This window comes from Morganella morganii, from assembly GCF_041099235.1.
GTDB classification, from domain to species: Bacteria; Pseudomonadota; Gammaproteobacteria; order Enterobacterales; family Enterobacteriaceae; genus Morganella; species Morganella morganii_E.
In genome coordinates, this window is the sequence record NZ_JBFZSO010000001.1 from 1 (window position 1) to 56,306 (window position 56,306).

Annotated in this window: 57 protein-coding genes and 1 pseudogene (1 of these 58 running past the window's edge); 26 read left to right on the forward strand and 32 right to left on the reverse strand. The window is 50.5% G+C overall.

Annotation, left to right across the window (positions count from 1 at the left end):
- Together AB7038_RS00005 and AB7038_RS00010 are read right to left on the reverse strand one after the other, a co-directional pair.
- The coding region (locus tag AB7038_RS00005; protein ID WP_369452541.1) for a hypothetical protein at window positions 1-506 on the reverse strand (506 nt) is incomplete at its 3' end.
- A gap of 134 nt (window positions 507-640) precedes the next feature.
- Window positions 641-1,114, reverse strand: coding sequence for a hypothetical protein (locus AB7038_RS00010; protein ID WP_369452542.1), 474 nt, complete (start codon window positions 1,112-1,114; stop codon window positions 641-643).
- Window positions 1,115-1,258: 144 nt separating this feature from the next.
- Between AB7038_RS00010 and AB7038_RS00015 the strand changes: the two genes are divergently transcribed.
- Window positions 1,259-1,522: a VF530 family protein gene (locus AB7038_RS00015; RefSeq protein WP_349466838.1), complete on the forward strand. Its 264-nt coding sequence runs from the start codon at window positions 1,259-1,261 to the stop codon at window positions 1,520-1,522.
- 55 nt (window positions 1,523-1,577) lie between these two features.
- On the opposite strand, the gene AB7038_RS00020 is transcribed toward AB7038_RS00015, so the two are convergent.
- A complete protein-coding gene (locus AB7038_RS00020; RefSeq protein ID WP_369452543.1) occupies window positions 1,578-2,948 on the reverse strand; it encodes a rhodanese-like domain-containing protein in 1,371 nt (456 codons plus the stop codon).
- A gap of 8 nt (window positions 2,949-2,956) precedes the next feature.
- Entirely contained in the window at window positions 2,957-3,949 is a 993-nt protein-coding gene (locus AB7038_RS00025; protein ID WP_369452544.1) for a YeeE/YedE family protein, read from the reverse strand.
- Between the two features lie 174 nt (window positions 3,950-4,123).
- Between AB7038_RS00025 and AB7038_RS00030 the strand changes: the two genes are divergently transcribed.
- Window positions 4,124-4,654 (forward strand): hypothetical protein, encoded by a 531-nt coding sequence (locus AB7038_RS00030; protein ID WP_369452545.1) that lies wholly within the window; start codon window positions 4,124-4,126, stop codon window positions 4,652-4,654.
- Here AB7038_RS00030 and AB7038_RS00035 read toward each other — a convergent pair whose 3' ends face one another.
- Complete coding sequence (locus AB7038_RS00035) at window positions 4,655-5,806, reverse strand: ROK family protein (protein WP_369452546.1); 1,152 nt, start codon at window positions 5,804-5,806, stop codon at window positions 4,655-4,657.
- 332 nt (window positions 5,807-6,138) lie between these two features.
- Here AB7038_RS00035 and AB7038_RS00040 point away from each other — a divergent pair, with 332 nt between their 5' ends.
- The 10 genes from AB7038_RS00040 (at window position 6,139) to AB7038_RS00085 (ending at window position 17,974) form a co-directional block, all read left to right on the forward strand.
- A complete protein-coding gene (locus AB7038_RS00040; RefSeq protein ID WP_368888361.1) occupies window positions 6,139-7,629 on the forward strand; it encodes a sodium:solute symporter family protein in 1,491 nt (496 codons plus the stop codon).
- Between the two features lies 1 nt (window position 7,630).
- Complete coding sequence (locus tag AB7038_RS00045) at window positions 7,631-8,899, forward strand: AGE family epimerase/isomerase (protein ID WP_368888360.1); 1,269 nt, start codon at window positions 7,631-7,633, stop codon at window positions 8,897-8,899.
- Window positions 8,896-10,179 carry a hypothetical protein gene (locus AB7038_RS00050; protein WP_369452547.1) on the forward strand — a complete coding sequence of 428 codons (1,284 nt, stop codon included), beginning with the start codon at window positions 8,896-8,898 and terminating at the stop codon, window positions 10,177-10,179. The genes AB7038_RS00045 and AB7038_RS00050 overlap by 4 nt, the downstream gene beginning before the upstream one ends.
- Complete coding sequence (locus AB7038_RS00055; protein ID WP_369452548.1) at window positions 10,172-10,948, forward strand: glucosamine-6-phosphate deaminase; 777 nt, start codon at window positions 10,172-10,174, stop codon at window positions 10,946-10,948. The genes AB7038_RS00050 and AB7038_RS00055 overlap by 8 nt, the downstream gene beginning before the upstream one ends.
- On the forward strand, window positions 10,942-12,096 hold the full coding sequence (locus tag AB7038_RS00060) for an N-acetylglucosamine-6-phosphate deacetylase (RefSeq protein ID WP_369452549.1): 1,155 nt from the start codon (window positions 10,942-10,944) through the stop codon (window positions 12,094-12,096). Before AB7038_RS00055 ends, AB7038_RS00060 begins: the two co-directional genes overlap by 7 nt.
- Entirely contained in the window at window positions 12,096-12,875 is a 780-nt protein-coding gene (locus tag AB7038_RS00065) for a sugar isomerase domain-containing protein (protein WP_369452550.1), read from the forward strand. Before AB7038_RS00060 ends, AB7038_RS00065 begins: the two co-directional genes overlap by 1 nt.
- Window positions 12,876-13,182: 307 nt before the next feature.
- Entirely contained in the window at window positions 13,183-15,330 is a 2,148-nt protein-coding gene (locus tag AB7038_RS00070) for a TonB-dependent receptor plug domain-containing protein (protein ID WP_368888355.1), read from the forward strand.
- Between the two features lie 9 nt (window positions 15,331-15,339).
- A complete protein-coding gene (locus AB7038_RS00075; protein ID WP_369452551.1) occupies window positions 15,340-16,251 on the forward strand; it encodes an ABC transporter substrate-binding protein in 912 nt (303 codons plus the stop codon).
- A complete protein-coding gene (locus AB7038_RS00080; protein WP_247709289.1) occupies window positions 16,248-17,231 on the forward strand; it encodes a FecCD family ABC transporter permease in 984 nt (327 codons plus the stop codon). The genes AB7038_RS00075 and AB7038_RS00080 overlap by 4 nt, the downstream gene beginning before the upstream one ends.
- Window positions 17,228-17,974, forward strand: coding sequence for an ABC transporter ATP-binding protein (locus AB7038_RS00085; RefSeq protein WP_369452552.1), 747 nt, complete (start codon window positions 17,228-17,230; stop codon window positions 17,972-17,974). The genes AB7038_RS00080 and AB7038_RS00085 overlap by 4 nt, the downstream gene beginning before the upstream one ends.
- A 42-nt stretch (window positions 17,975-18,016) precedes the next feature.
- On the opposite strand, the gene AB7038_RS00090 is transcribed toward AB7038_RS00085, so the two are convergent.
- The 6 genes from AB7038_RS00090 to AB7038_RS00115 form a co-directional block, all read right to left on the reverse strand.
- On the reverse strand, window positions 18,017-19,117 hold the full coding sequence (locus AB7038_RS00090) for an alkene reductase (protein WP_369452751.1): 1,101 nt from the start codon (window positions 19,115-19,117) through the stop codon (window positions 18,017-18,019).
- A gap of 75 nt (window positions 19,118-19,192) precedes the next feature.
- Window positions 19,193-19,789: a TetR/AcrR family transcriptional regulator gene (locus AB7038_RS00095; RefSeq protein WP_108657069.1), complete on the reverse strand. Its 597-nt coding sequence runs from the start codon at window positions 19,787-19,789 to the stop codon at window positions 19,193-19,195.
- Window positions 19,790-19,826: 37 nt separating this feature from the next.
- Window positions 19,827-21,179: a molecular chaperone gene (gene yegD, locus AB7038_RS00100; RefSeq protein WP_369452553.1), complete on the reverse strand. Its 1,353-nt coding sequence runs from the start codon at window positions 21,177-21,179 to the stop codon at window positions 19,827-19,829.
- Between the two features lie 133 nt (window positions 21,180-21,312).
- The gene (locus AB7038_RS00105) at window positions 21,313-22,242 is read right to left on the reverse strand and encodes a Dyp-type peroxidase (RefSeq protein WP_368888352.1); all 930 of its coding nucleotides are present in this window, start codon (window positions 22,240-22,242) and stop codon (window positions 21,313-21,315) included.
- A gap of 152 nt (window positions 22,243-22,394) precedes the next feature.
- Window positions 22,395-23,225 carry an HAD family hydrolase gene (locus AB7038_RS00110; protein WP_368888351.1) on the reverse strand — a complete coding sequence of 277 codons (831 nt, stop codon included), beginning with the start codon at window positions 23,223-23,225 and terminating at the stop codon, window positions 22,395-22,397.
- A complete protein-coding gene (locus AB7038_RS00115; protein WP_368888350.1) occupies window positions 23,222-24,619 on the reverse strand; it encodes an amidohydrolase in 1,398 nt (465 codons plus the stop codon). The genes AB7038_RS00110 and AB7038_RS00115 overlap by 4 nt, the downstream gene beginning before the upstream one ends.
- Before the next feature lie 140 nt (window positions 24,620-24,759).
- On the opposite strand from AB7038_RS00115, the gene AB7038_RS00120 reads away from it, so the two are divergent.
- Window positions 24,760-25,221, forward strand: coding sequence for a DUF1456 family protein (locus tag AB7038_RS00120; RefSeq protein WP_369452554.1), 462 nt, complete (start codon window positions 24,760-24,762; stop codon window positions 25,219-25,221).
- A 37-nt stretch (window positions 25,222-25,258) separates the two neighbouring features.
- Here the strand turns inward: AB7038_RS00120 and AB7038_RS00125 are convergent, their stop codons facing one another.
- The 3 genes from AB7038_RS00125 to AB7038_RS00135 all read right to left on the reverse strand — a co-directional run bounded on the left by AB7038_RS00125 (window position 25,259) and on the right by AB7038_RS00135 (window position 26,937).
- Complete coding sequence (locus AB7038_RS00125; RefSeq protein ID WP_368888349.1) at window positions 25,259-25,864, reverse strand: rhomboid family intramembrane serine protease; 606 nt, start codon at window positions 25,862-25,864, stop codon at window positions 25,259-25,261.
- Window positions 25,865-25,985: 121 nt separating this feature from the next.
- Entirely contained in the window at window positions 25,986-26,393 is a 408-nt protein-coding gene (locus tag AB7038_RS00130) for a hypothetical protein (protein ID WP_368888348.1), read from the reverse strand.
- Between the two features lie 94 nt (window positions 26,394-26,487).
- Entirely contained in the window at window positions 26,488-26,937 is a 450-nt protein-coding gene (locus AB7038_RS00135; protein WP_369452555.1) for a LysE family transporter, read from the reverse strand.
- Window positions 26,938-26,977: 40 nt separating this feature from the next.
- Here AB7038_RS00135 and AB7038_RS00140 point away from each other — a divergent pair.
- A pseudogene (locus AB7038_RS00140) lies at window positions 26,978-27,130 on the forward strand (helix-turn-helix domain-containing protein); the annotation flags it as partial.
- Between the two features lie 120 nt (window positions 27,131-27,250).
- On the opposite strand, the gene AB7038_RS00145 reads toward AB7038_RS00140, so the two are convergent.
- From AB7038_RS00145 to AB7038_RS00160, 4 genes are all read right to left on the reverse strand, one after another.
- Window positions 27,251-27,739 carry a RidA family protein gene (locus tag AB7038_RS00145; RefSeq protein ID WP_368888342.1) on the reverse strand — a complete coding sequence of 163 codons (489 nt, stop codon included), beginning with the start codon at window positions 27,737-27,739 and terminating at the stop codon, window positions 27,251-27,253.
- Between the two features lie 40 nt (window positions 27,740-27,779).
- Window positions 27,780-29,204 carry an NAD(P)/FAD-dependent oxidoreductase gene (locus AB7038_RS00150; RefSeq protein WP_369452556.1) on the reverse strand — a complete coding sequence of 475 codons (1,425 nt, stop codon included), beginning with the start codon at window positions 29,202-29,204 and terminating at the stop codon, window positions 27,780-27,782.
- Window positions 29,205-29,569: 365 nt separating this feature from the next.
- Window positions 29,570-30,034 (reverse strand): YaiI/YqxD family protein, encoded by a 465-nt coding sequence (locus tag AB7038_RS00155; protein WP_032098961.1) that lies wholly within the window; start codon window positions 30,032-30,034, stop codon window positions 29,570-29,572.
- 48 nt (window positions 30,035-30,082) lie between these two features.
- Window positions 30,083-30,826 carry a DUF4184 family protein gene (locus AB7038_RS00160; RefSeq protein ID WP_369452557.1) on the reverse strand — a complete coding sequence of 248 codons (744 nt, stop codon included), beginning with the start codon at window positions 30,824-30,826 and terminating at the stop codon, window positions 30,083-30,085.
- A 117-nt stretch (window positions 30,827-30,943) separates the two neighbouring features.
- Here AB7038_RS00160 and AB7038_RS00165 point away from each other — a divergent pair, with 117 nt between their 5' ends.
- From AB7038_RS00165 to AB7038_RS00175, 3 genes are all read left to right on the forward strand, one after another.
- Complete coding sequence (locus tag AB7038_RS00165) at window positions 30,944-31,396, forward strand: hypothetical protein (protein WP_369452558.1); 453 nt, start codon at window positions 30,944-30,946, stop codon at window positions 31,394-31,396.
- Between the two features lie 117 nt (window positions 31,397-31,513).
- A complete protein-coding gene (locus AB7038_RS00170) occupies window positions 31,514-33,121 on the forward strand; it encodes an ABC-F family ATPase (protein ID WP_071592711.1) in 1,608 nt (535 codons plus the stop codon).
- Between the two features lie 228 nt (window positions 33,122-33,349).
- The gene (locus AB7038_RS00175; RefSeq protein ID WP_004237600.1) at window positions 33,350-33,805 is read left to right on the forward strand and encodes an Lrp/AsnC family transcriptional regulator; all 456 of its coding nucleotides are present in this window, start codon (window positions 33,350-33,352) and stop codon (window positions 33,803-33,805) included.
- A 48-nt stretch (window positions 33,806-33,853) separates the two neighbouring features.
- On the opposite strand, the gene AB7038_RS00180 is transcribed toward AB7038_RS00175, so the two are convergent.
- Entirely contained in the window at window positions 33,854-34,174 is a 321-nt protein-coding gene (locus AB7038_RS00180) for a DMT family transporter (protein ID WP_072868031.1), read from the reverse strand.
- Between the two features lie 197 nt (window positions 34,175-34,371).
- Here AB7038_RS00180 and AB7038_RS00185 point away from each other — a divergent pair, with 197 nt between their 5' ends.
- Complete coding sequence (locus AB7038_RS00185) at window positions 34,372-34,968, forward strand: TetR/AcrR family transcriptional regulator (protein ID WP_369452559.1); 597 nt, start codon at window positions 34,372-34,374, stop codon at window positions 34,966-34,968.
- Between the two features lie 48 nt (window positions 34,969-35,016).
- On the opposite strand, the gene AB7038_RS00190 is transcribed toward AB7038_RS00185, so the two are convergent.
- From AB7038_RS00190 to AB7038_RS00200, 3 genes are all read right to left on the reverse strand, one after another.
- A complete protein-coding gene (locus AB7038_RS00190) occupies window positions 35,017-35,922 on the reverse strand; it encodes a DMT family transporter (RefSeq protein ID WP_072868810.1) in 906 nt (301 codons plus the stop codon).
- Between the two features lie 537 nt (window positions 35,923-36,459).
- Window positions 36,460-36,975 carry a DUF3828 domain-containing protein gene (locus tag AB7038_RS00195; RefSeq protein ID WP_072868036.1) on the reverse strand — a complete coding sequence of 172 codons (516 nt, stop codon included), beginning with the start codon at window positions 36,973-36,975 and terminating at the stop codon, window positions 36,460-36,462.
- A gap of 128 nt (window positions 36,976-37,103) precedes the next feature.
- Window positions 37,104-37,691, reverse strand: coding sequence for an NUDIX domain-containing protein (locus AB7038_RS00200; protein ID WP_072868038.1), 588 nt, complete (start codon window positions 37,689-37,691; stop codon window positions 37,104-37,106).
- 153 nt (window positions 37,692-37,844) lie between these two features.
- Between AB7038_RS00200 and AB7038_RS00205 the strand changes: the two genes are divergently transcribed.
- On the forward strand, window positions 37,845-38,495 hold the full coding sequence (locus AB7038_RS00205; protein WP_369452560.1) for a GNAT family N-acetyltransferase: 651 nt from the start codon (window positions 37,845-37,847) through the stop codon (window positions 38,493-38,495).
- Here AB7038_RS00205 and AB7038_RS00210 read toward each other — a convergent pair.
- Window positions 38,465-39,454, reverse strand: a complete 990-nt coding sequence (locus AB7038_RS00210) for a LysR family transcriptional regulator (protein ID WP_369452561.1) — start codon at window positions 39,452-39,454, stop codon at window positions 38,465-38,467. The genes AB7038_RS00205 and AB7038_RS00210 overlap by 31 nt on opposite strands.
- A 137-nt stretch (window positions 39,455-39,591) precedes the next feature.
- On the opposite strand from AB7038_RS00210, the gene AB7038_RS00215 reads away from it, so the two are divergent.
- Together AB7038_RS00215 and metC are read left to right on the forward strand one after the other, a co-directional pair.
- Complete coding sequence (locus tag AB7038_RS00215; protein ID WP_368888337.1) at window positions 39,592-40,878, forward strand: amino acid permease; 1,287 nt, start codon at window positions 39,592-39,594, stop codon at window positions 40,876-40,878.
- Between the two features lie 40 nt (window positions 40,879-40,918).
- Window positions 40,919-42,094 carry a cystathionine beta-lyase gene (gene metC, locus AB7038_RS00220; protein ID WP_004237615.1) on the forward strand — a complete coding sequence of 392 codons (1,176 nt, stop codon included), beginning with the start codon at window positions 40,919-40,921 and terminating at the stop codon, window positions 42,092-42,094.
- 151 nt (window positions 42,095-42,245) lie between these two features.
- Here the strand turns inward: metC and AB7038_RS00225 are convergent, their stop codons facing one another.
- The gene (locus AB7038_RS00225; RefSeq protein WP_349418015.1) at window positions 42,246-42,836 is read right to left on the reverse strand and encodes a phosphatase PAP2 family protein; all 591 of its coding nucleotides are present in this window, start codon (window positions 42,834-42,836) and stop codon (window positions 42,246-42,248) included.
- A gap of 541 nt (window positions 42,837-43,377) precedes the next feature.
- Between AB7038_RS00225 and AB7038_RS00230 the strand changes: the two genes are divergently transcribed.
- Window positions 43,378-44,595 (forward strand): hypothetical protein, encoded by a 1,218-nt coding sequence (locus AB7038_RS00230; protein WP_369452562.1) that lies wholly within the window; start codon window positions 43,378-43,380, stop codon window positions 44,593-44,595.
- Window positions 44,596-44,686: 91 nt separating this feature from the next.
- On the opposite strand, the gene AB7038_RS00235 is transcribed toward AB7038_RS00230, so the two are convergent.
- The 4 genes from AB7038_RS00235 to AB7038_RS00250 all read right to left on the reverse strand — a co-directional run bounded on the left by AB7038_RS00235 (window position 44,687) and on the right by AB7038_RS00250 (window position 48,519).
- Window positions 44,687-45,829 (reverse strand): MFS transporter, encoded by a 1,143-nt coding sequence (locus AB7038_RS00235; protein ID WP_368888335.1) that lies wholly within the window; start codon window positions 45,827-45,829, stop codon window positions 44,687-44,689.
- Window positions 45,830-46,092: 263 nt separating this feature from the next.
- Window positions 46,093-46,551, reverse strand: a complete 459-nt coding sequence (locus AB7038_RS00240; protein ID WP_368888334.1) for a nucleoside deaminase — start codon at window positions 46,549-46,551, stop codon at window positions 46,093-46,095.
- A gap of 40 nt (window positions 46,552-46,591) precedes the next feature.
- Window positions 46,592-46,990, reverse strand: a complete 399-nt coding sequence (locus AB7038_RS00245) for a VOC family protein (RefSeq protein ID WP_439958074.1) — start codon at window positions 46,988-46,990, stop codon at window positions 46,592-46,594.
- Between the two features lie 107 nt (window positions 46,991-47,097).
- A complete protein-coding gene (locus tag AB7038_RS00250; protein WP_368888333.1) occupies window positions 47,098-48,519 on the reverse strand; it encodes an MFS transporter in 1,422 nt (473 codons plus the stop codon).
- A 134-nt stretch (window positions 48,520-48,653) separates the two neighbouring features.
- Between AB7038_RS00250 and AB7038_RS00255 the strand changes: the two genes are divergently transcribed.
- Window positions 48,654-49,451 carry a helix-turn-helix transcriptional regulator gene (locus tag AB7038_RS00255; protein WP_368888332.1) on the forward strand — a complete coding sequence of 266 codons (798 nt, stop codon included), beginning with the start codon at window positions 48,654-48,656 and terminating at the stop codon, window positions 49,449-49,451.
- Here the strand turns inward: AB7038_RS00255 and AB7038_RS00260 are convergent.
- The 3 genes from AB7038_RS00260 to AB7038_RS00270 form a co-directional block, all read right to left on the reverse strand.
- A complete protein-coding gene (locus AB7038_RS00260; protein ID WP_369452563.1) occupies window positions 49,448-50,083 on the reverse strand; it encodes a LysE family translocator in 636 nt (211 codons plus the stop codon). The genes AB7038_RS00255 and AB7038_RS00260 overlap by 4 nt on opposite strands.
- A complete protein-coding gene (gene pip / locus AB7038_RS00265; RefSeq protein ID WP_368888330.1) occupies window positions 50,080-51,054 on the reverse strand; it encodes a prolyl aminopeptidase in 975 nt (324 codons plus the stop codon). Before pip ends, AB7038_RS00260 begins: the two co-directional genes overlap by 4 nt.
- Window positions 51,055-51,175: 121 nt before the next feature.
- Entirely contained in the window at window positions 51,176-52,363 is a 1,188-nt protein-coding gene (locus AB7038_RS00270; protein ID WP_369452564.1) for an MFS transporter, read from the reverse strand.
- Between the two features lie 116 nt (window positions 52,364-52,479).
- On the opposite strand from AB7038_RS00270, the gene AB7038_RS00275 reads away from it, so the two are divergent.
- The 3 genes from AB7038_RS00275 to AB7038_RS00285 all read left to right on the forward strand — a co-directional run bounded on the left by AB7038_RS00275 (window position 52,480) and on the right by AB7038_RS00285 (window position 55,621).
- Window positions 52,480-53,382 carry a LysR substrate-binding domain-containing protein gene (locus AB7038_RS00275; protein WP_369452565.1) on the forward strand — a complete coding sequence of 301 codons (903 nt, stop codon included), beginning with the start codon at window positions 52,480-52,482 and terminating at the stop codon, window positions 53,380-53,382.
- 114 nt (window positions 53,383-53,496) lie between these two features.
- Window positions 53,497-54,549, forward strand: coding sequence for a serine hydrolase domain-containing protein (locus tag AB7038_RS00280; RefSeq protein ID WP_369452566.1), 1,053 nt, complete (start codon window positions 53,497-53,499; stop codon window positions 54,547-54,549).
- Entirely contained in the window at window positions 54,536-55,621 is a 1,086-nt protein-coding gene (locus AB7038_RS00285; RefSeq protein WP_369452567.1) for an alpha/beta hydrolase family protein, read from the forward strand. The genes AB7038_RS00280 and AB7038_RS00285 overlap by 14 nt, the downstream gene beginning before the upstream one ends.
- Here AB7038_RS00285 and AB7038_RS00290 read toward each other — a convergent pair.
- On the reverse strand, window positions 55,612-56,306 hold the 3' portion of the coding sequence (locus AB7038_RS00290) for a DJ-1/PfpI family protein (protein WP_368888326.1). Its footprint extends 91 nt past the window's final position; only the last 695 of its 786 coding nucleotides appear in the window; the start codon falls outside the window, past its right edge; it ends in the stop codon at window positions 55,612-55,614. The two genes, AB7038_RS00285 and AB7038_RS00290, sit on opposite strands and share 10 nt — an antisense overlap.

The window sequence follows — 56,306 nt, forward strand, 5'->3', positions numbered from 1 at the left end:
GGATTACCACCAAACGAATCAGAAAACCAATACCGGAAAAACTCTAAAACCGTGGCCAATTTTAGTTGACCACTACAAGCTATAAGCCCTGGTATCCCCGAAGGTAATGGATTTTTTCTTTCTTTTCCTATTGCTGATGTTGTAAGAAAAACTAGCTTAACTACCTTGCCAGGGTTATTAATCTTAAGCCTGTTCAACGTATCGATTGCGGCTAGCACATCTGATGAATTTAGTGTTACCGTTCCTGACTCACGAGTATCTTTCACTTGGGTGGCTTTTAAAACTTCATGGAGTGAATCTGGTTCACGGAGAATCTCGGCAAAATCCTCTGCTACCTCTATGTATAATTCATCATTGGGGCCCAACTCAAGCCACGCGGCGGCCGAAGCGTGGAGTTGATAAATATAACCGCGAAGTGATGCTGTAGCTTGCCTGCTCACATCTTGCGGTGGAACATTCCAAAATGAAGACGGGTTTCCAAAGTTTAAAATAGAGTTAGTAGTCATAGATATGGCTCTGGAATATATGAATTATTTAATATCACGTTCGTGATCAACCTAGTCAACTCCTCAAGTGAAGTTCCTGCAGATATTTACTTCTAAATTAACAAGGAATCCCATAGCTAACATCAATATTTGTGTCATCTTTGGTGTGTTATCCCCTCATCCGGTGACAGTCTGCAATTACTGAGTTGCTGCATAAACCCGCTGTCAAAAGGATCACCTTCAGATACCGATGCAGTACCATATTTCTTTGTGAAATCTTCTTGTGTATTTGCGTTTTTATAACGGAGTTCTACTTCTGAATATAGTATACGCCCGCTATCAGTAACCGGTGGTTCAGTGACCGACATCTGATGTGTGACGTAATCACCTGAAGTCATACCATGAATTGTCATGATGCCACCTTTAACCGTAATGGTGGTTTTTGTCATTACAGTCGGAAAAACATGTTTATTTTTCTGCTCAATTGCCAATTGATTAAATGACTGGCTTATCCTGCATGTATAGACGCCGTCAAACTCACGGATCCTCTGAGGCTGCTTTGACAAATTGTCCGGTTTGCATCCTGTGATCAGCACACATGAGAGCACAAAAATAAAACTGATTTTCATTATAAGATCCCCTTTGTTACAGCGTTCCATCTGCCCCGCTCTCTTTTCAGCGTCGCCCGCTGACGTCTGCCGGATGTAGAATTGTCATGTACCGGAGTTTACGGTATTCTTCCCGGCTCAGGCAAAATAACAGGATATTTATTGATGACAGCCCACAAATCCAATGACCCGTTGCATGGCGTTACTCTCGAAATGCAGGTTAATGCATTGGTTGAAAAATATGGCTGGGTAAAACTGAGTCAGTTAATCCGGATTAACTGCTTTAAAAATGATCCAAGTGTGAAATCAAGTCTGAAGTTTCTCCGCCGTACTCCCTGGGCCCGTACCGAGGTTGAGAACTTATATCTTGATTCGCTGGATGATACGGATAAAAAAACAGACAGCATCTGGCCGGAAGGCCCATGGTAAATAACCAATAATACCGGCTTCCGTTATTTCCGCGGAAACCGGTATTTCAGTTAAATCAGCTTTTGCAGGATTGTCCCGGTTTTTTGATGATTTCACCATAATCATTCAGTGCTGCCGGTTTTTGGCTCTGAATATTATTTAATACCGGTAATGTCGGATCCATCTGCCAGGCATTCCAGCCGCCGTCATAAATCCGGCTGTTTTCCCAGCCCGCCAGTTGTGTCATAAACCAGGAAACACTTGCCCGCCAGCCGGTGCCGCAGTAAAACGCCACCTGATCGGTTGGTTCAATACCCTGCGTTTTCCATAAGGCAAAAATCTCTTCCGGATTACGTAATGTGCCGTCCGGATCATAGTAATCGGACATATCATTCGAATTTTTGCCGCCGAATCCCCATATTGCCCCGGCCGGTTCACCCTTGCGCGGAATGTAGTCATAACCGGAAATTTTGCCGGTATATTCATCCCATGTCCGGTTGCTGATAAGTTTAAGACCGGATTTCTGGCCTTGTATAGCTTCCGCCGGCATGGCAATTGTAACCTGCGGGTTAACCGGAATTTCCGCACCGAAATCTGCAACCGGTACCGGTATATTCAGAGTGGTTTCGGTTGGTAATTCCGCATCCATCCAGACATTTAAACCGCCGTTCAGGAAACGGACATCCTCAACACCCGCCCATTTCAGTGCCCATAATACCCGCAATGCCGCCATCTGATTTTCAGAATATACAACCACCGGGGTATCTTTGCGGATACCGTTTTTCAGCAGGTTATTTTTGATAACGTCCGGCTCGGATAAATTCCAGACTGGTCCGTTTTCTATCCAGTCGGTATTAAAATGGAATGCCCCTTTAATATGGGTCGAATAAGATTTTGACTGTTCCGCGTCACCCCATGACACTTCAAATATTACCGGTTTCTGATCATGAATATAACTTTCCGGTTTTTCACCGTTCAGTGCAGCCTGAACCCAGGCGGGAGAAACACTCAGAAAATAATTCGGGTATTTATCCATCAGCAGATCAGAATTACTGTATTGGATAAACGATTTAAATGCCCTGACCTGAAAACCTTTGGCAGCAAATTCAGCAGTAATGCGTTCCAGTGAATCCGGGTCACTGTCGTAAAATACCAGGGTCTTTTCTTTGGTAATCCCCTTTTCTCCGACAAAAGCATCGAATTTATTCTCATCGATAAAGTCCAGCCAGCCGGTGGTAAACTGCATTGCACCTTTAATATGGCCGCCACGGGTCGCACCTTTATCTTTAAAGCCGAAATATAAACTGTCCGGCCGGGTATCAATAATAATGTATTCCGGGTTGTTCAGGTTCTCCGATAGTTCTTCAATGTCGATCTCTTTTACCACGGTCTGGTCGCAACCGGACAGTAATAACGGTATCAGAAAAAAGAGTGATTTTATTTTCATATATGATCCTATAAACGACATTGTCCTGCACGGAAGAAATAACTGGTCACCCAGACACCAGCCATAATCATGAATGTGGAAATCCATCCCTGCCAGGAAAAATAAGCGGTTGCCACAAGGGAATTTGTGACGGTACAGCCGCCAGCCAGTGTTGCCCCTGCTCCCATCACAATCCCGCCGGCCAGGCGTTTGACCACCGTAATACCATCAGGCGGAAGTGTTAATCTGAATTCTTTGCGGATAATCGCACTTATCATTGAACCGGCGAAAATACCGATAACAAATAAGGTTCCCCAGTTAAAATAACGCTGCTGCCCGGTGATCAGATACTGAATAACATTACCGGAGGGAACGGCAACGCCATAGCCGAAATTACGTCCGGCTTCAGCGCTGAAAACCCAGGCAATAATCCCGAGAATACCGATCAGAAGACCGGTAATATTCAGTGGCAGATAATTAAACCGGCCCTGTGACAGCGGTGTATAACGGGGGTGATAATGCTGATAAATCAGTAATCCGGCGGTGAGAATAATTAAAAATGCGACCAGAAACCACGGAGAAATATCCAGCGTTTTATAAATCGTATCCGGTTGTGCGGGATGCTGTAATAAAGGTTCAAACCAATGTTTCAGGCTGCCTTTCTGAGCGGCGGCCATGGTGACAACAAAGGCAAATAAGGCAATCCAGGTGCCGGTTAATCCTTCACCGGAACGGAACCATGCGCCGCTGCCGCAGCAACCGGCCAGCACCATACCTGCACCAAATAAAAGGCCACCGGCGAGTGTCGCGGTGATTGGCAGATTTCCTTCCGGTATGTGTAATAATCCGGCAGATTCCAGGGCAAAGAAACCAACGGACTGAATAGTGACTGCAATCAGCAGTGCGGTGAGAAAACGGGTATTTCGCTGGTAAAGAATATTTCTGAATCCGGAAACAAAACAGAATTGACCTGACTGGAGCAACCCACCGAACAGGATGCCGATAAATAAACCACTGACCATAAAGAAACCCCGGGGAATAAACAACTGCGTATATCTGTGAATTTTACCCGCCCATTATTCGCCGTTATGTCGAAAAATCAAGTTAAGGATAGTTAACCTCTTATCAGATATATCTGCTGTCCCGGCGATGAACACTCTCTTACTCTGTCCGGACTTAAAATGATAAGGAACACCATGAAAAAACTAACGTTATTATTGATGTTATTCTCCGCCATTGCCTCTGCCCGCAGCGGAGGACACGGCGGTTATCGTTATGAACCTGAAACTATTTTTATATGCAGATTATCACCCTTTACGGATATGTATATTGAAGCAGGTATTACGGAAGCGCTGGCACGAAAAAATACATCTCACCGTTGTCAGATGTCACAGGGTGACGGCAGTATTTTCTGCCGGGAAGATGAGGCAAAGTGTTCAGCAAGTAAATTAATTACCAAGGAGAACGAAATACGCAGCGCCGTTGTTCTTTATGCGGAAAACTGGCAGCGGGGAAACTACCTTGAGGTCAGTGAAGATATTCCGGATTTATCCCGCTCAGATTTTGACGGCACGCTTTCTTCGGCGATTATTCCGCCGGGCTGGCAGGTTCGTTTTTATGAAGGTGAAAATTTCACCGGTGAATCTCATACTGAGATGAGCGGAAAAAAGAGCGTGCTGAATTATGGTAAAAAAATCCGCTCTGTTCAGATTATTTCCAGACGCTGATCAACTCTCCTGACAGCAATATTCCGCCACCAGCGCATCAAAGAACGGTGATAATGCACCGTTCATTTCGTTCATATACGATTTATGGTTGATAGTGAATGTGACATTCTGCTCAAAATAATCCGGGACATGCTGACTGAACCCGGTGGTGATTTCACGGAATAATGTCTCATTGTGAGTGAACGGGCCGGAGAAAATAATGACATCCGGGAACAGAATAAAATAGATATTTGCCAGCACCCGTCCCCAGATATCCGCCGCCGTTTTCAGGCACGGAATAACGGTAATATCTGCATGCTGTAATGTTTTTGCCGCTGCCCGCTCATTGCTTAAATCGCCGGGCAGCGCTTCACTCAGTACGCCGCGCAGTGCGGACAGCGAAAACATCTGCTCAATCGTCTGCGAATTGCCGAACGTGAGCTGCCCGAGTTCGCCGAACAGCCCCTGCTGGTTGGCATTTATCTGCTGTTTTGAATAACTTGCCGCGCCAATCCCTTCCCCCCAGTGGACATACAGAACACGCCGGGCGGACAGTTCATGATTTTCAAGGACAAAGGCATTCAGCTCCGCCTGTAAGTTTTTCACCAGACAGACCGGAATGGAGAACTCCGTGGCCAGCTGCGATAAATCCATATGGCGGGCTTTCGGCCAGCGGTTGGTGTAGAGCCAGTGGCAATGTTCCGCGTCCATAACCCCCGGCAGCGAAATAATAATCCCCTGTACACGGGTATCCGCCCGGCAGTTTTGCAGCAGACGGCTGATCAGTATCCGGAAGCAGTTCAGGAGTGTATCACTGTCAGCATTATCATCGTGAACAGGCTGATGCACACCGGCGAGAACCACACCCCGGATATCCACCAGCGACGCGGTAATATTGCGGGCATCAATGCAGATAAAAATAGCAGTCAGTAACCGGAAATCCGGAATAATGCCGACTTCCGGGCGTCCCGGTCCGGGCTGGTGATTAATGGTGTCCTCAGCAATAATGCCGCTCTGGATCATTTCACCGATCAACTGCGTCACTGTAGCCGGGCGCAGTTTGTTGGTGATCGCGAGCCCTTTACGGGTGATCACCGCCTGCGTTTTGTATCCGTCCAGAATTTGCCGGAACAGATGCTGTTTGCGTTCTGACGAAAGAGACGGTTTCACCATAATGATCTGTTTTCCGGTTCAGTGAGTGAGGAACAGACTGATTTTCAGCTGTTTACCTGATAAGTCAATAGCGGGTTATGTGATTATCCTATATGTATCACACATTATCTGCCGGATAAATCACCATTGGTGCCCTGCCGTTTGTTGTTGAATTGTGAGTCAGATCGAATTAATAACATACAGTGGAATTAATTATATTTACAGCATGTGTAATTAATGTACAGTCAGGATCAGCAGTTCTCTGCTGCCGATTATCCATTTTATGTCAGTACCCGCAATCCCCCGTTTTACTGTAGATGTTGATGACAAAATAATTATAAGGAATCAATAAGATGCAAACGCCGGACTGGATAACACTCTCACTTTTCTTCATTATCATGATAGGTATCGGCTTAAATGCTTACCGTCGTGTTAAAGGTACTAATGATTTTTATGTCGCGGGCGGTGGTTTGCCCTGGTGGCTGGCCGGGATTTCTCATCATGTGTCCGGGTATTCCGGCGTGGTGTTTACCGGTTATGCCGCCCTTGCCTATGCGACCGGGTTTAACCTGTATGTCTGGTGGGCGCTGAACGTGACTATCGCCTGTCTGCTCGGCGCGTGGCTGATTGTTCCCCGCTGGGCACGGCTGCGTGATGCGTTGCAGATTCAGTCACCGACCGAATACCTGAAAATCCGTTACGATATTAAAACCCAGCAGGTGATCGCCTGGCTGGGCGTTCTGCTGAAACTGCTGGATACCGCCGGGAAATACGCGGCGATCGGCGTGCTGTTCTATGGCTTTACCGGTATTCCGATCATTTACGGTGTGCTGATTTCCGGCGTGGTGGCGATGATTTATGTCACCGTCGGCGGGCTGTGGGCCGATACTATGAATGACTTTTTCCAGTTCCTGGTCGGGGTTGCTGCGGGGATCATTATGTTCTTCGTGGTGCAGTCTCACCTGGGGGATATCGGCACCAACTATCTGGATATGTGGGACAGATTACCCGCCGGTAACAGTGACTGGTTTAATGGCCAGTACAGCCCGCTGTTCTTTGCCAGCTTCGCATTTGTCTGTTTTCTCAGTTATAACGGCGGTACCTGGAACCTCGCATCCCGCTTTATCGCCTCACCGGACGGTAAACAGGCACGCCGCGCGATGATCCTGTCCGCATCTCTCTATCTGGTCTGGCCGCTGATTCTGTTTGCACCGATGTGGGCGGCTCCGCTGCTGATCCCTGATGTACCGCACGGCGAACAGACACAAATCTATTCCATGCTGACACTGAAATATCTGCCGGCCGGGTTTGTCGGGGTGATCCTCGCTTCGATGTTTGCCGCCACATTGTCGATGGTGGCCTCTGATGCCAACGCCATCAGCTCCGTGCTGTCGCGGGATATCCTGCCGCTGATCTCGAAAAAAGTGAAAAGAGCCAACGGTGAAACCCCGCTGTGGATGGCGCGTACCGTCACCTTCACCTTTACTCTCTGCACTATTGTCCTGGCACTGAATCAGGAGCATTTCGGCGGCATCATCGGGCTGATTGTGGTGTGGTTCGGCGGATTAATCGGACCGGCGTCTATTCCGATGGTTCTGGGTCTGCTGCCGTTCTATAAGCACTGCGGTCCGAAGATTGCCATTACCTCCATGCTGATTGGTCTGGCGGTCTTTGCCGGCACCAAACTGTTTGTTACCGCACCGTCAATGGCGTTATCTGTCGGCGGCCCTGTTTTCTGCTCTCTGGTGTTCTTTACCCTGGCGGCCATTGTGGCACGCAAAAATCCGGTAAAACCGGAAGTGGATGCCCTGATGCACAAACTGAGCCGTGACGGAGGTAACTGATATGGGATTAACCGCACAACAGAAAGCACAATGCCGCGCCTTATGGCAGCAGGAGCTGGAACAGAACATCCTGCCGTTCTGGCTGCGGGCGCTTGATACGGAGTCCGGCGGCGTGTTTACCTGCTTCAGTAATGACGGCGGCACCCTGCTGAGTAAGAACAAATTTACCTGGTCTCAGGGACGCTTTCTGTGGAATGAGAGCCGTCAGGCGGCGCTCATCCGCAGCGGGTTGTGTCAGGGGGATTCCGCCCCCCTGCTGGCACACGCAAAACAGACCGCGGATTTTCTGCTGAATCATGCTTTCCTCGATAATGGCCATTGCGCTTTCTTACTGGATCGCCATGGCAACAAGCTGGAAATGAATCCGGGCGAGGGATATGACACCTCGTTTTACGCGGATTGCTTTGTGGTGATTGGCCTGTGTGAATATGCCTTTGTCTCCGGAGAAAGCGGGTATTTTGAGCATGCACTGGCGCTGTATGACAATGTCAGTCAGCGGCTGGCATCCGGCCGGGTGCGGAGTGAACCGTATCCCGCTCCGCCGGGGTTTGAACCCTATGCCTATGAAATGATTATGCTGGGAACGGTAACGGAACTGCTGCGTTATGCTCTCCGCTATCAGCACCCGGCGCTTTCCGGGCTGACAATCCGGACACGGCAAAGTCTCGGGCGGATTTTTACTGAGTTTCACGATCCGGAAACCCTGATCCCGCTGGAGATGAAGGTTGTTCCTGAGCACCGCGATACCCTGCTCGGCCGTCATAAAACACCGGGGCACACGCTGGAAAATATGTGGTTCTGCTTCCATGCCGCGCAACTGCTTGGTGAGACAGAAACGTATCTGCCCGCCATTGCGAAAATTACCTCACTGATGTGGCACATGGGCTGGGATGATCAATACGGCGGACTGTTCCGTTATACCCTGGCAGACGGCTCTCCGCCTGCCGGGCGGTTATCCGGCAGTGATCCGTATGAAACCCTGATAGCGGACACCTGGAGCAGTAAAATCTGGTGGGTGCATTCAGAAGCGCTGTATACCCTGCTGCTGATGGCGGAACAGAATGACGATCCGCAATTTTTCAGCCTCTATCAGCAGACGGCAGACTATGTACTGAACACCTTCCCGAATCGTGAACAGGGGGAATGGACACAAATCCGTGACCGTGAAGGCGTGCCGCTGAACAAGGTTGTTGCGCTGCCGGTGAAAGATCCGTTCCATATCATGCGCAATCTGCAACTGATTGTCTCACTGTGCGGGCAGCCGTCATGATCCTCGGCGTCAGTAAAACCGATATCACACCGTCACTGCCGGTGAAATTGGGCGGATTTGCGTTCCGGAATCAGCCGTGCACACAGATTGGCATGCCGCTGTATGCACGCTGCTTTATCTGGAACCGGCAGTACGCCGTTGTCTGTCTTGAACTGCTGTTTGCCGGGGATAATCTTGACCGTCAGATCCGCACAGCGCTGGCAGACATCCCGGAACTGGCCGGGCTGGATCTGATCCTGACCGCCACCCACAGTCATTGTGCACCGCAGACAGCGGATAACCACTCGCCGCAATTGGGTGAATGCGATACGCAATACACGGCATTTATCACACAACAGGTTATTACCGGTTTACAGACAGCGCTCGCCGCCGGGAAACCGGTGACAGCACAGGTTGCGGTGTCAGACTGCCCTCTGGCAGTTCACCGACGGCTGATGGTGAACGGTGAAATCATCATGGCACCGAACCCGGATGAACCGGCGGATACCACCGCCACACTGGTGCGGTTTACGGATGCGGATCAGAATGTCTGCGCAGTGCTGGTGCATAACCAGTGCCACCCGACCATTACCGGCGACAATATTCTCTCCGGTGAATATCCGGGAGTGGTTTGTGATGAAATTGAAACGGCCTTCCCGGGGGCAGTCTGTCTGCTGTTACAGGGATTCTGCGGTGATCTGCGCCCTGACCTGAGCCGTGACGGGCAGTTTTACCGCGCGGATTATGCACAGATGGAAATCTGCGGAAAACAGCTGACCGCCCTTTTTCTCGATGCGCTGGAACAACCTGATTTGCCGCATCTTCCGCTGACCATCCCGCCGTATTTCCGGCAGCGTCAGGTTTCACTGCCCTTACAGCCTGTGATGAATAACGAACAACTGATTCAGTTCCGTGATGAACATGCGCCGGACACGATTGAACATGAATGGGCGGTTTACAAACTGGAACAGACAGAACGCGGAATTTCTCTGCGTGCTGAACAAACCATCACCCTGACCTGCCTGCACCTTTCACCACAGCTGAAACTGCTGACCGTCAGTGCGGAAGTTGTGAATCACTACCAGCAATTATTACGCGCCAAAGGGCAATACTTCCTGGGGATCGGCTACAGCAACGGCATGGCCGGTTACCTGCCGTCAGCCCGCCAGATTGCCGAAGGCGGCTATGAGCCGCACGGTTCAGCATACTACTTTTATCTTGATGCCCCGTTTGCACCACAGGCGGAGCACCTTTTTACAGAGGCGTTATTCCGCCTGTCAGAGGAACATAATAATGACTGATTCTCTTGTCACTGCCGGTCAGAAAGATCTGCTGCACTATGCTGTTTATGCAAACCGTGATGCGATGGGACGCGCGGCAGCTGAAAAAGCCCGCGATATTATTGTTCAGTGTCAGGCATCACAGCCGGAAGTCCGTATTATTTTTGCCTCTGCTCCGTCTCAGAATGAATTTTTGCAGCATCTGCAAACATTCCCGGAAATCGACTGGTCAAAAGTCACTGCATTTCATATGGATGAATATATCGGCTTGCCACCCGGCGCACCGCAGGCCTTCAGCCACTATATTCAGGAACATCTGTTTGATGCGGTGAAACCGGCTGCCGCACACTTTATCCGGGCGCATGCCACGGACAGTGAAGCCGAATGCCGCCGCTATGCCGGGCTGCTTTCCGCTGCACCGGTGGATCTGGTGTGTCTGGGGGTTGGTGAAAACGGGCACATTGCTTTTAATGACCCGTGGGTGGCGGATTTCAGTGACAGCGCGGTTGTCAAACGGGTGCAACTGGATGAACAGTGCCGTCAGCAACAGGTTAATGACGGCTGTTTTGCGCGGACTGATGATGTCCCGATGTATGCCCTGACTCTGACAATTTCTGCGCTGGTCAGCGCCCGTCATATGGTGTGTGTGGTGCCGGCCGCCACCAAACGGCAGGCTGTCACCCGGATGATCCGGGATCCGATCAGTGAAGATCTGCCGGCCACCATTCTGCGCCGCCATAACAGTGCATTTCTTTATCTGGATACCGATTCAGGAGCGGATTTATGCTGACACAAATCTGCGGTAAAACCCTGAACGGAAAGCCGGTCACCATCACAACAGACAATGGTGTTATTACCACTATTGAGCCGCTGAATACCGATGCGCCGGAAAATCTGCCGTATGTCGCCGCCGGACTGGTGGATTTACAGGTCAACGGCTATGCGGGAACCGATTACAACACCCTGCCGCTGCACCGGGATGATGTCCGCCACAGTTACGAAAAACTGTATCAGAAAGGCGTAACCAGCCTGTGCCCGACCGTTATCACCAACAGTGATGAGGCAATTTATCAACTGATGTCTGATTTTGCGGCCTTTTGTGCCGCCGATCCCCGTATCCGTGCCTCAACGGCGGGGATTCATCTGGAAGGTCCGTTTATTTCACCGGTCAGCGGGCCGCGCGGTGCGCACGATAAAGCCTGTGTGCAGCATTGTGATCGTGAAAAAGTTCGCCGCTGGCACAGCGTATCTCAGGGATTGCTGCGGATCCTGACACTTTCACCTGAACAGGAAGACGGACTGGCCGACACCATCCGCTTTTGTACTGAGAATAATATCCGGGTCTCCATCGGCCATACTGCAGCCACACCGGAGCAAATCCGCCGTGCCTCAGAACTGGGCGCGACCATGTCCACTCACCTCGGTAACGGCTGTGAATTACAGATGCACCGTCATCACAACCCCATCTGGGCACAACTGGCTGAAGACAGCTTATGGAGCGGCATTATTACCGATGGTTTTCATCTGCCGCCGTCATTGATCAAAGTGATTTTGCGCGCCAAACAGGACAAAATTCTGCTGACCAGCGATACCACCGCATTCGGCGGTATGACTCCGGGCCGTTATCACACCCATATCGGTGGTGATGTGGTACTGACAGAGCAAGGCCGTCTGCATCTGGCTGCGAATGAGGAACTGCTGGCCGGTTCGGCGCAGTCAGCCCTTGAATGCATCAGCTTTCTGATCCGCAGCGGGCTGAGTGACGCAGAACAGGCCTGGCATTACGCCGCCGAAAATCCGGCTGTATTCCTCGGGCTGACAGACAGAGGCACACTCGCCGCCGGAAAACGGGCGGATATCGTGTTACTGGATATACAGGGCAGCACATTGCAGGTGCTGGAAACCTATCTTCACGGGGAGGCGGTTTACCGCGCATAATGATGATGAATACAACAACTGATCCGCTGGCGTTATCCGCTGAGTATCTCGGCAAAATCACCACGCATCTGCACACGGTGCTGGACAGTAACCGGGAAACGCTGCCCCGGGCCGCTGCCCTGCTCGCAGAACAAATAGTCCGCGATAACCTGATCCACGTGGCGGCCTCCGGCGGGCATTCCAATCTCGGCCCTCAGGAGGTTTTTTTCCGCGCCGGGGGATTGATGCACATTAACCCGATCCTGGATGAAGGAACGCTGCTGACAAACGGTGCGCTGCGTTCAATGGCGGTTGAGCGGCTGCCGGGATTCGGCAGAATTGTAATGAATAACAACCCGGTACAGGCCGGAGAAGTGATGGTGCTTATCAATGCTTACGGTATTAATGCCTCAGTCATTGATATTGCCCTTGAAGCGAAAAAGCGCGGAGTGACGGTGATAGCAGTAACGTCGGTTGCCCACGCCGGGGAAACACCGGCAGATCACCCCGCGCGCCATCCTTCGGGACAAAATCTGTGTAATATCGCCGACCTGGTACTGGATTCTCATGTGCAGGTCGGTGATGCGGTGATGCAAATTCCGGGGATAACCCAACAGGTGGCAGCCATGTCCACCTTTGCCAATGCATTTCTGCTCAATGCCCTGATAACCGAAACCGTCAATCTTCTGGCGCAACAGGGAATTGAACCGCCAATCTGGAAAAGCGGCAACGCCACCGGCGGTGATGACTGGAATCAGCAATTTATTGAGCGTTTCCGGCACCGCATTCGCTTATTGTGATCATCTCCGGCGGTATCGTTCCGGTGCCGCTGATTTTTTAACAACGCAGCATATTTTCAACATCTGCTCACCTTTCTTATTATCTCCCTGCGTGATTGTAACGGTTTGTTTTCAATTATCTTGACCACTTTCCCGTTTCAGACGATTAGTCATATTTTTTAGTGACTTAGCCTTCCCTGTTTTCTTAAGATGAAAACGGATCGCATTAACACTTGATGTTATTTATTTCAGAAAAATTGTTTCAGGGAAATCCACCGGTAATAGCCGGTGTTTTGGTCAGGCATTATATAAAAATGAGTTTTTAACAATGAAAATAAACAGCAGGAAACTGGCACTGGTTTCACTGATCCTGTCATATTCACAATTTTCCGCCGGAGCGGAAAATACCGTAAAACAGGATCCGGACAGTGACACATTAATCGTCACCGCGTCAGGGCGTGAAGAACAACAGCGAAAATCCACCGTCACCACCCAGGTTATCGACAGCGACCAGATTGAACGCTCACGGGCGGAAAGTCTGACCGAATTACTGGCACAGAACAGTGTCGGCTTTTTCAGTGAATGGAGTCCCGGGCAGACATCCATTAATATCCGCGGTGCCGCAACGGATGGTCAGGGAAAAGATTTTGCCGGACAGGTGCTGGTATTAGTTAACGGCCGCCGTGCGGGAACCGCGAACTTATCCAAATTATCACCGAAAGATGTCAGCCGGATTGAAGTTATCCGGGGCCCTTCTTCGGTTATTTACGGCTCTCAGGCGATGGGCGGTGTGATTAATATTTTCCTGAAAAACGGATTAACCGACGAAGGCGGCAAAATTTCAGCGGAAACAGGATCCTGGGGACTGGCGCAGACTTACGGCGGCTATGGTTTCCAGAATGATGACGGCGATATTTACGGCTATGTCGGGTTTGAAGCCGGACGCCGTGATGATTACCATTCCGGGAAAGGCGGCCACAAACAGGAAAATACCAACTGGGAACGTTTTGGTTTAAGCGGTAATTTAGGCTGGCAGATCAACGAAAGTAACCTGCTCGATGTCTCTTTGCGGACTGACGGTATTTATGACGGCGGTTTCCGGGGGTCAACCGGGAATATTTACGCCAAAGATACCCGTTATAACCGCTCAGCGGATGTGGTCTGGAAAAACGGCACCGATGACAGTATTTTCAGAATGAACAGCCACGCCTATTTTGTGCAGGACGTGGATAATTTCCGCTGGGCATCACCGTTAACCGCAAAAACCCGCAGTGATCATAACCGTCGTCAGCTGGATATTTACGGCGTGAAATTCCAGCCGGTGATTAAACTCCATGAGCAGAATGATCTGTTATTAGGGGTGGATTATGAATACAGCCGTCTGCGTTCAGAACGTAATCAGGTCAGTGTCAGCGGCAACCCGCTGAAACAATCCGCGCCGTATGATAATAACCAGACTGAAAACCAGTATGCCGTTTATTTCGATGACCGGCAGAGTTTATTTGATGACAGCTGGATAATCCGCGGCGGGATGCGTTATACCTACGGGAAAACCAATTTCGATAAAACACCGAACCTGGATAATCAGTTCACCGGCAGCGCGTCATATAATCAGTTAACCTGGAGTCTCGGTACCAACTATCAGGTCAATGACTGGCTGAATCTGAAATCTTCCGTCGCCACCGGTTACCGTGCGCCGACCGCCACACAACTGGGCGCGGATTATATTACGCTGTCCGGCACGCAATATCTGGGCAACAGTTCACTGAAAGCAGAAAGTAACCGTCAGTTTGAAGTGGGTGCGACACTCGGTGACTCTTTGAACTCCATCGATATTGCCCTCTTTCAGAATACGATTCAGAACAGAATACAGACCAACGTTCTGGCACCGAATGTCTACCAGTACGCCAACAGCGACGATGATATTGTGGTGCGCGGTCTGGAAATTAACAGCCGTGCCACCGTTAACCGTGTATTTGACTGGCAGACAGACTGGGATTGGGTCATGCGTTTAAACGGCAGCTGGAATTTCGATATGGAAGATAAAGGCGCCAAAATAACCGCAACCAATAACAGTAATAAAGTTCAGCGCATGTATCAGTATCAGGCGGCGTTTATTAACGAGCTCTATTTTACCAATGCCCGTTATCCGTGGAGTCTTCAGTTACAGGGAATTCTGCGCGGGCCGATGTGGTATAAAACAGAGGAAGGTATTATCCCGGATGTCCGCCCTTATTCCTCTTATGTGATGCGCAAAGCACCGTTTATGGTCTGGAACCTTCAGGCAGATGTGGATATCAGCCAGTCACTGACGCTGTACGGACGGATAGACAATATTCTGGATAAAAACGAGCATCCGGTCTTTTTTGCCCTGGATGAAGACCCGTATATTATGCTGCCGTCGAAATCGAACGGTAGTCTCGGAACCTCTATGCCGGGCCGGTCATTTATTGCCGGTGTAACATACCGTTTTTAACCGGCAATAATGAAAGTCCTGATTATAATTATCACTCTGAGCATGGCCCTGTGCCATGCTCTGCCTGCTTTCAGTATGATGGCGCAATTATCTGCGCCGGTCACACTGAACGAAAAACCGCAGCGCATTGTGACTATCTTTTCATCAAATACCGAAATTGTGGCGCTCCTCGGACTGGCTGACAATATCGCCGGTATTGATGCCTATACCTATTTCCCGGATGAAATCAAAAATAAACCGTTAATCGGCGGCCGCCTCGGGTTTTCCCTTGAGCGGATCATTGAACAGAAACCGGATCTGGTAATTATGACCCCTGCCCGCCAGGCTACGCATCAGTTATTAACACCGCTGCGCAAATTCGGCATTCCTGTGCTGGTGCTGGAGGGAAACAGTATTGAGGAAATTATTCATAATATCCGTCTGGTGGCACAGGTCACCAAAACAACGGAAAAAGGCGAACAGGTGGCGGCGGAAATGGAACAGCGGCTGCATACTGTTCAGCAAAAATCCGCCGGTTACCGCGCACCAAGGGTCATTATGATCACCGGTCAGGTCAGTAACGGGTTATTACTGGTTGCCAGGCCGCAGGCGTATAAAAAAACACCGGGATATACCGCCGATTCCATTTTAAAAGCGGGCGGAACGCTGGCGCTGGAGGAATATAAGCAGGCCGGACCGGCGCTGAAACAGGTATCCCCGGAAGCAATTATCGCCGCCGATCCGGATATTATTTTGTACACCATTTCCGGAGACAAAATCCGGGATTTACTGACACTTCCCGGCTGGTCACAAATGAAAGCGGTAAAAAACAACGATATTTATCCGGTCAAAAGTGCCTATGTGCTTATTCCCGGCCCGCGGATTATTGACGGTATTGAATATATGTCTGATATCTTTGAGCAATGGAGCCTGAGACAGTGAAAATAGTCAGTCTGTTACTCATTCTCTTCGCCGCATTTATTTTCTCCGCCTGTGCGGGACATACATGGGAGAGTCCGCTGAAAGTGGTAAGCGCCCTGTTTTACAGTGATGACTTAACATCCCGCTTATTAACCGAATGGCGTTTACCGCGTGTGATTACCGCCGGATTTACCGGTGCATTACTGGGATTAAGCGGCGCCATTTTTCAGGGGGTATTCCGCAACCCGCTGGCAGAGCCGTGGTTATTAGGATCCTCCGGCGGTGCGGCGATCGGCGGAACAGTGGCATTATTAGTCCCGCTCGGCTTACCGCTGGCGGTATCGCTGCCGCTATTTGCTTTCAGCGGGGCATTGGCGGCGATATTTATTGTGTTATCCGTCTCGCGGATTGCCGGATCACTGGATACCGCCACGCTGTTATTAACCGGGGTGGCTGTCAGTGCGGTGTTAAATGCCGCCCGTTCATTTATGATGATGGCATTATCCGATGAAAGTACCAGCCTTCAGGTGGTATTAAGCTGGATTCTGGGCGGAATACAAACCCCGTCCGGAGAAGGTCTGATTATCAGCCTGATGTTAACCCTGACTGCCGTTCTGTTATCCGTTTATCTGTTATCTGACGGGCTGGATTTAATGGGACTGGACAGAACAATGGCCATGAGTTTCGGTTTATCCGTTGAACGGTTTACCGTGCTGGCCTTAATTGCCGGATCCGCCATTGTGGCGATTGCCGTTTCACTCGGCGGTGTTGTTGGTTTTATCGGGCTGATTGCCCCGCATATTGCCCGCTGGCAGACCGGTGCCCGCCATAAATATGTTCTGCCCGCCTCCGCTGTTATTGGTGCGGCACTGGTGATGTTCTCCGATGCATTATCGCGCAGCCTGCTGCCGCCGGGGGAAATACCGCTCGGACTGATCACCGCCTTTATCGGCGGCCCTTTCTTTATTTATCTGCTGGCGAAACGGGTGAGAAAATCATGATAACAGTGAATAACCTGAACGTCCGTAAACAGGATAAAACAATACTGTCTGTTGATTCCCTGCATTTACCCGCCAGAGGCAGCATTGCGCTTATCGGCCCGAACGGTTCCGGTAAATCCACGCTGATAAAAGCATTATCCGGGCTGACCCCGGAGGTATTCAGTGCCGTGACACTGGACGGGAAAAATATCAGCCGTTATAAAGGCGCTGCGCGGATGCGGAAAATCGGTCTTATCCCGCAGAGTTTTAATCCCTGCTGGGATCAGCGGACAGATGAATTAATTTCGCTGGCCGCAGAGCGGGCAGCTGACCCGAAAGCCGCAAAAGCATCTGCCTGCCGGAAATATGAATTACAGCCGTTACTGGATAAACACTGGCATATATTATCAGGCGGAGAAAAAAGCCGGGTGCTGACCGCAATGGCACTGATGTGTGATCCGCCGGTGATACTTGCTGATGAACCGGGTGCAGCACTGGATATAAAACACCGGATGCAGCTGATTGAGGATTTAACGGCACAGGGAAAAGAAAAACTGGTGGTAGTATGTCTGCACGAACTGGATATGGTATTCCGCTATTTTGAATCGGTTATTGTGTTATCACAGGGGCAATTACGCTATTTCGGTTCATCTGCGGCACTGCTGGAATCCTCTTTATTAAATGCGGTCTTTGATGTGGAGTTCCGCAAAATAGAGATGGATGGCTACAGCACGGTGTATGCACACACGATTATCCGCCCGTAAAAATAACCCGGCGGCTGTTTTCTGCCGCCGGGTTAATGTCTGTTATGACATAAACGGATAATCGGTATACCCTTCGGCACCACCGCCGTAGAAGGATTCCGGACGCTGCGGGTTCAGCGGCACTTTTTTCGCCAGACGTGCCGCCAGATCCGGATTGGCGATGTAATCGCGACCAAATGCCACTGCATCAATCAGCCCTTTTTCAATCAGATCTTCGGCTTTTTCCGGAGTATAGGCACCGGCACCGATGATCACGCCACGGAACAGAGAACGAACCTTACAACGGAAATCTTCGCTGTACGGCTTACCGCCTGCCCAGTCCGGCTCAGACATATGCAGATACGCGATATTACGTTTATTCAGTTCTTCAATCAGATACAGAGCATCCGCTTCTTCATCCGGGCCGTTGCTCATATTCTGGAATGAACCGATTGGTGATACACGGATCCCTATGTGTTCCGGTCCCCACTCTGCACAGACGGCATCCACTACTTCCAGCACCAGACGGGCGCGGTTTTCACGGCTGCCGCCGTACTGATCGGTGCGGTGGTTGGCATCCGGCGATAAAAACTGGTGCAGCAGATAACCATGAGCAGAATGCAGTTCTGCCATATCAAATCCGGCCTCCCGTGCATTAGCTACCGCCTGACGGAAATCATTCACAATCCCCGGGATTTCACTGGTTTCCAGTGCGCGCGGCATGGAGGTATCGACACGGATAGCGTGACCATTCTCATCACGCAGTGAGGTACGGGTTCCGGCACTGATAGCAGACGGTGCTACCGGAGCCTGTTGTCCCGGCTGGATACTGTTATGAGAAATCCGCCCCGTATGCCACAGCTGGACAGCAATGTGGCCGCCTGCGTCATGCACACCGGCTGTGATTTTTTTCCAGGCCGCAATCTGTTCCGGACTGTGCAGCCCCGGCGCACCGGCATAGCCTTTGGCCTGTGCCGAAATCTGAGTGGCTTCCGAAATAATCAGCCCGGCCCCGGCGCGCTGACGGTAATATTCCCCCATCAGCGGGGTCGGGATATCACCGGGTTCGATACTGCGCAGCCGGGTCAGCGGTGCCATAAAGACGCGGTTCGGTGCGGTAAAGGCGCCCACTTTCAGCGGGGTAAACAGTTTTTTCTGTGACAATGGTTGTTGTGACATAGTAACTCCGGATTAGACCAGTCGACTAGTTTTCAGATAAATAAAAACGCCCGGGGAAAATTACTCAGGCGCGGTAATCAGTGTTTCAACGTGCGCCAGTGCACTTTCCAGCGGCGCGGTACTGCGGGAAATTTTTGCCTGCAAATTTGCCCCCAGCCATAACGAATAAAAGACCTGTGCGGCGTGCTGCGCATCGCCCTGAAACGTCAGCGAATTTTCTTTTCTTCCGTTTTCCAGGGTTTGCGCCAGCAGTGCGATCACTTTACTGACGCCCTTATCCATCGCGGCATTCATATCTTCCGATAAATCACACACTTCGGCGGATAATTTGACCGTCAGACAGCCCTGAATACGGCTGTGCTGACAGGCATTTTTCAGAATATCGCCGTAATACGCGAGAAAGCGATCACGGTAATTCCCCGGGCCGTGCTCAAAATGACCGGTCAGTCGCTCCAGGTAATCTTCGTAATAGCGTTCCAGCAGGGCTACGCCGAATAATTCCTTGGAGCGGAAGTAGTGATAAAACGATCCCTTCGGCACCCCTGCCGTTTTCAGCAGTTCACTCAGCCCCATGCCGGTAAAGCCGCGCTGAAGACACAGGCGTTCGCCGGTGGCCAGAAGATGTTCGCGGGTATCATGTTCATTGTGTTTGTTCATGATGACACTCTAATAGACCGACCGGTCTGTTGCAAGTTTATTTAAAACAAATTTCGCCCCAGCGTGCCAGACCGGCAGTTACTGAGCCGAAATCGTTTCCTCTGACCACCGGAATTCCCGGCAACTGAGCTTCAATCGCGCGGCATAACACTGGTGAACGGCCTGAACCGCCGGTGATAAAGATAGCATCCGGTGTCGCGCCGCCCTGCTGTACTGCATCATTAACCAGGGAAATCATTTTATCTTTCGGGGATGAAATCGATTCTTCCATCTCCGCCGCGCTGATGTCTGTTTCCAGCGTTTCACTGAGCAGGCGGATTGCCGCACGGTACTCCGGTGAGGCAGAAAGCGCGATTTTTGCCTCTTCCGCACGACGGACAATGCTGTAACCCAGACTCTGGTTATATACTTCCAGCAGACGCAGCAGTTTTTCCGGCTCTGCCGCATCCCGCTTCAGCTGCTGTAACAGTGTGAGATTCTGGCGGGAATAGAACTCTTTCTGTGCTTCCACATTATTAATGGCGATCGGGTTCCAGAATTGCATCAGCGGCATTTCGATACCGGAAGCCGCGCGGCTGTTCATCCCGAACAGCGGCATCAGTTGTTTAAAGGCCAGATAGATATCAAGGTCGTTTCCGCCGACCCGCTGTCCGCTGTGTGCCAGCAGGCTGTCAGTGCGATCAGCCTGTCCCCGGTAACCCGGTCCCATGCGGATCAGCGAGCAGTCGGTAGTACCGCCACCGATATCCACCACCAGCACCGTCTGATCCGTATTCAGAACCGATTCATATTCCAGTCCGGCCGCCACCGGTTCAAACTGAAAAGTAATCTGCTGAAAACCGGCACGTTTTGCCGCCCGCAGAAGAATCGCCTCTGCCTGCTGATTGGCTGCTTCACCACCCAGGCCGTGGAAGTTAACCGGTCTGCCGATCACCGTTTCGGTGATGGTTTCCTGTGTTGAACGCTCAGCCTGAGATTTGATATTCGCCATCATGGCGCAGACCAGATCCTCAAAGAAGCTGACTTGCACATCGTGCAGACCGGAAGCACCGAGAAAGGATTTCGGGGATTTGACGTAATACACGTCACGCGGATCATTAAGATAGAGTTCCAGCGCGGCCTGGCCGAACAGAATATCCTCCGGCACCAGTTCAATACTTTCTTCGCGGTTAAAAGCGATAGAGCGGCGTAATAACTGTTCACCGGTATTATCCGACGGCAGAATATCGCGGTGACGGAATAAGTGTTCGGAAACGGATTCGCGTGTCGGCGCACACAGGGTGGACGGAATATAGACATTATCCCCCTCCAGCGGTAATAACACCGGGGTGCCCTCTTTCATCACTGCCACTGAGCAGTTGGATGTTCCGTAATCAAAACCAATAAACATAATGCCTCCGCTGTTTGCCATGCCGGAAAAAAGCCGGAAACTTTACCGCAGACAACGGGGAAATACCAATAAAAAACGCGGAAACATCAGGCGGGAAAAGCGATCCGGGAGTGATCCCCCCGGATCAGGTCAGTTATTCAACATCATCCAGCATGGCCGGTGACGGAATAAAGAACAGTGTACCGGTCACAGCAGTACTGAATTTCAGTAATTCATCGGTGGCACCGGTTTCTTTTCCGGCAAACATATTTTCCAGCATTCTGCGGGTGGTGGAGAAATAACGGGCGTAGCCGATAAAATAGGTACCGTGCTCATTTTTGGCCGGATTGGAGAACGGCATATTGGCGCGGACAATTTTCAGGTCATTACCCTCTTCGTCCTGAATATTGGTCACCACATTGTGAGAGCCCGGGATTTTCTGCTCATCCGTCAGTTCGACATCATTAAATTTATGACGGCCGATGACTTTTTCCTGATCTTCGGTGCTCAGGCTCTGCCAGGCATCCATATCGTGAATGTATTTCTGCACAAAGGCATAACTGCCGCCGGCAAATCCCGGGTCTTCATCGCCGATAACCGCATACTCTTTGCGCTCATCCTCAAATTCCGGATTTTCTGTCCCGTCGACAAAGCCGATAATTGCGCGTCCGTCCATATAACGGAAGCCGTGAACCTCATCCTCACAGGTCACTGCACTGCTCAGAGCACGGCTGATAATGGAACCCAGCTCGTAACAGGCGGACACATTCAGGGCGCGGATATGAAAGAAGATATCACCGGGGGTGGATACGGCGGTAAAACGTGGTCCTTTAATTGCTTCAAAGGTATTCAGTTCACGGGGTTTACCCGCATCCGGAAACAGTCTTTGCCATGCATCCGCCCCGAAGCCCATCACACAACTGACTTCCAGTTTCGGAAAGCGGTTACGGATGCTGCGCAGAATACCGGACAGGTTATTACACAGCGTAACAACCGTTTCCCGCGTTTGCGGGGTATCTGTCAGATTAAAAACGAGGAAATAGGAATTCTCACCGGGCGTGTCAGTCACATTTTGGTATTTCATACTTTCTCCATACATTTCTTATTCTGAATAGTCTCTGTCGTTATGGTACACCAATTGGCAGGTTACGGACGGTGACCGGGCAAAAATATTCTGATCGGACATGTAATACCCGTATTATATGTGACAGCGTCACTGATCCGGGTTTGCAGACCTCAGCGCTTACGGCGGAACAGCTGTAACAGCCCTTTCACGGTCACATCCAGCTGGCTGCCTTCCTCATAGTTTGCGGGTACCACATAATTTGCCCGCTCTTCCGCAATCAGCTTGCCGACCTTGTTCTGAGTTTCCGGGTTGCCCCATTTCTTCTGATCAAATACCGCCAGCGAGAAACCGCCCTGATAACGCACCATTTTCATGGCCGGGATATCGGTATCACCATCGCCGAAATAGATCATATGGCGGAACTGCACTGCACGCTCTTCCTGCTCGATAAAATGATTAACCGCCACATTATCCCATGAGTTATGTATCCCCTTGTTTATCCGGAATAAAAACTGTGTTTTGGTGGTGTAATTGATAGCCTGAGCAGGCCATAGTGCTGTTTTTCCGTCAGCGGAATAGTGATATTTACAGGCAAAAATATCGCGGAATTCATGGCCGATAGACGTGCCGCGGATCATACCGTCCAGTCCGCTGGACAGAATATAGTGTTCCGGGTCCAGCCCCTGCTCATGGGCCCAGGCATTGATCCGGGTGAACCACTCTGCCACCCCGGGAAACAGCGGAATCGTTGCACCGTGTTTCTTCAGATTTTCAACACTCAATTCAGATGACTGCCGGATATTGGCTTTCGCAGCCAGTAACCCCATATAGGACAGAATTTCGTCGCCGTCATCCGCTTTGGCAAACCGCTTCACTTCCCTCCAGAATGCTTTCGTGTCACTGATACCCAGAGCAGGCATCAGTCCGTGCTCCGGACAGTCACCTTCAGCCAGGGTGCCGTCAAAATCATAAATCAGTGCACATTTGAGTTTTTTTGTCATTTCACCTCTTCCCCTGAAGCGCGCACGGTCTCACGGACTTTTTCCGCAAAACGCTGAGCATCCTGAATAATTTCATTTTCATTGACGGTCAGTAACTGCCGGTCTTCCATCAGGATCACACCGTCAACAATGGTATGGCGGACATTGGCACCGTTTGCGCCGTAGACCAGCGCGGCATACGGGCTGTACACCGGTACCATATTCGGCGCTTTGGTATCCACCACAATGATATCTGCCAGTTTTCCGGTTTCCAGTGAGCCGATTTTATCATCCATATGCAGCGCACGGGCCGATCCCATGGTCGCCATTTCAATCACGGTCAGCGGCGGCATGGCTGCGCGGTTTTTGGTTTCCAGTTTATGAATTTTACCGACCAGATTGAGCTCATTCATGGTGGTCAGTGTATTGGAGGACATCGGCCCGTCGGTACCGAGACCGGTGCGGATCCCTTTTTCCAGCATTTGCGTGACCGGTGCCACGCCTTTGGCGGATTTGGTGTTGGCACTGATATTGTGTGCCACCCCGACATCATATTTTTTCAGCAGATTCAGGTCATTATCATCGGCCATAATTACATGCGCTGCCAGCAGGCGGTTATTCAGCACGCCGATATCCGCCATATACTGCACCGGGCTTTTCCCGCCGGTGCGTTTGGCGATCTCTTCTTTTTCGCGATCTGTTTCCGCCAGATGGATCATCACCGGAACATTCAGTTCTTCAGACAGTGCCGCGATTTTCTGTAAGTTTTCAGTGGTATTGGTATACGGAGCATGCGGGGCAAATGCCGGTGTGATGCGCGGATGATCTTTGTATTCATTGATAAAGCGCACCGCATACGCGATCCCTTCTTCCGGCGTCTGTGCATCCGCGACCGGGAAATTAATAATGGTTTCACCCAGCACGGCGCGTAAACCCGCTTTATCCACGGTCTTCGCAACTTCATCTTCGAAATAATACATATCGGCATAGGTGGTCACGCCGCCTTTAATCATTTCGATATTGGCCAGATTGGCGCCGGTGCGTACCATATCGCGGGAAACCAGTTTATTTTCCAGCGGGAAAATATAACGGTGCAGGCGGTCAGGCACATCATCCCCGAGGGAACGGAAAACCGTCATCGAGCCGTGAGTGTGGGTGTTTATCAGCCCCGGCATCACAATATCACCGTTTACATCCAGTACTTTTTTTGCCTGATATTGCGCTGTCAGTTCCGGGCCGCCGACGGCGACAATTTTTCCGTCACTGACCACCACGGTACCATGTTCAAACACTGTATTGTCCGGGTTCATGGTCAGCACTGTGCCGTCCGTTATCATCAGATCTGCAGGGTCGGCAGCATAAGCGGAGCAGGCAGCAGCAAGCAGTGTGGTGGCAAACGCGCGGGGCAATGACATAGTAACCTCATGACTGAACAGAAAAACCTACTATATCACCGCCATTAATCCACTTCCAACCAGCGGATTTCATTGAAATGCGGGCGGATAATCACTAGTATTGCAGGGTTTATAACTCCCTCCATGGATAACCCCTGTTTATGCTGAATAACTATGTTCTGCGCAGTGTCCGCTACATGCTGGATCTGAGTGACGCAAAAATGGCCGAAATCACCGGACTTGCCGGATTAACTGTCACCAAAGCGCAGATGAGCGACTGGCTGAAAAAAGAAGACGAAGCGGATTATCAGCTTTGTGATGATAATGTGACCGGTCACTTTCTCAACGGTCTGATTATTTTCCGCCGCGGCAAAGATGAAAGCCGTCCGGTGCCGGCGGTCGATGCCCGTCTGACCAACAATATTATTCTGAAAAAATTGCGCGTTGCGTTTGAACTGAAGGATACGGATATGGCTGATATTTTTCAGCGTGCCGACTTCCGGGTCTCAAAACCGGAAATCAGCGCCCTGTTCCGCAATCCGGATCATAAAAATTACCGCGACTGCGGTGATCAGCTGCTGCGTTATTTCCTGAAAGGATTAACATCCCGCCTGCGCGGCTGACAGATAATGATGCCGGGTGTTCTCACCCGGCAGAGTGTTATGCCGGTTTGTTATTCTGTTTCCGTTTGCGGTATTGCAGCCAGCCGAATAAAACCCCCGCGGCAGCGCCGCTCAGATGGGACTCAACAGAGACGAATTGCTGTCCCGGAAACAGTCCGCTGATCATACCGCCGTAATAAATCAGCACCACAATGCCGATAATAATATCCAGCGGTTTGCGGCGGAAAATTCCCTGATAAATCAGTAATGCCCACAAACCGAATATCCAGCCGCTTGCCCCGACATGCACCGCCGTCCGCCCGAATAACCAGACCAGCAACCCGCCGACGATAATAATAAACAGGGACGCTTTAATATAATGTTTCACCGACGGGATCATCAGTAACACACTGAGAATTAACAGCGGCGGCAGATTACTGAATAAGTGCCCCCAACTGCTGTGAATAAAAGGCGCAAGGAAAATACCAAACAGCCCGTTAACCGTACGCGGCTCAATACCCAGCGCGGTTAATCCCCCGCCGGTCAGTGTGGTCAATAACTGTACCGCCATTAAAAACAGCACAAAATACAGCCCGTTTCTCAGATAGATTTTTATACCGCCCTGTGCGGGCTGTTCTGTGTTATCGATAGTATTTTTTGTCATTTCCCGATCCGTTGGGTGATGGAGTCCGCCCCACTATAGCGAAATTTTCGGTCCCTTCCATCCTTATTTTTCAAATGAAAATATATTCCAAAGCACGGCGTGGATAGTGCCGCGCGGCTGATCAGAACAAAATTCCGGCAGCCAGTAACACCCCTAAAATAAAGCTGCAAAATGAGCTGATGTACCAGAAGCGGTCACTGTTTCCTTTAAAGCGGTTTTTCATCAGCGGAAAAACCGCCGATCGTACCAGGAACACCGTGGCTGCCGCCGACAGCAGAAGATGCGCATACGGCAGCGCGGTTGTCCCGCTCGCTGTCACAAAGGCGTACACGGCCACAACTGTCAGAAACACACCGACACTGATGGCGGTAAAATGCGGATACCAGTGCCCTTTCTCCGCCAGCCCGGCGATCCGCTCACCGGCACCAAGAAAACGGTATCCGGCGGCACCGGTAAACAGGCAGCCGAAATGCAGCAGTGCCACAAACACGAGCAGAACCGAGACGGTATATAACGCGATAGCAGTCATAGCTTTATTCACTGAAAAGCAGAAAGAGCATCACAATAACGGAAAACCGCCCTTTGCGCCTGTAACAGTTATCTGAAAAAAACGCCGGATCTGTTCAGCGGCGGCTGAGTAACTCCGCAGCTCCCTGATAAATCAGCCGGGCTGCGAGTGCGCCGAGTAACACGCCCACCACTTTACCAACCACACGATGAATGCGGGAATAGGTACGGCGCACAGAGGTCAGGGAAAATGTGCGGCAGAGAATAATACGCCAGATAAGTGATACCGTGATAATGCCAAACCACAGGGTGATTTTTGCCCACAACGGCGTTTGCGGTGTCAGTGTGACCGAGAAAATACTGATAAAAAACAGAATAGTCTGCGGATTGGAGAGGTCGGAAATCAGACCGCGCCGGAAATAACGCAGTGTATGCTGCGCCGGTAATGTGCTGTCGGTATTGAGATTCAGTTGCGTCCGGTTACGGAAAACTGTTACCGCATACCACAACAGATAAGCGCCGCCCGCCACTTTAATCAGCGAGAAAAAAGCCCCGAACTCATGCATCAGCGTGACCAGCCCGAATAATCCCAGCCCCGAATATACTCTTGGTATATCACAACCGGCTGTCACTCAGATTGAGCAGCGCGGTAATGATATCAAACTGGCAACACTGAAACGCTATATTGAGGCAATGGGCGGAACACTCCGTCTGACGATTGAACTGCCAACCGGTGATAACCGGGTTTTTCGTGTCTGACTTCAGGCTTTATGACATAAAAAGCCATCATCCGAAAGCCTGTTATGTATCGTTATCCCTCAAATAAAAAACGGGTTTGCTCCTTCCGGATGCAAACCCGCTGTTAACACACTGATACTATTACGGACGGACAGCGGTCACTTCGATCTCTACACGCCATGCCGGGTTTGCTAATTTTGAAACCTGAACAGTGGTACGCGCCGGTAATTTATTACCGGAATCTTTGTCGTTGTAGTATTTGGAATAACCGGCCATAAAGCCCGCGAAATCCATCGTACCGTTAGTCTCTTCACCGCCGACCAGGAAGACCTGCATTTTCACCACATCTTTCATTTCCAAACCTAAGCCAGCCAGGTGAGCTTTGATCTGTTCCATGATATTGATGGTCTGTGCTTCGGTATTACCGTATGACGCCAGAACACCTTCCGGTGCGTCTTTGGAAATTTTGGTCGGTACTTTACCGCTGAGGAAAATAATATTTTTGCTGCTGCTGATTTCCACAGATTCAGAGATAGGCATACCGTTCAGTTTATGATGAACGACACCTTCTGACGCGTGAGCCGCGCCCCAGACCAGCGGAAGAGCTAACAGTAAACTTTTGTAACGCATATTAAGCCTCTCAATAGTATCAACGTAAGTAATCAGAAAATTAACTAAAACGTGAAAGACTAAACGGAGCCGGGTCAATAACCGGTTTTTTACCGGTCACAATATCCGCAGTGATTTCACCGGATGCCGGACCTTCTGTCATACCCCAGACAGTCGCGGTGTTGATCACCAGACCCGGATACTCTTTCACTTCAGAAATAATCGGCAGTTCGTCGTAGGTTGGTGCAACGACCGCGCCCCAGCGTTCAACGACTTTCGATTGTTCAAATACAGGGAATTCCGCTTTCATGCGGGCAAATACCGCATCCAGGTGTTCGGTATTCTGTGTGGCGGTTGCGATGCGGTAAGTCTCGAACGGCGTGACTTCATCCAGATTCCAGGATGTCGCCATTTTGAAGGAGTTAAACAGATCTTCACCGATGGAGAATTCCAGCGGCAGCTCACCGCCGCCCAGCAGATGCAGGAATTTCGGACCCAGCAGGAAGCTGTCTTTCACCACAGAGCTGGTGAAGATACGTGGTGCCACGGCATATGTACCGTCTGCCTGTTCGCGGAAGTGAATGCCGCTCGGCAGGTGCACGTTACCGCGCGGTGCACCAGGAACGCCGGAAACACGCTGTTGTGACAGATAAACGTTGAGCGTCGGGATATCAATGCCCAGATTACCCATAAACAGGCGTGACCAGATACCGCCGGTCAGGACCACATGAGAAGTTTTGATTGCGCCCTTCTCTGTGACCACATCAGAGATTTTACCACCGGCAGTTTCAATACCACGGACCGCGCAGTTGGTGTAGATTTTAACACCCAGGGATTTGGCATACTGTGCCAGAACGGGTACGCCGGTTTCCGGATCAACACTGCCTGAATCTTCTTCAAAACCGGCAATCGGCCAGTCTGTTTTGGCATCAATCAGGCGTTTTTTCAGTTCGTCGCCCTGAATGAAACGGGTGTTGAGCGGTGCTTCGAAATCAGCAGCCCACTCTTTGGCATTCTCAACCCAGGCCTGTGAGTTTGCGAGATCTTCCGCGCTTGACGGTACCTCAACACGGCCCTGGGTACGATAGCTGGTATCCGCCCCGATTTTTTCATTCATACCACGCCATAACATTTTGCCGTAATGGTGCAGCGGGAAAATTTCTTTTGATGTTTTGTAGCTGATGATCTGGCTGTAAGCACGTCCGGACTGCTCACCGGCGATTTCACCTTTTTCCAGGACGGTGACGCTCATGCCTCTTTCCGCCAGGTTAATCGCTGTCATGATCCCCATCATGCCGCCGCCGATAATAACTGCATCGGACTCTTTCGGTAATGCACCTTCGGTGCCGTCAACATGTTTTGCGCGTGAAGTCGATTCCACAAATTTGCCGTCGCGGCGAACCATAGGAACTAATACTGAAGCACCACCTGCCAGCACGCCGGCAGCACCAACCCCTAAAATTAACTTTCTGCGTGAGATTTTCATCTAAAGCCTCATCATTATCTGTAATATTTGTGTGGCATTTTTTTAATTAAGTAGCACACTAATTATAACAACTATCATTATAATGTTAATGAATATAGTGTGATGTTAATAATAACGAGACTTAAGATAAGCTTTATCAGGAATCTCCGATATAAAGCATCGTATTTGACGAGGTGACATACAGGATTCAGGCCGGATCGTCTGCGGTAAAACCAGCGGAAAATATCATAAACCATTGTTATTATAGTGGATAAGGCTAAACAGTGAGCTTTTTTAAGAAGTTGTTACACTGAGGATAAAAATAAAATGCCGGATGGCATAACAGCACCCGGCATTTTATAAAGATATTAATAATGAGGCGGGGATCAGGCGGATGGCGTGCGTTTTTTACACTGCAGAAACCATTTATCCAGTTCATTGGCAAACAACTGGCGATCACGCTGGTTCAGCGCTGCCGGACCGCCGGTCTGAATGCCGGAAGCCCGCATGGTGTCCATAAAGTCACGCATGGTCAGACGCTCACGGATAGTCGCCGGGGTATAACGTTCACCGCGCGGGTTCAGTGCCACCGCGCCCTTCTCCAGCACTTCAGCGGCCAGCGGAATATCCGCGGTGACGACAAGATCATCTTTCTGCACACGGCGGACAATTTCATTATCGGCCACATCAAATCCGGCTGAGACCTGCAATGTTTTTAAAAACGGTGACGGCGGTACCACCAGCCGCTGATTAGCCACAAAGGTGACTTCCGTTTTTTCCCGATCCGCTGCCCGGTAAAGGATCTCTTTGATAACTTTCGGACAGGCGTCCGCATCCACCCAAATCGCCACTGTGTATTTTCCTCTGTGCTGCAAAATTTAATCCGCGATCATAACGCATCAGCGCTTTCTGATAACCTGAAAAAGTGCCGCCAGAACAACAAAACCGGCAAAAAAGGAGACAGAAAGCGACAATTCATAAAAGACAAAACGATTTATATGAACACTGGTTGCTGTCTGCGCCAGACGGTACGCCAGCGGCACAGTACACAGTGCCGCCAGAACAGCCAGCGCAATCAGACGGATAAGCCGGATAAGATTCCCGCGTTTCTCTGCTTCCGGCAGTGTCCGCTGATATTGTACAAATTTCAGACAGAGATAACCGGTACCAAGCAGTGATCCCAAGTGCTGCAACACTTTATATACCGCAATCTCCTGCCCGTCAGTCATGCCGCGCAGTAACGGTACCTGTAAAACGGACAGCGCCCGCACCATCGTGCCGGTTTCATGGGTAAATGCATCCCAGACAATATGTGTGGCCGCACCAATAAACAGAGACAGCAAAATAATGGTATTTTTCCGCAGAGAACGGATCAGCGGGTCAGTCACCGGAAACGGTAATACGGTTTTCAGCGGCACGGATAACCAGTGAAAAATCAGCAGAACAGCCAGACACACCGGCAGTCCGGTGTAAAACCAGCCGGTAAAATGATGCGCTTCATCTGCGGCGCGGTACATCCCGAAAGAGTACAGCAGATCCGGCGATACACTGCCTGTAATGAGCGCGGGCAGATTCAGCCACCGCCCGTAACGGGATTGTTTCAGCGGAAAAACAATCGCCGGATGTGCAAAAGTCCATGGCATATATACTTATCCTGCTCCGGAAAACCGGAAATAAATTCATTTTTATGCTAATAAATAGCCGGTCATAACAATTAATAACACGCCGGACCCCGGACAATAACCTGTAAAGGCAGAAAAATGAAAAAGTATCTTACCGGGATGGTAGTGACAGGGCTGTTATCAGCCCCGGCGCTGGCTCAGGAGTTTACCTGTCAGCTGGAAAACAATAAATATGTCAGCGTGATGGTGGAAAAAGGTAAAACACCGGCATACCGCTACGGGACGCTGGCAAAACCGGAAATTACCCTGCCGGTAAAAGGCAATGTGAAAAATGGTGTTTATGTCGGACAAACCATGTTTATCGGCGGTGGTTCGGCGTATATCCGCTTTGAAAACGGCCCGTTTAACTATGTGGTATACAGCGGAATGGGCCGCGGCTGGGAATTTACCGGCCTGGCGGTCTATAAAGGCGATAAAGTCATCAATAAAAAGGTCTGTAAAACCGATTTGGGGATCTATGATGTTCTGAATTACGGTCTGCCGGAAGATGAATCCGGTGAAATCTATGCCATGGATCCGAACTCACAATAATATGTACTGCGGTGGCCTGCCGGGCTGCCGCCCTTTTTTTATACATCTGTGCCTCGCCGCCCATCTGTGGCATAATGCCCGCCGTTTATTTTCTCCTTTAACTTATGAGTATTCGTCTTGTTAATCAGCAACAATATTACGATGCAGTTCGGCGCCAAGCCGCTGTTTGAAAATATCTCTGTCAAATTCGGCGGCGGTAACCGCTATGGCCTGATCGGCGCAAACGGCAGCGGTAAATCCACCTTTATGAAAATTCTCGGCGGTGATCTGGCACCGAGCAGCGGCAACGTGTTTCTCGACCCGAACGAACGTCTGGGTAAACTGAAACAGGATCAGTTCGCCTATGAAGAATTTTCTGTGCTCGACACAGTCATTATGGGTCATACCGAACTGTGGGAAGTCAAACAGGAGCGTGACCGCATCTACAGCCTGCCGGACATGAGCGAAGAAGACGGCATGCGCGTGGCGGATCTCGAAGTACAGTTTGCTGAAATGGACGGCTACACCGTTGAATCCCGCGCCGGTGAATTACTGCTGGGTGTGGGGATCCCGCTGGAACAGCATAACGGCCCGATGAGTGAAATCGCGCCGGGCTGGAAGCTGCGTGTGCTGCTGGCGCAGGCACTGTTTGCAGACCCGGATATTCTGCTGCTCGACGAACCGACCAACAACCTAGATATCGACACCATCCGCTGGCTGGAGCAGACGCTGAATGCGCGTAACAGCACCATGATCATCATTTCCCATGACCGCCACTTCCTGAATATGGTGTGCACGCACATGGCCGATCTGGATTACGGCAGCCTGAATGTGCATCCGGGTAACTATGATGAATATATGTTTGCCGCCACTCAGGCGCGTGAGCGTCTGTTAGCGGATAACGCGAAGAAGAAAGCACAAATCAGTGAATTGCAGTCATTTGTCAGCCGTTTCAGCGCAAATGCCTCCAAGTCCCGTCAGGCAACCTCCCGCGCCAAACAGATTGAAAAAATTCAGCTGACCGAGATTAAAGCGTCCAGCCGTCAGAACCCGTTTATCCGCTTTGAGCAGGATAAAAAATTATTCCGCAATGCGCTGGAAGTGGAAAACCTGTCCAAAGGTTATGACGGTAACGCCCCGCTGTTCAAAAACGTCAATATGATGATGGAAGTGGGTGAAAAAGTCGCGGTTCTGGGTATGAACGGTGTGGGTAAATCCACCTTTCTGAAAACCCTGGTTGGTGAACTAACACCGGATACCGGTCGTTATAAGTGGTCTGAAAACGCCAATATCGGTTATTACGCACAGGATCACGCCACCGATTTTGAAGTCGATATGACGGTTTTCGACTGGATGAGCCTGTGGATGCAGCCGGGTGATGATGAGCAGTCTGTCCGCAGTGTGCTGGGCCGCCTGCTGTTCTCTCAGGATGACATTAAAAAATCCGTACAGGTGTTATCCGGGGGTGAAAAAGGCCGGATGTTATTTGGTAAGTTAATGATGACCAAACCAAACATTCTGATTATGGATGAGCCGACCAACCACCTCGACATGGAATCTATTGAATCCCTGAATATGGCGCTGGAGTTATATCAGGGAACATTAGTGTTTGTTTCCCATGACCGTGAGTTCGTCAGCTCCCTGGCGACCCGTATCATCGAAATCACACCGGAGAAAGTCACTGACTTTACCGGCAGTTACGATGAATACCTGCGCAGCCGTGGCATAGAATCAGAAAACAACTGATCCCCGTTCTGCCATAAGAAAAGCCCCGTTTCAGAGCCATGAAACGGGGCTTTTTGTTTTCGTCAGACCCGGCGGGGGCGGTTGCCGGCATATCTGACATTTTTCAGAAACCAGTTCCCGCATACCTCTGTCCTGTACCGGAAACTGATAGGAAGAATATCTGTATTCGGGTAGAATGTGCTTGCTAATCAGACCCTGATTTACCTTATTTGAGGGAGAAAATTACCAATGGACAGCTTTGACAGGAAGATTCTTTCTGAATTACAACTCGACGGGCGATTAACTGTCACTGAGCTGGCAGATCGCGTGGGTCTGAGTTTATCCCCCTGCCACCGGCGGCTGAAAGCACTGGAGCAATCCGGGGCTATCTGCGATTACCGCGCACAGCTTGATCCGCGTGTGCTGGGGCTGAATTTTTCCGCACTGGTGTTTGTCACTATGAAAGACGGCAACCAGGAAAGTATGAGTAAATTTGAGACAGCGGTGGCGGATATTCCGCAAATTATCGAAGCCAAAAGGCTGTTTGGCGATCCGGACTATATGCTGACCGTCGTGGTCAAGGATATCGATGCCTTTCAGAAATTATATGACAGCCGCCTGGCTGCCATGCCGGGGGTTCAGCGCCTGACATCCACTCTGGTGATGAAAGACGTGATCCCGGCGCGGGAACTGCCCCTGCTGTAACAAAAAAGCCGGCAATATCTGCCGGCAAGCAACACAGTACTGAATGTTTTATGCCGGGCTGGCTAATTTCATCATCACCAGCCCGGAGATAATTAATACCCCGGCGATAATCCGCATCATGTTTGCCGGTTCACCCAGCACCATAATCCCGACAATAAAGGCACCGATAGCGCCGATCCCGGTCCAGATGGTGTAAGCCGTGCCCAGCGGCAGTGCCCGCATGGCCATTGCCAGCAGCCCGAAGCTTATCAGCATGGCAATAATGGTGATCACTGACGGCCCCACTTTGGTGAAACCTTCTGATTGTTTCATGGTAAATGCCCAGACGACTTCAAATAATCCGGCAGTAATTAATAAAATCCACGGCATGGTACATCCTCACTGATTCTTGGTTGCAGATGAAACGTTTATAAGTTACCTTTGGTATAGTTATATGTTACCTTTGGTAACTTGTAAATACCTTTCCGATCTTTTTTCGATCTTTTCTGTCAGCTGACCGCAGCCGGGAACTCTGTGATACACTTTCCGGCAGACAGAACGACTTTAATATCAATGAGGAGGCAGATTTGTCCGGACGTTTACAGCGCGACGAGCGTCAGATACAGCTGCTCAATGTCGCCAACAGCATTATCCTGGCGGAAGGCACCGATGCCCTGACCCTCATTACCCTTGCGGAAAAGGCGGGCGTAACCAAGCCGGTGACCTACAAACATTTCGGCAACCGCAAGTCCCTGCTGCATGCGCTGTTTAAATACAGTGATGATGTTCTGACCGAACGGATGAATACCGGGATGGAACAGCCGATCGCGGATCTCGATCAGGCTGTTTCTGTTTTTATCACAACCTATTTTGATGTGATGGCAGAGGATGGTGAAGCCTTCAATGCCGCCGTGGCGGCACTGAAAGCGTACCCTGAATATGCGGGGATCAGCCGTGAAGTGCAGGACTTTTTCTGCCAGATCCTGCAACGCGCATTGCAGCGCTGGCTGCCGGAGAATTTTCGGATCCCGGAATGGACTTCTGTGATGATTTTCGGTGCAACCGAGTCACTGTGCCTGATGATGTTCGCTGACCCGGCGCTGAAAGCAAAAGTCAGTGAAGAAGCCATCTGGCTGGTCAAAACCCTGCTGGCCGACCAGCTTAAGCGGTTCACCGGCCGCTGATGACCAGCCCTTCTTCTTCTGACGGATAACTGAAGTGTGCGGTAAATGTCAGGCGTTTTTTTTCGGCCGTTTAATACTGATCACCGCCAGCGCCAGCACAATCATCACGATCCCTGCGGTTTCTGTGCTGCCCGGCTCCTCACCCAGCAGCCACCATGAGAACAGTACCCCGCAGACCGGCACCGCCAGTGTGCTCAGGCTGGCAATCCCCGCCGGTAATTTTCTCAGCACAAACAGCCATAAACTCCAGGCAACGGCGGTCGCCAGAATGGCGCTGTAACTCAGTGCCCAGAAGACATACGGCTGCCAGTCAATTGCGCGCTGAGGAACCAAAAACGCCACCACGGTCATAATAATTGCGGCATACACCATCTGCCAGGTGGTGAGAGAAAGTAAATCCACCTGCGGATAACGGCTGTAGAGTTTCTTCGCCACAATCGCGCTCGCCCCCCAACTGATACCGGACGCCACTGCCAGAAAGGCACTTTTCATGGATGCGAAATCGAGTGTCCAGGGCTGGATCACACACAATAACCCGGCACCGGCAACTGAAATAGCCGCATACTGGAGGCGGCGCATCCGCTCACCCAGCAATACTGCCGCCATAATCACCACCCAGAACGGCATGGTATAACTGAGGATCGCCACTTTCCCGGCACCGCCGCTGACCAGCGCCCATTGTGCCAGCCCGACCATGCCACAGGTCTGAAGCACAGCTATCCCCAGTGTGTAACGGAATGGCGTAAAGCGGATTTTCCGCCCCATCGCGCGTTCACGGATATACAGCACCAGTAATAACATAATAGCGCTGAATACACAGCGCATCGCCGTAAAGTCAAACGCGCCAATATAGTGCGTGACCTGCTTCATGGCGATCCAGCTGTAACTCCAGATCAGTGTTAAAACGACCAGGCCGGTAATGGCGATGGCATTGTCTTTTTCCCGTAAAGCCATAATATCCTGTGACCACTTCACGGCAGTACCGTCTGTACCCCGCGTGCGGCTCCTGTTTTTATAGTATCATAACCGGAATAATATGCCGGATACCCGCAGGCGGGCTGACCTCATGCAATCTGCATTTCTGCCAGTTTACACCCGGTTTGAAAGAAGGGAAAAGATCAATACACCACAACAGGTATTTATTGCTCTGCGGCAACCAGCATCCACCTGCCGGTGGGATTGCATTCCTGAATTACATAAAATTTACTAATAATTAGCCATCGTATTTCTTATATTTTCAATACGTTCATTAATATAAGGAGGAAGACCGGGTGTATAGAGCAAAGCAGGCAGCAGAACCATTTTATGACAAATAATGAGAGCTGGTAGTATTACCAGGTTGAGAGCGGCTATAGTCAGATATTCTATGGCATTTGGCATAATAGCCAGTACCCGATGAATTGAGGGTATATTTTACAGGCAAAAAAATAGCATAACACATAGTTTACTTGCGTTAAATTTAATAAATATGCTGCCAGATATAACCCTGCCTCACTCAAGCATCACAATACTATCAATTTTCCACTGTCCGTTTTGCTGAATCAGTTTTACCCGGAATGACCGCAATGGCTCCGGAGCTTTACCCAGTGTGATACGCACAGTAGCCATATCCGCGGTTTGTGATTCAGTATGTGCCGCCCGCTCTGTCATCCACGAATCAGGGTAATCCTGTGACTTGGTATAATAATTGACATCATTTTCCACCCAGTGCTCTCCCCACAAACAGATATAGCTATGTGCGGTTTCTTTGCAGGGACGCGGCTGGTCACAAAATGCCTGGTCGGTGTCCGGACCATCGAAATTACAACTCAGGGATTCGTTGATGCTTTCCTGCAACGCCGGGCTGACATACAAATCCTGGCTTTTTGCATAACCATCAGAGGGCGGGTCCTGTAAATTGAGACGGTAGAAATCCAATACCACATTTTCCGGTGATAATTGTGCGGCAACAGCTGATAACGGTAACAGCAGGGACAACATCAGCGGGAGGTATTTTGTTGTTTTCATGATAATTTTTCTTCACATAATGCCCGCAGAGAAAGAATGCAGCTGCGGATCAGCAACAGATTCAGCCAGCCACGCCGCAGCATCTGCTTTGGATGCAATGTGCTTCTTTTGCTCCTTTTCTTCATCCGTCATGCCATTCTCCCCGACAACGCCAGGTGCTGTAACAACATAATCGTTTTGCCGTCATTTATTTCACCGCTTTTGATCGCTGCAAGAGCTTGCGGGAACGGCATTTCCAGCACTTCCACATCTTCACCCTCTTCCGGCAGACCACCACCGGCGGTCTGCCGGTTATTGTCTTCGTATTCGGCAATAAAAAAGTAGAGTTTCTCGGTGACTGATCCCGGACTCATAAAAGCTTCAAACACTTTTTCAACATCGGTAATGCGAAAACCGGTCTCTTCCTCCGCTTCCGCTTTGATGCGGGATACCGGATCCTGCTCTTCCAGCAGACCGGCAGCCGCTTCAATCAGAAAGCCGTCATGACCGTTGACATACACCGGCAGACGAAACTGTCGGATCAGAATGACGCTGTTTTTCTGACGGTTATACAGCAGAATAACCGCACCGTTACCACGGTCATAAACTTCCCGCTCCAGACGCTGGCGGGTGCCGTCGCGGCGCAGATAATCAACGACATATTTTTTGAGGATATACCAGTTATCGGAAAGCGTGATGGTATCAATAATACGGACAGTACTCTGCTCAGAAGTCATAGTTTACCGGATGTCAGCGAAATTGCGGGTTTGCAGAACACTCTAATCGCTTTATCCGTCTCCGGCAATGGCAAAACCGGCAGCATTATTTGCAGGCATATTAATGCTGACGATATAATATGCCGCAGATAATCCACAGACAAGGCGGGTTGCATGAGTGACACTCAGGCACTGAGTTACAGCGAATTACACACAATATCTGATGCAGATATCGCACAAATTAATGAATTAATTATCACTACCTGGGATTACCGCAGCTGGATCCCGAAAGAGAAAGTTCTGCCGATGGCGGAATTTTTGCTGGATGATGTCATTCTGACCTCATCACGGATTTTTGTGGTACGGGATGGCGATACCATCGCCGGTATTATGGCTGTCACAGCGTCTGCCGACCTGCAGGAGAAAGTCCGCGCCAAAACCCGTCAGTATTCTGCCCTGAAAAATATTATCACCCGTGATCCGCAGGAAGAAACCCTGTTTGATATGTATCTGAATACGCTGATTATCAACGGGAATCTGCTGGCTTCCTGTGACGGGAATTTCGATGCCTCACTGAATTTATTTATGATAGATGCCCGCTTCCGCGGACAAGGTATCGGTAACCGGCTCTGGCAGCTGGCTATGGGGTATCTGCGGGAAAAACAATCCGCCCGTTATTTCCTCTGGACAGACAGTGATTCCGATTTCGGTTTTTATGAACACAAAGGATTACAGCGTATCGCCGCACAAGCTTATGACTGGGGCGGCCATGACGTGACTGAAACCTATTATGTTTATGCCGGGGAACTCTCTGCTCTGTCCTGATGCATCCAGCTGTCCCACGGCGGATCAAGCGGCAGCTTATCCGCCAGAAAATCAATAAAGGTGCGGATTTTCGGGGCATGGGTGTGCGCCGGGCTGTAAAGTGCATAGAGCGCGAACGGCGTGGTTTTCGGATTGTAATCCAGTAATACCGGCAGTAATTCGCCGTTATTAATATAATTTCCCAGCATATAGGTCGGCAGACAGACAATTCCCTGGTGACAGCGCGCCGCCTCCAGTAATCCCAGACTGCTGTTGACCTCAATCATATTGTTGATCGCCAGCGGATAGGCTACACCGTCTTTATCATTCATCCGCCAGGTGTCCGGAATATTCGGATTAATTAAACAATTGTGCCTGGCAATATCTGCCGGTGACTGCGGGACCCCGTTTTGTTCAAAATAATGACGACTGCCGCAATAGATCCAATTTATATTGCACAGTTTCCGTAATGCGAAATTTTCCGGCGGGTGACTGGTAATACGCAGTGCAATATCAAAGTCGGTTTCATTTAAATTAATTAATGCATCATTCAGATCTACTGATAAGCTGACCTGCGGATTTATTTCCCGGTATTCGCTGTAAAGCCGCATTAAATGGCAGACACCGAAGGCAATTGAACAGGTTATTTTTAACTGCCCCTGAGCGTGCTGATAAAAACTCGCCGTATTCACTAATGAATCATCGAGGTCAGTCAGTAACTGTTGCGCCCTCTGCAATAAATAACGTCCGGCTTCGGTCAGGATAAAATTGCGGGTGGTTCGTTTCAGCAGGACCACACCGAGTTGCTCTTCCAGTTGCTGTAAGCCACGGCTGACAGATGACGGTGTGACATTGAGTTTTCGTGCCGCACCGCTGAAACTGTTGCACTCCACAATTTTGATAAACAGCTCCAGATGGCGAAAAATCGCGTAGCTGTCAATTTTTGCTTTAAACGCAAAAGTGTTTTTATTTATTAGCATAGTCGTGCCCTGTTCAGCCTGCGTGTTACCCCTTACTATAACAATGGTTTTATAACACTGTATCCATACAACATAAATATATTCACGTTGTTCCTGACTTTTTAAATAATTAAATCTATAACGTTGAGGAATTGACTATGCAAGACAGCATTCAGACAGGTGCAAATGCAAATAGTGATTTAAAAAAGATACCCTTTACCAAATATGATGCCGGATGGGTTGTATTATGTATCGGGATGGCGATCGGTTCAGGGATTGTTTTTATGCCGGTTCAGATCGGTATTAAAGGCATCTGGGTATTTATTGCCGCCACATTATTGTCATATCCGGCGATTTACTGGCTGCAGAATTTATATCTGCGGACATTATCGGAATCGGAAGAATGTGAAGATTATGCCAGCGTTATCACGCAGTATCTGGGGAAAAACTGGGGGGTTGCCCTTGGTATCGCCTACTTCCTGATGCTGCTGCACGGTATGTTTTCCTATTCACTCGCCGTGACCTTCGACAGTGCCTCCTACATCAAAACATTCGGTTTAACGGAAGGATTGTTATCCGATTCGGTGTGGTACGGGCTGATTATCCTGACAGTTCTGGTGGCTATCGCCGCACAGGGGGAGCGCCTGTTATTTAAGGTCTCCGGTCCGATGGTGATTGTGAAATTCGGGATTATCGTATTACTCGGGATTGTGATGGTGCCTTACTGGAACTTTGCCAATATCAGCGCATTCCCGGACTTCCTGCCGTTCCTGCGGGATGTGTTCCTGACACTGCCGTTTACCCTGTTCTCTATTTTGTTCGTGCAGATTTTAAGCCCGATGAACATTGCCTACCGCAGAGTGGAAAAAGACAAGCGTGTCGCAACTTACCGCGCAGTACGGGCAAACCGGGTGGCGTATATTATCCTGGCCGTTGCTGTCCTGTTCTTTGCCTTCTCATTTACGTTCTCGATAAGCCACGACCAGGCCGTCTCCGCGTTTGAGCAGAATATCTCGGCACTGGCGATTGCCGCGCAGGTAATTCCGGGAGCGGTTGTTAAAGTGATGACCGCAATGCTGAATATTTTCGCCATTCTGACCGCGTTTCTCGGCATTTATCTGGGTTTCCAGGAAGCAATCAAAGGTATCGTGGTGAATATTCTGACCCGTTTTATGCCGCAGGAGCGTATTAATCAGACCGTGCTGCATTACGGTGTATGTATCGGCGTGATTCTGTCCCTGTGGTTCTGGGTCTCCACCCGCTTCTCGATTCTGTTCTTTATGCAACTCGGCGGGCCGTTATTCGGCGTGGTTTCCTGCCTGATCCCGTGCTATCTGGTTTACCGCGTGCCGGTCTTACACAAATTCAAAGGTGCAACAGTCTGGTTTATTATCTTCTTCGGCGTGCTGTTGTGTCTCTCTCCGTTCTTTAAGTTTTTCGAATAACGCTGTAAATGAATAATGACGTATTACGCGTGAGGATGTTATGACTAAAAAAACCGTTTCAGATTTTCATATTGATACACAGATAACGCAGCTGGGACGTGACCCGGCGTCACAGTCCGGCTTTGTTAATGCTCCGGTTTACCGGGGATCTACGGTGGTTTTCCCGACCATGGATGCCCTGCTTAATAACCGGGCTGAATTTAACTACGGTACCGCGGGCACGCCGACCATTAAAAATCTCGAGCAATCCTGGAGCGCCCTGGCGGGTGCCGAAGGAACCGTGCTGTCGCCGTCCGGACTGGGCGCCATTGTACTGGCGCTGCTGACCACACTGAAAAGCGGCGATAACCTGCTGATGCCGGACAGCGTTTATCGTCCGACCCGCAATTTCTGCCGTGGTCTGCTGGAAAAAATGGGGATCACCATCACCTATTACGACCCGATGATCGGCGGTGATATTGAGTCTCTGATAAAAAGCAATACCAGCACGATTTTCCTGGAGTCTCCGGGATCTCAGAGCTTTGAGGTTCAGGATGTGCCGGCCATCACGGCGGTGGCGAAAAAATACAATATCGCGACGATTATTGATAATACCTGGGCAACCCCGCTGTTTTTCCGGGCGCATGATATGGGCTGCGACCTCTCCCTTGAGGCCGGTACCAAATATCTGGGCGGTCATTCCGATCTGCTGATGGGAATTGTCTCCGCCAACGCGGAATGGTGGCCGAAACTGCGGGAAACCTATGATCTGATGGCAATGCTGCCGGGGGCGGAAGATTGCTTCCTGGCACTGCGCGGACTGCGTACCCTGTCAATCCGCCTGAAAGAGGCACAGTCACGGGCGCTGGATATTGCACACTGGCTGAAATCGCGTCCGGAAGTGATCCGCGTACTGCATCCGGCCTTTGAGGATTGCCCTGGACACGAGATCTGGAAACGTGATTTCACCGGCTCTTCCGGCCTGTTCTCAGTGGTGCTGGATCCGAAATTTACACAGGATGATGTCGGCAGATTGCTGGACGGCCTTTCCATCTTCGGCATGGGGTATTCCTGGGGTGGTTTTGAAAGCCTGATCACGCCGTTTGATTGCGCGGAATACCGCACTGTCACACAGTGGAATCCGGGCGGACGGACACTTCGCCTGCAAATCGGACTGGAAGATGTTGATGACCTGAAGCGTGACCTGGCTGACGGATTTGCGCGTATGGCGCATTGATATTCCGCCGGAAAAATGAATAGTAAGGTATACCGGAAAACCTGCATTTTGCAGGTTTTTTGTTGAACGGAATCAATAAATGCCCTGTCATCTGACCGGAATCCGGACAAAAAAATGCCGCACTGAATGCGGCAATTAAGTCATGAGGGTATTATATTAATACTGCATAACATTGATAAGCCAGCCAGCCGAGTACCGCACCTGCCGGTAAATCAATAATATAATGCTGTTTGGTGAACATGCAGGATAAGGCGATTAACAGCGGGAACATGAATACCCATGGTCCGAGTGTGGCATAAGCCAGCAGCGCGGTTAATGTGGCAACAGAGACGTGCATGCTCGGGAAACAGTTGGATGTATCGTCGAATTTCTGCACAAACAGCAGGAATTTTTCGGACGCTTTCTTCCCGGTATTCATTTCACGCCAGTGCGGCGGCGTGGCAACCGGATACACCACAAAGAAAAACATCTGCATCAGTAACAGGATAACATAGCTGAATACGATGATGATAAACTGACGTGAATCCTGAATAATCCAGTTCAGATAGAGAATCGCCGGATAATAAAGAAAGCTGTAAATCCAGGACCACCAGGGCCAGAAAGGAATTTTTTCATCCAGTGCAGAGTTAAATGTTTTAACCGGCCTGACCATATGACGCTGCGTAAAGAAATAAAACTGATACACACCTACGATAATAATACCACTGAGCACCAGGTGAATAACCCTGTCGATAAACATCATCTGAAAATTTCCTTTTAAAAAAAATCAATTAAACTGCTTTTCTGATTTTCAGCACACCGTGTTTTAGCATACCAGGGCATGAAATACTATCGTGTCATTTTATGTTGAATTGTAAAATCATAATAATATCAAGGTGCTACAGTCATTTATCACGATAAGGAAAATTCCTAATTTTCCGGGAAAGTAGTGTCACTCTATTGATTTGACGGATAATATTTTATAAACCCGTCAGGTTCCGGTGTAATTTATCCGGCAGGCTGTTTTAAAAGCGTAAAACCAGCAGGTAACTATTTATGTCAACAACACTCACACTACGGGCAGTAACACCGGATATTCCGCTTACCGCTATCATTTTTTTGCTTCCCGGGATTCAGAAACAGAGCTGAATGCTTATCCGGACAGTGAATATCATCCGCAGGTTACGGAAAAACCACTGTAATAGCGTTTCTCATAAATCTGATAAAAATTAGTCTGTTACCGGCAGATAAGCAGCCATAAACTGATTTCCCCTTATCTGTTTATTATCTGCCGGAGAAACATTATGACTCAGACTTCTGCCTTTCACCTTGCCGCAGAAAGTACCCAGCCACAACTGCATATGCTGACGTTGCAGGCACTGAATATGATCCCGCCTGCATCTTTCTCTGTACCAGCCACTTCACCGCAGGGAATTGCCACCACCATTCTCAGCATGGTGCTGAAACTGGTCTATAAAAAAATGACAGAGCCAAAAGAGGTGGATGTCATTGGTATTATTCAGGAAACACTGATGAAAAATACCTCTGAATGGTTGGAATCAGAATATCAGGCAGTCCGCAAAGATGCCGAAAGTCTGCAGGATGCTATCAATTCCTGGCAGAATTCACCGACAGAAGAGGCACGCCAGCTGATTGTGGTACGCAATGAGATTGCTGTCGCGGATATGCGCCGGTTATGTATTCTCAGTATCAATACCGCAAAAAGCAGAGGTATTGTCCGGCTGTGTGGCGTGTGTGCCCTGTCCTGCCTGCTCTATTTCTTTACACTGCGCGATACCCTGGTATTCGGTAAGAGCTGGGGATACGCCTCTGATATGCTGGAAAAATACAGCAAAGCCCTGACGGAACAGGCGGATATTATGTTTAAGGATGTGCTGACCGCAGAGATCAACAATTACACCGAAAATGATGATTTTTATGATCCGGAAAGCCAGGCCAAACGCTCTGTTATTTACTGGACATCCGGGTACACCAATATTCAGGATCATCTGACTTACGGCGCGCAGCAAAAATCCACCAGGGTTTGCCTTGAACGTACTGATATTGCCGCCAACCCGGTTAATGCTGAAAACCATACGGTTTATCTCGGCAATCTGTTCCTGACCGCCGGTAATTCTTCCGCGGACGGCAGTTATAATTATTTATCCGCCACGGAACCCCGCTGTTATGACAGAGGCGGAGACCCGGTTACTCTGCCGGTCAGAAGTGCCGGTCAGTATCATCTCCGCCTGTATTATGCCTATATGACCAACTCCCTCAGTTTTGATTATGAAACACAATTACGGATAGAACAGGCCGGAAAAATTATCACCGATTCCCATCTGACAGATTTAACCAAAACGGTGCTGACCCCTTATAAATCCGGCTCAAACTATGGCCCGGTGATTTACCGGGAAACACAACTGCACCTGGAGGAAGGCGATATTGTGCTGACATTCCATGAGGACCGTTCACTGTCCGGCGGCGGGTTGTTACAGCATGTTGAGTTTGTGAAAGTATAAAGAGATACAATCCCGTCACCGGAAACCGGTGACGGGATGTCCGGATCACGCCGGTTTTTGACTTTGTCATCGTCCGGGGTAATTTTACAGATCAGCGCCATATCCGGGCTGAGAATGCACCTGTCAATACGGTTGCGCAACACAATAACGCAGTCACTGCGGGTAATAACATCTGACTATCCTGCTGTGCCGCTGCCACCGGCAATAAAATAAAGACACTCAGATTATTCATACTTTCTGACAATGCCAGCACCTCTCCTTTTCGTGTTCCGGCATGCTCAGCAATGATGGCTGTACTGACGGGAGCGGCAATCCCCAGGGCGCATCCCTGCAATAGCATCCACAACATCATCCCCGGAAGCCCGCCTGTTCCGCTGATAAAACCGGCAATCATCACACTCATCACTATCAGGCTGATGAGCAGCAACCGGGTATCTGTACCGCTTAAACGCCGGAACAGCGGCAACAAGATATTCCCGGTCAATAATCCGCCGCCAAATATTGCACTGATAAGCCCTATCGTTCCGGTATTCAGCCCGAACCTGTAACGCAGCAATTCCCCGCTAAGAACAAACATAACCACTGCGCTACCGTTCCACAGACCTTTTGCTGCGATCAACCCCGATAATGCCGGTGAATAGCATTTTCCGGTTAACGGGGTTGCCGGTTGAGCGGAAACGCTGCTGATACCGTGAAACACAAAGCAGCAGATAATCCACATGATCAGGCTTCCGGCAGCGGTCAGCAGAAAAGGCGCATACCAGCCGCAGCGAACCGTAAGCCATCCGGCAATCACCGGGCCGGAAATTATACCGGCGGTCATGCCTGTCATCACCAATCCCATCGCGGAAGCCTGTCTGTTATGCGGAAATTGTTCCGCGATCAGCGCAAATACTGACGGGATCAGCACGGCAGACGCCAGTCCGCCCAAAATACGCAAGCCCACAGCAACACTGAAACTCGGTGCCAGTGCCAGTGCGATACCATCCGCCACAAACAGTAATAATGCGGCACGCAACATCCGGTAACGGCCGATACGGTCTGACAGCCGTCCCAGCACCGGCGCGGCGAGTGCATACGATAAGGTATACACCGCAATCAGCCATGAGGCTTGCGCGGGTGTTACATCAAATGCAGCCGCCAGCGGCGTGAGCATCGGTGAAACCATAAATTCAGTAATACCGGCAAAAAATACCGTGAATGCCAGTACCGGCAATGTATAAAGTGAAATCATAAAAATCCTGTATAACGAAATGAAAATAAACGGGTTATGGATTGAATTCACTCATCAGGGAAAGATAAAACAGGCAAAATAACAGGCAGATGGAGGATGTACCGCTGATAAAACGCAGTATGTTCAGAGGATAAATAAGAGGAATGTAAAACAGAGCGGAGAATACAGAAGGTAAAAAATACAAAACCGGCAGAGGATACCGGCGGTCATGATATCAGGAATACCGGCTGCCGGAAACCCGGCAGCATCAGTGGCAACAATAATCAGTTCTGTTTTTGCCGCCAGAAATCATACAGTGACGGCTCACCTTCCGGTTTTTGCTGCGTAAAAGAAAAACCGGGTTGTTCATGCGGATCAGCCCGTAAAGCCAGTGCGATCGATGCTGTTGATAAACCATAAGGTTCCGCATCCGCATTGGAATACGCATATACCGCACGGGTTACGCCAGCCATTCGCATCGCTGCCAGGCACATCGGGCATGGCTGTCCGCTGGCATACACCACGCAATCTTCCAGCCGGGTCTGCCGGAGGTTGTTACCGGCATGGCGCAGAGCCAGCAATTCCGCATGGGCGGTCGGATCATGCAACTCAAGCATCTGATTAACCCCCTCACCGACAATTTCCCCGTTTCTGACCACAACGGCACCAAACGGGCGTCCGCCTTTTTCGACATTCCGGCGGGCCAGTGCTATCGCCTGAGCCAGAAATTTACTATCTGTCATCAGTTATTCCTCATAGTTAACAGGCTGTTCAGATGTCTGATTATACCGCCCGGGATGTGACCGGCAGGCCAATCTCAATCAGATTTAAATCCGGGTCACGGAAATAGACCGATATTATCGGGCCGGTTGCACCGGTGCGTTCCACCGGCCCCTCTTCCACAACAATTTTTTCTTTTGCCAGATGCGCCAGCGTCTGTTCAACCGGGGTTCCGGTGAGAAAGCAGAGATCTGCTGAACCCGGCACTGGTTTATCCGCATTCGGCAGAAATTCATTTCCTGCCTGATGCAAATTAATTTTCTGGTGGCCAAACACTAAAGCCTTGCGATCCCCGCGAAATGTAATGACCGAAAATCCCAGTACGCGGCGGTAAAAATCACAGGTTTTTTCAATATCAGCCACCGTCAGAACCAGATGGTCAAGGTGCGAAATTGTAATCATCAATCAACTCCCTGTATCGCTGTTATGCGTACATTACGTGGTATCACATTGACTGAAAATACACAATTCGGGGGATTTTCTTTTTTTAATACATCCGTAATGATGCACTACAGACAGGAAACTATTTCCGGTTGCCGGGCGTGTGTCAGGCGATAAATCAGATATGCGGCACACAATGCCATCAGCACATTGAATCCGAGGCTGACACTGTAAACCGCAGCAGGAGCAGATAACAGTACGGTATCTTCGCTGTGCCGGAGTGAAAACTGTAAAATCACAGATACTGCGGTTGCACCGGTTGCCGCACCAATCTGTTGTAACGTGGCCGTCAGTCCGGATGCCATCCCGGCCTGTGCCGGTGTAACCCGGGACAGTACAATATTCAGCATCGGGGTCATAATCATGCCCTGTGTGAACCCGACCAAAAACAGGAGCAGGCTGAGTACCACATTTGTGGTGCTTTGCGGCAGAAAATTCAGCCCGGCGATTAATACCAGATAACTGACGGCATACCCTGATGCACCGTAATAAATCACCGACTCGCCCAGTCTGATAGTCATTCGTGGTGTGATAAAGGAAGCAATAACAAAACCAATACTGGACGGCACAAAAATCAGCCCTGCTTCCAGCGGTGTGGCCCCCATACCGTTTTGCAGTAACAGGGAAAGTATCAGCGGAAATGCGGATGAAGTGGCATAGACACACAGTACAGCGCCGGTGCCGGTAACAAATGGCCGGTTACTCAGTACCGCAATATCAAACAGCGGCGTTTGCCCGGTGCGTGATAAGTGCTGCTGATAACGGACAAAACAGAACAACAGAACCATACCCGTAAGCAGCAATCCGGTACTGAAGAGTGTCAGGCCCCAAACCGGTAACATCAGAAACGGTAACAGAAATGCGGTGATACCTGAGGCGGATAACAGCACGCCCGGCCAGTCAGTGGTGAGTCCGTCCGCAGCGCGCCCCTCTTGTAAATGACGGGACAATACCAGCGCCAGAATACCAACAGGGAGATTAACCAGAAAAATCAGCCGCCAGCCCATATCAAACAGATTCAGGGTAATAAGCCAGCCACCCAGTGCCTGACCGGCAATCGCGGCCAGCCCCAATGTCATACCAAGCCAGCCGAAGGCTTTTCCGGCCTGCGTTTCATCAAAATTCAGGCGAATCCCGGCATACACCTGCGGGAACAGCAATGCGGCAGCCAGTCCCTGGATAAAACGGGCAATCACCAGTAATAAGGCTGTCGGTGCAACTGCACACAACAGTGATGCGAGTGTAAAAAAGGCCATTCCGGCCTGATATAACCGGCGGCGTCCGTAAATATCGCCCAGCCGTCCGCCGGTGATCAGCAGAAGGCCGAATGCCAGTTCATACCCGGCAATAATCAGTGTCAGTTCAGTGAAATTGGCCTGTAAGCCGCGTTCGATACTGACTATCGCCACATTGACGACAAACAGATCAAAAATAGTGACAAACCCGGCGAGGACTAATACAAACAGTGCGATACGTTGTTGCTGATTCATGTTTTTCTCATTTTGCCATTTTTAAAAGCAGGAATGAGACTATAATCAGGTCGTTATCCTGTTACAATTTAACCGTTTATACTATTACTAATAGTGACAGGAACTCAGGGCAACATAGCAAAAGGCATCTGATAATGAGTGAAAACCCGCGCACACGGCCGGAGCTGGCTGATTTTTTACGAACAAAACGCGAAAGCCTGACCCCGGAATGTGTGGGGCTACCGCATACTTCGCGCCGCCGTACTCCGGGTCTGCGCCGTGAGGAAGTCGCCGCACTCGCCGGTGTGGGTCTGACCTGGTACACCTGGCTGGAACAGGGACGTGAAATCGGGGTATCCACCCGCTTTCTGGACAATCTTGCGCGGACACTGCGTCTGAATGAGGCAGAACGCCAGCACCTGTATCTGCTGGCCCATCAGCGGGCTCCGGAAGCGTCCGGTGATACTGAACATCATGTGCCGCCGGTCATCACCCGGATGCTGGATGATTTTCCGGATAATTATCTCTGCTATGTGCTGAATCTGCATTGGGATGTGCTGGCGTATAATGAAAAAGCAGATCGTTACCTGCACTTCTCTGAAGCACAGCCCGGGATGTGTAACTTTCTCTATTTGCTGTTTACCGATCCCCGCTATCAGACCCGGTTTACAGACTGGGAAACCGATGCTCAGCGTCTGCTTGCCAGTTTCCGCCGGGATTATGCCAGAACAAAACATGACCCCAATATTCAGCGGATGATAACGACGTTATGTCAGGAATCTGCGGCTTTTGACACCTTGTGGAATAAACACGAAATATATCAGCCCTGTAACGGTATCCGTGAAATTGAATTTAACGGCAGACGGGAAACCTACGAGTATGCGTCCCTGACATTTGATATCGATAAATCCAACCGGTTACTGGTGTATACGCCGGTTACCGGTGAGGATTAAATCACCGATGACACCGCCAGCAGTAATGCCATAAGGATCATCAGGATACCGCCGCACAGATTAAACCAGCGCAGACTGTTCCCCCGGAAAAATGATGCGGATTTAACAGCATGTGCGGCATAAACCCAGATAATATCGATAACAATGCCCAGGGCTATCGGGATCAGCGACATCAGCAGCAACACGGTGGTTGCGGACATCTCCGGCGGAATTTCACCGGTAAATCCGGGGACAATCGTACCGAACATAATCACGGATTTCGGGTTCGCAGCACCGACAATAATACCGGCAAAAAACGACTGACGGCCTTTATTCGCCGGCACATCTATCGCCATACTGATACGGGATGCCCGGACATACTGCCAGCCAATCAGTAACAGGACAAATGCCCCGACCAGGCGAATAAGCATCGGGATCTGCGGAGAAGACATCAGTACTGCGCCAATTCCGAAAGAAAGTAATACCGCAATGCTGTACATGCCGATAGCATTTCCCGCCACGCCTTTCAGGGCATTTTTCTTCCCGGCAGATAACGCCTGGCCGACCAGAAACAGAATACTCGGCCCCGGAATGGCAATCAGCACGGAGCTGGTGATCACCAGCCCCAAAATACCCTGCAAATTGCAGGTCATTGCTCCTGACCGGCAAAATAGTCTGTGGCCCGCAGCAACTGATCCCGGATCCCCGGTTCAGACATCGCATGCCCTGCACCTTCAATCAGATGCAGCACAGATCCCGGCCAGGCTTTATGCAGATGCCACGCAAAGGTTGCCGGACACGGCATATCATAACGTCCGTGGACAATAATTCCCGGAATACCATGCAGCCGGTGAATATCACGCAGCAACTGTCCTTCCTTCAGCCAGCACTGGTGATAAAAATAGTGATTTTCCAGCCGGGCAAAGGCGATGGCGAAATGGTCATCGGTAAATTCGCCTACGTGCTCCGCATTCGGTAGCAGTGTGGTGGTTTTCCCTTCCCACAGAGTCCAGGCTTTGGCCGCCGCCAGCTGAACCTGAACATCATCACCGGTCAGCAATTTATGGTAGGCAGCAATCATATTGTGGCGTTCCTGCACCGGAACCGGTGCCAGAAAGGCTTCCCACTCTTCCGGGAACATCTGTGAAACGCCAAATTGGTAATACCAGTTCAGTTCTGCCTGTGTCACGGTATACACACCGCGCAGAATGATTTCACTGACCTGCTGCGGATGCGTTTCACTGTATGCCAGCGCAAGGCTCGAGCCCCAGGAACCACCGAATACCAGCCATTTGCTGACACCGGTATGCTTTCTCAGACGCTCAATGTCATCCACCAGATCCCACGTGGTGTTATGGGCAATTTCAGCATGGGGTGTTGAACGCCCGCAACCGCGCTGGTCAAACAGCAGCACATCATAACGGGCCGGATCAAAATAGCGCCGGTATTCAGGGCTGATGCCGCCGCCGGGCCCGCCGTGCAGGAAAACCGCCGGTTTCGCCCCCGGTGTACCGGTGCGTTCGTAATAGATCCGGTGACCATGACCAACATCGAGAAAACCGGTCTCATAAGGCTCAATGGCCGGATACAAAGTACGGAATGTTGTGTCAGAAGAGGTTGTCATAGCAAAATCACCGGTTATCAGTAAACAGAATCCACCACTCTAATCAATAATCCGCATAAAAGACAAGCAGTCCGTGGATTTATATCACGGACTGCCATACTGTTTTAACCAGCTAATTCATTCAGATAGTCGTGCATTGCTTTGCATCTGAAACAGACTTCTGCGGTTTTGCCCTGTGTAAGGTTATCCGCAGCACCACTAATCCGGCGGCCGCTACCGCCGCCCCGGCATAACTGACACCGGCATAATCACCACCATTTGCCAGCACCGATGCCCCCAGCGCGGCACCCACTGCATTACCGAGATTAAAGGCACCGATATTAACTGATGAGGCCAGTGCCTGTGCTTCAGAGGCTACCTGCATGACTTTGACCTGAAGCGGCGGAACGATACCAAAACTGGCCGCACCCCAGATAACCAGCATGATCCCGGCAGTGACAGTGTCACGGGCCATAAGCGGAAACAGAACCATCGTCAGCGCCAGCAATGCAAATAATCCGTACAATGTGCGGGAAACAGAACGGTTTGCCCATACTCCGCCCAGATAATTCCCCAGTGTGAAACCCAGCCCGACCAGAACCAGCATAATGCTGATCTGAGTTTCCGGAACGGCAGAGATAAAGGTCAGCGCGGGAGCAATATAGGTATAAAACGTAAACATGGCGCTGGCACCCAGCACAGTACACAGCATTGCCAGTAATACCGCCGGACGGGTCAGCACCTGTAATTCACGGCGCAGATTAAGTGCCTGTCCCTGCATATTACGCGGCAGTGATCGCAGCAGCGCCGCCATTGTCAGCAGGCCGAGAAGACTGACCACAAAGAAGGATTCACGCCAGCCCAGCATCTGGGACAGTTTGGTGATCGCCGGAACGCCGCCGATATTAGCAATAGTCAGCCCCATAAACATGCCCGCAATCGCCCCGGCTTCTTTGCCTTTGGCTACCACCCGCGTCGCCACCATAGCACCGATGCCGAAAAACGCGCCGTGATTCAGGCTGGTGATAAAACGGGCGACCAGCAGCGTATTATAATCCGGTGCCAGCGCCGACAGCACATTACCTGCCGTAAAGATACTCATCAGGAAAATCAGTGCCGCTTTAGGCGAACGCCGGATCAGCAGTAACGTCATTACCGGTGCACCCAGCATCACACCCAGTGCATACACCACAACCAGCATCCCGGCGGCGGGAATGGAAACAGCCAGTGACCCGGCGATTTCCGGCAGCATACCCATCGGGGAAAATTCCGTTGCCCCGATAGCAAACGCGCCGACAGACAGGGATAACAGAGCAGTATTTGTTCGCATAATGTCCTCAGAATAAAAAAACAACGTCACAGTGTTGTCAGGACGGGGATTCTGCCACATTGATTTTTGCGGAAACAGCCGTTAATCTGCAAAAAACAATTGAATAAAACGCAACAATGAGAATCACTCTGGAAGAAATGCGGGCCTTTATCGCCGTGGTTGACAGCGGCTCCGTCACAGCCGCCGCCGCACAGAACGGGTTGACGGTTTCCGCCATCAGCCGCGCTCTGCTGCGTCTTGAAGAAAAGATGAACAGTACCCTGCTGTACCGCACCACGCGGCGGCTCAAACTGAGTGAAGAAGGTGCATTGTTTCTGCAGAAAGCCCGTGATGTGGTGCAACTGGCACAGGAAGCAGAAGATGTGCTGATGAACCACAAAGAGATCCCCTCCGGCACATTGCGTATTGATGCCTCGACACCTGTTCAGCTCCATGTGATAGCACCGCTGGTGACACAATTCCATGAACGTTACCCGCAAATCCGCCTTGAGCTGACCAACTATGAAGGCATTACTAATTTACTGGAAAAACAGACTGATATTGCATTCCGCTTTGGTCCGCTTGCGGATTCTTCCCTGCATGCCACGCTGATGGGCTACACCCGTCAGCGGATTCTGGCCAGTCCGCGTTATCTTCAGCAACATGGCGAACCGAAAACGCCGGAAGATTTGGCACAGCATACTCTGCTGGGATTTATCGCGCCGGAAAGCCTGAATACCTGGCCGCTGTATGACGGTAATAAAAAGGGACTGAAAATTACCCCGTCACTGGCCGCGAGCAGCGGGGAAATTATCTGCAACCTGGCACGTTCCGGCGCGGGAATTGCCTGTATCTCTGATTTTGTGACACACGAAATGCGCGAAAACGGGGAATTTCGTCAGGTTCTGACGTCATACACTTATGAAAACAAACTGCCGATTAATGCCGTGTATTACCGCAGTCAGGCACTTTCTCCCCGGCTGCGCTGTTTTATCGATTTTGTTCTGCAACACAGCCAGTGTTTTAAGCGTACCGGTTAATCTGAACACTACCTTAAGCCGCTGACAGCGCATCACAGTATCTTCTCGACAATATTTTTCAGCACATTTAGTCTTAAAATAAATCTGCCCTGTAAAAATAAGAGATAAACAACAATGCAAACAGCACTGAATGCGCTGACAGCGGGCTTTTCGCCGGATGAGCCCGGTGTTATCGTCATGGTGCATACCGATAACGGCGCAACATGGTACAGTTGCCGGGGCATGGCGGATGTGGCAACCCGCTCACCGGTAACACCGGACACTATTTTTAATTTAGCGTCTGTTTCCAAGCAATTCACCGCATTTTCGCTGCTGTTACTGGTGCAGGAAGGTAAAATTTCGCTCAGTGATTCTGTTTTGTCCGTCTTGCCGGAGCTGGGCGAATATGCCCGTCCGGTGACATTACGCCATCTGCTGCACCACACCGGCGGACTGAAGGACTATATGGATCTGGCTTTTGCCCGAAAAACCGGTTTTTATGACCCGCTGACACCACAGGAAACCCTGGCGGATCTGATCAGTCAGACAGAAGCGAATTTTCCGCCCGGTACCCGCCATGATTACAGTAATACCGGCTATTTTCTGCTGTCACAGGTTATTGAACGAGTCAGCGGACAGTCATTGGCTGATTTTGCCCGCGAACGGATTTTCGCGCCGCTGGAAATGAATAATACCTTTATTGTTGAGCAATATCCGGCACCGCAGACCACTGCCACCGGTTACGGCAAAGCTGCCGGTCAGTGGCGTATTTCCGAAAGCCCGTGGACACACACCGGTGACGGCGCGGTGCACTCCAGTGCCGCTGACCTGATGAAATGGGGCGAAAACTATCGCACCGCCTGTGCCGGTGGTACTTCGCTGATACAACAGATGGCAGAAACCCTTTCCCCGCTGACAGAAAGCGGCACGCCCGTTACGGATTATGAGCCTTATGCCGCGGGGTTACATACCCTTCATCATTTCGGTGAACTGAGTCTGGAACATGCCGGAGGCTGGATGGGTACCAGCACTTACTTTATTCGCCTGACAGAATCAGACACCACTATCGTCGCGTTATCCAACCGCGAAGAATGTGATACTGAAGCCCTGGCCCGTGCCGCCGCTGCCGCCTTTCTCCGCCCTGCATTCCCTGCCGCGATCACGGACCACTGGGATGAGGAAGAATAACAACATGATAGCGCGTTATCTCCGCCGGACACTTGCCGGGCTCGTTCTGCTGTTGCTGGCTGCCGGACTGGTGCTGTTTTTTACCAGCCATCTTGATGATTTTGATTTCGACAATGCAGTAGCAAAAGAACTGACCTTCACCTCACAGGGAAATACCCTTTCCGGTACCCTGCTGCTGCCCGGCAGCGGACACCCGGCGGCGGTTGCCGTGATTATTCATGGTGACGGCCCGCAGGACAGATATTCGGACAACGGATATAACCCGCTGTTTAATACTCTGCTGGATGCTGGTATTGCAGTATTTTCCTGGGATAAAGCCGGCACCGGCAGCAGTCAGGGAAACTGGCTGCATCAGTCAATGGATGATCGCGCAGCGGAAGCCATGGCCGCACTGACACTGATACAGTCCCGCTATCAGAACACCTCTGTACAGGTTGGTTTTCTCGGTTTTTCCCAGGCCGGATGGGTGATCCCGGTGGCGGCAGCACAATCACAGCCTGATTTTTCCGTGATTATCGGCGGTGCCGTGAACTGGCGGGGTCAGGGACAATTTTATCAGGGGCTGCGCTACGCACAGCAGGGTAAATCTCAGGCGGAGATCACTCAACTGCTGACCGCAGAACAGGCCGGGAATGACCGGATATTTGGTGCGGATGGTTCAAAAGACCCGGCACAACGGGGTGATATGACACCTGACCGTTTTGAGTTTGTGGTAAAAAATTACCTTAGTGATGCCACCCCGGCGATCCTACAGATGAACGGTCGTGTGCTGGCGGTATGGGGCGCGGAGGATCTGAATGTCGATGCCCGGCAGAATGCCTGCCGTTATCATTCACTTTTGAAAGATAATCCAAAGGCAAATGTTATTGTCTTGCCGCAGGCCGGGCACGGTTTATTACAGGCACCCGCCTTTAATTATCAGCTCAGCAGCGACTGGCCGGTACTGCGCCAGTGGCAGTTTCTGTACGCCGGAAGGGAAGCCTATTATCCGGGAGCATTGTCTCTTATTACTGACTGGATCAAAAACAAAACCCCGGATTTGACAGCGTATTATCCGGTTTGTCAGCCCTGAATCATCTGCTGATAACAGGCATAGCCGCGCTTCGCTGCTTCGTGATATTGCCGGTTCAGCGGTGCGGTCATGCTTTGTGAAACAGCAGTCATTTCCGGCCCCGCAAGTTGCGGTGAACCGGTACGGAACGGCGGGCGCGGGTCGTATTCAATCGCCAGTTCAACCAGCGCAGCCAGCTTTTCACCCCGCAGAGCTTTCAGCACCAGTAATGAGGCATCAAACGAACCGGTGGCCGGACCCGAGGTGTAGATAGTATCGTCGATCACCACATCACTGCCACCGACGGCAACAGCCCCGACATCAGGCAGCATCGGCACCACATTGCTGTTACTGGTTGCCCTTCTGCCTTTCAGTAATCCGGCGGTGCCCAGCATCAGCGAACCGTAGCAGGTGCCAATCACATATTTTGCTTTTTGCCCTGCCTGCGCGAAAAAGCGGATCACCTCAGGGTCTTCAATCACTTCCGGCGGCACCATGCCGGTCACCAGCACATCCAGATCATCCGGACACTCATCAAAGGTCATTGTCGGCATCGTCGGCCAGCCGATATAGCCTTCCACCAGCTCCCGGCGTTTCCAGATAAAATAGATTTCCGCCCCGGCAATCGTAAAAACGGACTGCGCGCCGTTGATATCCATCGGCATATAGCCCGGACAGACAAAAATCCCGACTTTCAGCAATGCGG

What these genes read in the sequence shown, in the direction of transcription:
- AB7038_RS00235 (WP_368888335.1), bottom strand. Translation starts at nt 45,829, where the DNA reads ATGATTTCACTTTATACATTGCCGGTACTGGCATTCACGGTATTTTTT.
- AB7038_RS00015 (WP_349466838.1), top strand. Translation starts at nt 1,259, where the DNA reads ATGACAGCCCACAAATCCAATGACCCGTTGCATGGCGTTACTCTCGAA.
- AB7038_RS00120 (WP_369452554.1), top strand. Translation starts at nt 24,760, where the DNA reads ATGCTGAATAACTATGTTCTGCGCAGTGTCCGCTACATGCTGGATCTG.
- AB7038_RS00010 (WP_369452542.1), bottom strand. Translation starts at nt 1,114, where the DNA reads ATGAAAATCAGTTTTATTTTTGTGCTCTCATGTGTGCTGATCACAGGA.
- AB7038_RS00255 (WP_368888332.1), top strand. Translation starts at nt 48,654, where the DNA reads ATGAGTGAAAACCCGCGCACACGGCCGGAGCTGGCTGATTTTTTACGA.
- AB7038_RS00250 (WP_368888333.1), bottom strand. Translation starts at nt 48,519, where the DNA reads ATGAATCAGCAACAACGTATCGCACTGTTTGTATTAGTCCTCGCCGGG.
- AB7038_RS00045 (WP_368888360.1), top strand. Translation starts at nt 7,631, where the DNA reads ATGGGATTAACCGCACAACAGAAAGCACAATGCCGCGCCTTATGGCAG.
- AB7038_RS00200 (WP_072868038.1), bottom strand. Translation starts at nt 37,691, where the DNA reads ATGACTTCTGAGCAGAGTACTGTCCGTATTATTGATACCATCACGCTT.
- AB7038_RS00105 (WP_368888352.1), bottom strand. Translation starts at nt 22,242, where the DNA reads ATGAAATACCAAAATGTGACTGACACGCCCGGTGAGAATTCCTATTTC.
- AB7038_RS00085 (WP_369452552.1), top strand. Translation starts at nt 17,228, where the DNA reads ATGATAACAGTGAATAACCTGAACGTCCGTAAACAGGATAAAACAATA.
- AB7038_RS00115 (WP_368888350.1), bottom strand. Translation starts at nt 24,619, where the DNA reads ATGTCATTGCCCCGCGCGTTTGCCACCACACTGCTTGCTGCTGCCTGC.
- AB7038_RS00030 (WP_369452545.1), top strand. Translation starts at nt 4,124, where the DNA reads ATGAAAAAACTAACGTTATTATTGATGTTATTCTCCGCCATTGCCTCT.
- AB7038_RS00260 (WP_369452563.1), bottom strand. Translation starts at nt 50,083, where the DNA reads ATGACCTGCAATTTGCAGGGTATTTTGGGGCTGGTGATCACCAGCTCC.
- yegD (WP_369452553.1), bottom strand. Translation starts at nt 21,179, where the DNA reads ATGTTTATTGGTTTTGATTACGGAACATCCAACTGCTCAGTGGCAGTG.
- AB7038_RS00280 (WP_369452566.1), top strand. Translation starts at nt 53,497, where the DNA reads ATGCAAACAGCACTGAATGCGCTGACAGCGGGCTTTTCGCCGGATGAG.
- AB7038_RS00065 (WP_369452550.1), top strand. Translation starts at nt 12,096, where the DNA reads ATGATGATGAATACAACAACTGATCCGCTGGCGTTATCCGCTGAGTAT.
- AB7038_RS00180 (WP_072868031.1), bottom strand. Translation starts at nt 34,174, where the DNA reads ATGCCGTGGATTTTATTAATTACTGCCGGATTATTTGAAGTCGTCTGG.
- AB7038_RS00160 (WP_369452557.1), bottom strand. Translation starts at nt 30,826, where the DNA reads ATGCCATGGACTTTTGCACATCCGGCGATTGTTTTTCCGCTGAAACAA.
- AB7038_RS00135 (WP_369452555.1), bottom strand. Translation starts at nt 26,937, where the DNA reads ATGCATGAGTTCGGGGCTTTTTTCTCGCTGATTAAAGTGGCGGGCGGC.
- AB7038_RS00285 (WP_369452567.1), top strand. Translation starts at nt 54,536, where the DNA reads ATGAGGAAGAATAACAACATGATAGCGCGTTATCTCCGCCGGACACTT.
- metC (WP_004237615.1), top strand. Translation starts at nt 40,919, where the DNA reads ATGACTAAAAAAACCGTTTCAGATTTTCATATTGATACACAGATAACG.
- AB7038_RS00145 (WP_368888342.1), bottom strand. Translation starts at nt 27,739, where the DNA reads ATGCGTTACAAAAGTTTACTGTTAGCTCTTCCGCTGGTCTGGGGCGCG.
- AB7038_RS00050 (WP_369452547.1), top strand. Translation starts at nt 8,896, where the DNA reads ATGATCCTCGGCGTCAGTAAAACCGATATCACACCGTCACTGCCGGTG.
- AB7038_RS00205 (WP_369452560.1), top strand. Translation starts at nt 37,845, where the DNA reads ATGAGTGACACTCAGGCACTGAGTTACAGCGAATTACACACAATATCT.
- AB7038_RS00125 (WP_368888349.1), bottom strand. Translation starts at nt 25,864, where the DNA reads ATGACAAAAAATACTATCGATAACACAGAACAGCCCGCACAGGGCGGT.
- AB7038_RS00210 (WP_369452561.1), bottom strand. Translation starts at nt 39,454, where the DNA reads ATGCTAATAAATAAAAACACTTTTGCGTTTAAAGCAAAAATTGACAGC.
- AB7038_RS00190 (WP_072868810.1), bottom strand. Translation starts at nt 35,922, where the DNA reads ATGGCTTTACGGGAAAAAGACAATGCCATCGCCATTACCGGCCTGGTC.
- AB7038_RS00230 (WP_369452562.1), top strand. Translation starts at nt 43,378, where the DNA reads ATGACTCAGACTTCTGCCTTTCACCTTGCCGCAGAAAGTACCCAGCCA.
- AB7038_RS00035 (WP_369452546.1), bottom strand. Translation starts at nt 5,806, where the DNA reads ATGGTGAAACCGTCTCTTTCGTCAGAACGCAAACAGCATCTGTTCCGG.
- AB7038_RS00110 (WP_368888351.1), bottom strand. Translation starts at nt 23,225, where the DNA reads ATGACAAAAAAACTCAAATGTGCACTGATTTATGATTTTGACGGCACC.
- AB7038_RS00060 (WP_369452549.1), top strand. Translation starts at nt 10,942, where the DNA reads ATGCTGACACAAATCTGCGGTAAAACCCTGAACGGAAAGCCGGTCACC.
- AB7038_RS00025 (WP_369452544.1), bottom strand. Translation starts at nt 3,949, where the DNA reads ATGGTCAGTGGTTTATTTATCGGCATCCTGTTCGGTGGGTTGCTCCAG.
- AB7038_RS00075 (WP_369452551.1), top strand. Translation starts at nt 15,340, where the DNA reads ATGAAAGTCCTGATTATAATTATCACTCTGAGCATGGCCCTGTGCCAT.
- AB7038_RS00095 (WP_108657069.1), bottom strand. Translation starts at nt 19,789, where the DNA reads ATGAACAAACACAATGAACATGATACCCGCGAACATCTTCTGGCCACC.
- pip (WP_368888330.1), bottom strand. Translation starts at nt 51,054, where the DNA reads ATGACAACCTCTTCTGACACAACATTCCGTACTTTGTATCCGGCCATT.
- AB7038_RS00195 (WP_072868036.1), bottom strand. Translation starts at nt 36,975, where the DNA reads ATGAAAACAACAAAATACCTCCCGCTGATGTTGTCCCTGCTGTTACCG.
- AB7038_RS00275 (WP_369452565.1), top strand. Translation starts at nt 52,480, where the DNA reads ATGAGAATCACTCTGGAAGAAATGCGGGCCTTTATCGCCGTGGTTGAC.
- AB7038_RS00270 (WP_369452564.1), bottom strand. Translation starts at nt 52,363, where the DNA reads ATGCGAACAAATACTGCTCTGTTATCCCTGTCTGTCGGCGCGTTTGCT.
- AB7038_RS00070 (WP_368888355.1), top strand. Translation starts at nt 13,183, where the DNA reads ATGAAAATAAACAGCAGGAAACTGGCACTGGTTTCACTGATCCTGTCA.
- AB7038_RS00215 (WP_368888337.1), top strand. Translation starts at nt 39,592, where the DNA reads ATGCAAGACAGCATTCAGACAGGTGCAAATGCAAATAGTGATTTAAAA.
- AB7038_RS00150 (WP_369452556.1), bottom strand. Translation starts at nt 29,204, where the DNA reads ATGAAAATCTCACGCAGAAAGTTAATTTTAGGGGTTGGTGCTGCCGGC.
- AB7038_RS00240 (WP_368888334.1), bottom strand. Translation starts at nt 46,551, where the DNA reads ATGACAGATAGTAAATTTCTGGCTCAGGCGATAGCACTGGCCCGCCGG.
- AB7038_RS00245 (WP_439958074.1), bottom strand. Translation starts at nt 46,990, where the DNA reads ATGATTACAATTTCGCACCTTGACCATCTGGTTCTGACGGTGGCTGAT.
- AB7038_RS00175 (WP_004237600.1), top strand. Translation starts at nt 33,350, where the DNA reads ATGGACAGCTTTGACAGGAAGATTCTTTCTGAATTACAACTCGACGGG.
- AB7038_RS00165 (WP_369452558.1), top strand. Translation starts at nt 30,944, where the DNA reads ATGAAAAAGTATCTTACCGGGATGGTAGTGACAGGGCTGTTATCAGCC.
- AB7038_RS00055 (WP_369452548.1), top strand. Translation starts at nt 10,172, where the DNA reads ATGACTGATTCTCTTGTCACTGCCGGTCAGAAAGATCTGCTGCACTAT.
- AB7038_RS00130 (WP_368888348.1), bottom strand. Translation starts at nt 26,393, where the DNA reads ATGACTGCTATCGCGTTATATACCGTCTCGGTTCTGCTCGTGTTTGTG.
- AB7038_RS00225 (WP_349418015.1), bottom strand. Translation starts at nt 42,836, where the DNA reads ATGATGTTTATCGACAGGGTTATTCACCTGGTGCTCAGTGGTATTATT.
- AB7038_RS00040 (WP_368888361.1), top strand. Translation starts at nt 6,139, where the DNA reads ATGCAAACGCCGGACTGGATAACACTCTCACTTTTCTTCATTATCATG.
- AB7038_RS00020 (WP_369452543.1), bottom strand. Translation starts at nt 2,948, where the DNA reads ATGAAAATAAAATCACTCTTTTTTCTGATACCGTTATTACTGTCCGGT.